Source organism: Peptoniphilus sp. SGI.035, assembly GCF_050315115.1.
In the GTDB taxonomy this organism is placed as follows: Bacteria; Bacillota; Clostridia; order Tissierellales; family Peptoniphilaceae; genus Peptoniphilus_A.
In genome coordinates, this window is record NZ_JBNPOJ010000006.1 from 1 (window position 1) to 57,671 (window position 57,671).

At 31.6% G+C, this 57,671-nt stretch carries 60 protein-coding genes, 1 pseudogene and 2 other annotated features; of the genes and pseudogenes, 9 read left to right on the plus strand and 52 right to left on the minus strand.

The window, feature by feature from the left end; translation table 11 throughout:
* Positions 1-208: 208 nt before the first annotated feature.
* Positions 209-397, plus strand: a complete 189-nt coding sequence (locus tag ACQRC6_RS04265) for a transposase (protein WP_427847900.1) — start codon at positions 209-211, stop codon at positions 395-397.
* Positions 398-515: 118 nt separating this feature from the next.
* On the opposite strand, the gene ACQRC6_RS04270 is transcribed toward ACQRC6_RS04265, so the two are convergent.
* Positions 516-1,274, minus strand: a complete 759-nt coding sequence (locus ACQRC6_RS04270; protein ID WP_427847901.1) for an SDR family NAD(P)-dependent oxidoreductase — start codon at positions 1,272-1,274, stop codon at positions 516-518.
* A 584-nt stretch (positions 1,275-1,858) separates the two neighbouring features.
* On the opposite strand from ACQRC6_RS04270, the gene ACQRC6_RS04275 reads away from it, so the two are divergent.
* The 3 genes from ACQRC6_RS04275 (at position 1,859) to ACQRC6_RS04285 (ending at position 6,258) form a co-directional block, all read left to right on the plus strand.
* Positions 1,859-2,470, plus strand: coding sequence for a TetR/AcrR family transcriptional regulator (locus ACQRC6_RS04275; protein WP_427847902.1), 612 nt, complete (start codon positions 1,859-1,861; stop codon positions 2,468-2,470).
* Between the two features lie 270 nt (positions 2,471-2,740).
* Complete coding sequence (locus ACQRC6_RS04280; protein ID WP_427847903.1) at positions 2,741-4,504, plus strand: ABC transporter ATP-binding protein; 1,764 nt, start codon at positions 2,741-2,743, stop codon at positions 4,502-4,504.
* Positions 4,501-6,258, plus strand: a complete 1,758-nt coding sequence (locus ACQRC6_RS04285) for an ABC transporter ATP-binding protein (protein WP_427847904.1) — start codon at positions 4,501-4,503, stop codon at positions 6,256-6,258. Before ACQRC6_RS04280 ends, ACQRC6_RS04285 begins: the two co-directional genes overlap by 4 nt.
* 263 nt (positions 6,259-6,521) lie before the next feature.
* On the opposite strand, the gene ACQRC6_RS04290 is transcribed toward ACQRC6_RS04285, so the two are convergent.
* The 35 genes from ACQRC6_RS04290 to ACQRC6_RS04460 form a co-directional block, all read right to left on the minus strand.
* Positions 6,522-7,208: a DUF6873 family GME fold protein gene (locus tag ACQRC6_RS04290; RefSeq protein ID WP_427847905.1), complete on the minus strand. Its 687-nt coding sequence runs from the start codon at positions 7,206-7,208 to the stop codon at positions 6,522-6,524.
* Positions 7,205-7,951, minus strand: coding sequence for a TrmH family RNA methyltransferase (locus ACQRC6_RS04295; protein WP_427847906.1), 747 nt, complete (start codon positions 7,949-7,951; stop codon positions 7,205-7,207). Before ACQRC6_RS04295 ends, ACQRC6_RS04290 begins: the two co-directional genes overlap by 4 nt.
* Positions 7,952-8,006: 55 nt before the next feature.
* Positions 8,007-8,507 (minus strand): DUF4342 domain-containing protein, encoded by a 501-nt coding sequence (locus ACQRC6_RS04300; protein ID WP_075659262.1) that lies wholly within the window; start codon positions 8,505-8,507, stop codon positions 8,007-8,009.
* Positions 8,508-8,554: 47 nt separating this feature from the next.
* Positions 8,555-9,652 (minus strand): DUF3048 domain-containing protein, encoded by a 1,098-nt coding sequence (locus ACQRC6_RS04305; RefSeq protein WP_427847907.1) that lies wholly within the window; start codon positions 9,650-9,652, stop codon positions 8,555-8,557.
* Between the two features lie 137 nt (positions 9,653-9,789).
* Positions 9,790-10,440: a potassium channel family protein gene (locus ACQRC6_RS04310; protein WP_075659264.1), complete on the minus strand. Its 651-nt coding sequence runs from the start codon at positions 10,438-10,440 to the stop codon at positions 9,790-9,792.
* A gap of 2 nt (positions 10,441-10,442) precedes the next feature.
* Entirely contained in the window at positions 10,443-11,771 is a 1,329-nt protein-coding gene (locus tag ACQRC6_RS04315) for a TrkH family potassium uptake protein (protein ID WP_427847908.1), read from the minus strand.
* A gap of 64 nt (positions 11,772-11,835) precedes the next feature.
* Positions 11,836-12,186, minus strand: coding sequence for a 50S ribosomal protein L20 (rplT, locus tag ACQRC6_RS04320; protein ID WP_427847909.1), 351 nt, complete (start codon positions 12,184-12,186; stop codon positions 11,836-11,838).
* Positions 12,187-12,198: 12 nt separating this feature from the next.
* The gene (rpmI, locus tag ACQRC6_RS04325) at positions 12,199-12,390 is read right to left on the minus strand and encodes a 50S ribosomal protein L35 (protein ID WP_019107680.1); all 192 of its coding nucleotides are present in this window, start codon (positions 12,388-12,390) and stop codon (positions 12,199-12,201) included.
* 11 nt (positions 12,391-12,401) lie between these two features.
* Positions 12,402-12,986 (minus strand): translation initiation factor IF-3, encoded by a 585-nt coding sequence (infC, locus tag ACQRC6_RS04330; RefSeq protein ID WP_075659267.1) that lies wholly within the window; start codon positions 12,984-12,986, stop codon positions 12,402-12,404.
* A 107-nt stretch (positions 12,987-13,093) separates the two neighbouring features.
* Positions 13,094-13,711, minus strand: a complete 618-nt coding sequence (gene udk / locus ACQRC6_RS04335; protein ID WP_075659268.1) for a uridine kinase — start codon at positions 13,709-13,711, stop codon at positions 13,094-13,096.
* Positions 13,701-14,930, minus strand: coding sequence for a peptidase U32 family protein (locus ACQRC6_RS04340; RefSeq protein ID WP_427847910.1), 1,230 nt, complete (start codon positions 14,928-14,930; stop codon positions 13,701-13,703). The genes udk and ACQRC6_RS04340 overlap by 11 nt, the downstream gene beginning before the upstream one ends.
* Positions 14,917-15,573 (minus strand): O-methyltransferase, encoded by a 657-nt coding sequence (locus ACQRC6_RS04345; RefSeq protein ID WP_075659270.1) that lies wholly within the window; start codon positions 15,571-15,573, stop codon positions 14,917-14,919. Before ACQRC6_RS04345 ends, ACQRC6_RS04340 begins: the two co-directional genes overlap by 14 nt.
* Before the next feature lie 42 nt (positions 15,574-15,615).
* Positions 15,616-17,277 carry a ribonuclease J gene (locus ACQRC6_RS04350; protein ID WP_075659271.1) on the minus strand — a complete coding sequence of 554 codons (1,662 nt, stop codon included), beginning with the start codon at positions 17,275-17,277 and terminating at the stop codon, positions 15,616-15,618.
* Complete coding sequence (locus ACQRC6_RS04355) at positions 17,277-17,735, minus strand: Fur family transcriptional regulator (protein ID WP_169969677.1); 459 nt, start codon at positions 17,733-17,735, stop codon at positions 17,277-17,279. The genes ACQRC6_RS04350 and ACQRC6_RS04355 overlap by 1 nt, the downstream gene beginning before the upstream one ends.
* A gap of 8 nt (positions 17,736-17,743) precedes the next feature.
* Positions 17,744-17,983 (minus strand): DUF1292 domain-containing protein, encoded by a 240-nt coding sequence (locus tag ACQRC6_RS04360; protein ID WP_427847911.1) that lies wholly within the window; start codon positions 17,981-17,983, stop codon positions 17,744-17,746.
* A gap of 8 nt (positions 17,984-17,991) precedes the next feature.
* The gene (gene ruvX / locus ACQRC6_RS04365) at positions 17,992-18,408 is read right to left on the minus strand and encodes a Holliday junction resolvase RuvX (protein ID WP_075659274.1); all 417 of its coding nucleotides are present in this window, start codon (positions 18,406-18,408) and stop codon (positions 17,992-17,994) included.
* A gap of 57 nt (positions 18,409-18,465) precedes the next feature.
* A complete protein-coding gene (locus ACQRC6_RS04370) occupies positions 18,466-18,720 on the minus strand; it encodes an IreB family regulatory phosphoprotein (RefSeq protein WP_075659275.1) in 255 nt (84 codons plus the stop codon).
* Positions 18,721-18,767: 47 nt separating this feature from the next.
* A complete protein-coding gene (alaS, locus tag ACQRC6_RS04375; protein WP_169969675.1) occupies positions 18,768-21,380 on the minus strand; it encodes an alanine--tRNA ligase in 2,613 nt (870 codons plus the stop codon).
* A 77-nt stretch (positions 21,381-21,457) separates the two neighbouring features.
* Positions 21,458-22,741 carry an AI-2E family transporter gene (locus tag ACQRC6_RS04380; RefSeq protein WP_427847912.1) on the minus strand — a complete coding sequence of 428 codons (1,284 nt, stop codon included), beginning with the start codon at positions 22,739-22,741 and terminating at the stop codon, positions 21,458-21,460.
* A gap of 4 nt (positions 22,742-22,745) precedes the next feature.
* Positions 22,746-23,873, minus strand: coding sequence for a cysteine desulfurase family protein (locus tag ACQRC6_RS04385; protein ID WP_427847913.1), 1,128 nt, complete (start codon positions 23,871-23,873; stop codon positions 22,746-22,748).
* Between the two features lie 7 nt (positions 23,874-23,880).
* A complete protein-coding gene (locus tag ACQRC6_RS04390; protein ID WP_075659277.1) occupies positions 23,881-24,276 on the minus strand; it encodes an RrF2 family transcriptional regulator in 396 nt (131 codons plus the stop codon).
* Positions 24,277-24,287: 11 nt separating this feature from the next.
* Entirely contained in the window at positions 24,288-24,743 is a 456-nt protein-coding gene (sufU, locus tag ACQRC6_RS04395) for a Fe-S cluster assembly sulfur transfer protein SufU (protein ID WP_075659278.1), read from the minus strand.
* Positions 24,733-25,974 carry a cysteine desulfurase gene (locus ACQRC6_RS04400; protein ID WP_075659279.1) on the minus strand — a complete coding sequence of 414 codons (1,242 nt, stop codon included), beginning with the start codon at positions 25,972-25,974 and terminating at the stop codon, positions 24,733-24,735. Before ACQRC6_RS04400 ends, sufU begins: the two co-directional genes overlap by 11 nt.
* A gap of 1 nt (position 25,975) precedes the next feature.
* Positions 25,976-27,022, minus strand: a complete 1,047-nt coding sequence (locus ACQRC6_RS04405) for a SufB/SufD family protein (RefSeq protein WP_427847914.1) — start codon at positions 27,020-27,022, stop codon at positions 25,976-25,978.
* Positions 27,023-27,029: 7 nt separating this feature from the next.
* Positions 27,030-28,442 carry a Fe-S cluster assembly protein SufB gene (gene sufB / locus ACQRC6_RS04410; RefSeq protein ID WP_427847915.1) on the minus strand — a complete coding sequence of 471 codons (1,413 nt, stop codon included), beginning with the start codon at positions 28,440-28,442 and terminating at the stop codon, positions 27,030-27,032.
* Positions 28,443-29,189, minus strand: a complete 747-nt coding sequence (sufC, locus tag ACQRC6_RS04415) for a Fe-S cluster assembly ATPase SufC (protein WP_427847916.1) — start codon at positions 29,187-29,189, stop codon at positions 28,443-28,445.
* A 126-nt stretch (positions 29,190-29,315) separates the two neighbouring features.
* Positions 29,316-29,675: a YraN family protein gene (locus ACQRC6_RS04420; RefSeq protein WP_427847917.1), complete on the minus strand. Its 360-nt coding sequence runs from the start codon at positions 29,673-29,675 to the stop codon at positions 29,316-29,318.
* On the minus strand, positions 29,669-30,286 hold the full coding sequence (locus ACQRC6_RS04425) for a ribonuclease HII (protein WP_427847918.1): 618 nt from the start codon (positions 30,284-30,286) through the stop codon (positions 29,669-29,671). The genes ACQRC6_RS04420 and ACQRC6_RS04425 overlap by 7 nt, the downstream gene beginning before the upstream one ends.
* Complete coding sequence (ylqF, locus tag ACQRC6_RS04430; protein ID WP_427847919.1) at positions 30,273-31,124, minus strand: ribosome biogenesis GTPase YlqF; 852 nt, start codon at positions 31,122-31,124, stop codon at positions 30,273-30,275. The genes ACQRC6_RS04425 and ylqF overlap by 14 nt, the downstream gene beginning before the upstream one ends.
* Positions 31,125-31,952: an HAD-IIB family hydrolase gene (locus tag ACQRC6_RS04435; protein WP_427847920.1), complete on the minus strand. Its 828-nt coding sequence runs from the start codon at positions 31,950-31,952 to the stop codon at positions 31,125-31,127. It abuts the gene before it with no gap.
* A gap of 7 nt (positions 31,953-31,959) precedes the next feature.
* Positions 31,960-33,048, minus strand: a complete 1,089-nt coding sequence (gene ychF, locus ACQRC6_RS04440; protein ID WP_427847921.1) for a redox-regulated ATPase YchF — start codon at positions 33,046-33,048, stop codon at positions 31,960-31,962.
* 118 nt (positions 33,049-33,166) lie between these two features.
* The gene (locus ACQRC6_RS04445; RefSeq protein ID WP_427847922.1) at positions 33,167-34,075 is read right to left on the minus strand and encodes a hypothetical protein; all 909 of its coding nucleotides are present in this window, start codon (positions 34,073-34,075) and stop codon (positions 33,167-33,169) included.
* A gap of 19 nt (positions 34,076-34,094) precedes the next feature.
* Complete coding sequence (locus ACQRC6_RS04450; protein WP_427847923.1) at positions 34,095-34,769, minus strand: hypothetical protein; 675 nt, start codon at positions 34,767-34,769, stop codon at positions 34,095-34,097.
* Positions 34,770-34,822: 53 nt separating this feature from the next.
* Positions 34,823-34,966 (minus strand): hypothetical protein, encoded by a 144-nt coding sequence (locus tag ACQRC6_RS04455; RefSeq protein WP_427847924.1) that lies wholly within the window; start codon positions 34,964-34,966, stop codon positions 34,823-34,825.
* Between the two features lie 350 nt (positions 34,967-35,316).
* On the minus strand, positions 35,317-35,550 hold the full coding sequence (locus ACQRC6_RS04460; RefSeq protein WP_427847925.1) for a hypothetical protein: 234 nt from the start codon (positions 35,548-35,550) through the stop codon (positions 35,317-35,319).
* A gap of 140 nt (positions 35,551-35,690) precedes the next feature.
* Between ACQRC6_RS04460 and ACQRC6_RS04465 the strand changes: the two genes are divergently transcribed.
* Together ACQRC6_RS04465 and ACQRC6_RS04470 are read left to right on the plus strand one after the other, a co-directional pair.
* Entirely contained in the window at positions 35,691-37,052 is a 1,362-nt protein-coding gene (locus tag ACQRC6_RS04465; protein WP_427847926.1) for an ATP-binding cassette domain-containing protein, read from the plus strand.
* Positions 37,042-37,881: an ABC transporter permease subunit gene (locus ACQRC6_RS04470; protein ID WP_427847927.1), complete on the plus strand. Its 840-nt coding sequence runs from the start codon at positions 37,042-37,044 to the stop codon at positions 37,879-37,881. The genes ACQRC6_RS04465 and ACQRC6_RS04470 overlap by 11 nt, the downstream gene beginning before the upstream one ends.
* Positions 37,882-37,945: 64 nt before the next feature.
* Here ACQRC6_RS04470 and ACQRC6_RS04475 read toward each other — a convergent pair whose 3' ends face one another.
* From ACQRC6_RS04475 to hflX, 7 genes are all read right to left on the minus strand, one after another.
* Positions 37,946-38,767, minus strand: coding sequence for an ABC transporter ATP-binding protein (locus ACQRC6_RS04475; RefSeq protein ID WP_320850100.1), 822 nt, complete (start codon positions 38,765-38,767; stop codon positions 37,946-37,948).
* Entirely contained in the window at positions 38,754-39,638 is an 885-nt protein-coding gene (locus ACQRC6_RS04480) for an ABC transporter permease (RefSeq protein ID WP_427847928.1), read from the minus strand. Before ACQRC6_RS04480 ends, ACQRC6_RS04475 begins: the two co-directional genes overlap by 14 nt.
* A 23-nt stretch (positions 39,639-39,661) precedes the next feature.
* Positions 39,662-40,651 (minus strand): ABC transporter substrate-binding protein, encoded by a 990-nt coding sequence (locus ACQRC6_RS04485; RefSeq protein WP_427847929.1) that lies wholly within the window; start codon positions 40,649-40,651, stop codon positions 39,662-39,664.
* 36 nt (positions 40,652-40,687) lie between these two features.
* Positions 40,688-40,920, minus strand: a binding site (T-box leader).
* A gap of 102 nt (positions 40,921-41,022) precedes the next feature.
* Positions 41,023-41,997, minus strand: coding sequence for an ABC transporter substrate-binding protein (locus tag ACQRC6_RS04490; RefSeq protein ID WP_427847930.1), 975 nt, complete (start codon positions 41,995-41,997; stop codon positions 41,023-41,025).
* 49 nt (positions 41,998-42,046) lie between these two features.
* Positions 42,047-42,275: a binding site (T-box leader), on the minus strand.
* 381 nt (positions 42,276-42,656) lie between these two features.
* Positions 42,657-43,373: an NAD(+) synthase gene (gene nadE, locus ACQRC6_RS04495; RefSeq protein WP_427847931.1), complete on the minus strand. Its 717-nt coding sequence runs from the start codon at positions 43,371-43,373 to the stop codon at positions 42,657-42,659.
* Between the two features lie 8 nt (positions 43,374-43,381).
* Positions 43,382-44,014, minus strand: coding sequence for a YigZ family protein (locus ACQRC6_RS04500; protein WP_427847932.1), 633 nt, complete (start codon positions 44,012-44,014; stop codon positions 43,382-43,384).
* Positions 44,007-45,296, minus strand: coding sequence for a GTPase HflX (hflX, locus tag ACQRC6_RS04505; protein ID WP_427847933.1), 1,290 nt, complete (start codon positions 45,294-45,296; stop codon positions 44,007-44,009). Before hflX ends, ACQRC6_RS04500 begins: the two co-directional genes overlap by 8 nt.
* 91 nt (positions 45,297-45,387) lie before the next feature.
* On the opposite strand from hflX, the gene ACQRC6_RS04510 reads away from it, so the two are divergent.
* On the plus strand, positions 45,388-48,297 hold the full coding sequence (locus tag ACQRC6_RS04510; protein ID WP_427847934.1) for a transglycosylase domain-containing protein: 2,910 nt from the start codon (positions 45,388-45,390) through the stop codon (positions 48,295-48,297).
* Positions 48,298-48,305: 8 nt separating this feature from the next.
* Positions 48,306-48,485: a hypothetical protein gene (locus ACQRC6_RS04515; protein ID WP_427847935.1), complete on the plus strand. Its 180-nt coding sequence runs from the start codon at positions 48,306-48,308 to the stop codon at positions 48,483-48,485.
* A 329-nt stretch (positions 48,486-48,814) separates the two neighbouring features.
* Here the strand turns inward: ACQRC6_RS04515 and ACQRC6_RS04520 are convergent, their stop codons facing one another.
* The 9 genes from ACQRC6_RS04520 to ACQRC6_RS04560 all read right to left on the minus strand — a co-directional run bounded on the left by ACQRC6_RS04520 (position 48,815) and on the right by ACQRC6_RS04560 (position 56,771).
* On the minus strand, positions 48,815-49,327 hold the full coding sequence (locus ACQRC6_RS04520; protein ID WP_427847936.1) for a macro domain-containing protein: 513 nt from the start codon (positions 49,325-49,327) through the stop codon (positions 48,815-48,817).
* 134 nt (positions 49,328-49,461) lie between these two features.
* Positions 49,462-50,967: a Na+/H+ antiporter NhaC family protein gene (locus ACQRC6_RS04525; RefSeq protein WP_427847937.1), complete on the minus strand. Its 1,506-nt coding sequence runs from the start codon at positions 50,965-50,967 to the stop codon at positions 49,462-49,464.
* A 17-nt stretch (positions 50,968-50,984) separates the two neighbouring features.
* On the minus strand, positions 50,985-51,695 hold the full coding sequence (locus tag ACQRC6_RS04530) for a hydrolase (RefSeq protein ID WP_427847938.1): 711 nt from the start codon (positions 51,693-51,695) through the stop codon (positions 50,985-50,987).
* Between the two features lie 75 nt (positions 51,696-51,770).
* Positions 51,771-52,013 carry a DUF1294 domain-containing protein gene (locus tag ACQRC6_RS04535; RefSeq protein WP_427847939.1) on the minus strand — a complete coding sequence of 81 codons (243 nt, stop codon included), beginning with the start codon at positions 52,011-52,013 and terminating at the stop codon, positions 51,771-51,773.
* A 276-nt stretch (positions 52,014-52,289) separates the two neighbouring features.
* Positions 52,290-53,087 (minus strand): putative hydro-lyase, encoded by a 798-nt coding sequence (locus ACQRC6_RS04540; protein ID WP_427847940.1) that lies wholly within the window; start codon positions 53,085-53,087, stop codon positions 52,290-52,292.
* On the minus strand, positions 53,084-54,028 hold the full coding sequence (locus ACQRC6_RS04545) for a biotin-dependent carboxyltransferase family protein (protein WP_427847941.1): 945 nt from the start codon (positions 54,026-54,028) through the stop codon (positions 53,084-53,086). Before ACQRC6_RS04545 ends, ACQRC6_RS04540 begins: the two co-directional genes overlap by 4 nt.
* Positions 54,021-54,767, minus strand: coding sequence for a 5-oxoprolinase subunit PxpB (pxpB, locus tag ACQRC6_RS04550; RefSeq protein WP_427847942.1), 747 nt, complete (start codon positions 54,765-54,767; stop codon positions 54,021-54,023). Before pxpB ends, ACQRC6_RS04545 begins: the two co-directional genes overlap by 8 nt.
* A 14-nt stretch (positions 54,768-54,781) precedes the next feature.
* On the minus strand, positions 54,782-55,987 hold the full coding sequence (locus ACQRC6_RS04555; protein WP_427847943.1) for an NRAMP family divalent metal transporter: 1,206 nt from the start codon (positions 55,985-55,987) through the stop codon (positions 54,782-54,784).
* A gap of 10 nt (positions 55,988-55,997) precedes the next feature.
* Positions 55,998-56,771 carry a LamB/YcsF family protein gene (locus ACQRC6_RS04560; RefSeq protein WP_293558234.1) on the minus strand — a complete coding sequence of 258 codons (774 nt, stop codon included), beginning with the start codon at positions 56,769-56,771 and terminating at the stop codon, positions 55,998-56,000.
* Between the two features lie 224 nt (positions 56,772-56,995).
* Between ACQRC6_RS04560 and ACQRC6_RS04565 the strand changes: the two are divergent.
* A pseudogene (locus tag ACQRC6_RS04565) lies at positions 56,996-57,124 on the plus strand (helix-turn-helix domain-containing protein); the annotation flags it as partial.
* Between the last annotated feature and the right edge of the window lie 547 nt (positions 57,125-57,671).

Below are 57,671 nucleotides of genomic sequence, written 5' to 3' on the forward strand. Positions count from 1 at the left end.
CGGGGGTATTCTAATTACAAAAAAGGCGAGGATAATAAAAACCTCGTCTTTTTTGATACAATGTATTTATGAAAACTAAAAAACACACATTGTCATTAACTAATTATACGCTAGTTAATGACACAATTCAATTAAGAATAAATTTTAATACAGAAATATATATCCAAGATGATGTAAAACTAAGGCTTGTAAAAATATAATTGAAAGGATGAATCTATTAGAATTAAAAAAAGTCTATTCATCATATGGAAGAAAAACAGTTGTAAATCCTGTAACAATGCTTGAAATATTAATATTTTGCTATTCAGAAGGAATATTTTCATCAAGAGAAATAGAAAAATCCTGTAAATATTATTTAAGAATTAAATATCTACTAGATACAAAAACCAGCACCTGATCATAGCACGATAAATAGATTTAGACAAAAAATATAATGGCTAGATTCAAATATTTAATAAAAAAAGTGATGAGCAGAATAGATAATTCTATTCTGCAACACCACCTTGTTTTTTTGTTTAAATATTGGTAAGCCCACCATCTGTGACTAATATAGCTCCATTAATATTTGATGATTCATCTGATGCAAGGAACAATATATTATTTGCGATTTCTTCTGCCGTTGCAGTTAGTTTAGCGACCTTTGCGCCATTGTTTATGATTTCCATGCCTTCCATATCTACATTTTCGAAATTTTTTAATATTTCCGTTTCAATTCCACCTGGTGCGACAACATTTGCACGGATTTTTTTATTTCCATACATTGCCGCCGTGTTTTTTATTAGACCGTTTAAAGCGTGTTTTGAAACGGTATAAGCTGTTCCAGCTTTTCCGCCACGAATACTTGCGACTGAAGATGTCGCAACAATGCTTCCGCCATCTTTCATCAATGGGATAGATTTTTTTATTAGTCTAAAAGGTCCCTTTAAATTAATCGAAAGTATTCTATCCAACTCTTCTTCTTTTATGTTGACGACAGGTTCAAATTTATCCATTACACCTGCATTTGAAATTAAGATATCTAATTTACCGTCATTTTTTTCAATTACATCAAAAACTCTGTCGACATCTTCGCTCTTACTTATATCGGCAGGTATGGCGATAATTTCACCGGGATTATTTTCTTTTTTATTTTCTTCAACCAACTCCTCCAGGCGATTTTGTCTTCTTGCAATGGCATATACCTTAGCACCGTGCTTCGCAAAAAGTAAAGCCGTGCTATAGCCTACACCCGAACTGGCTCCCGAAATAAGAGTAACTTTATCTTTTAGTCTCATAACATAATATCTCCTCTCATATAATAATGTTGTAGTTAAAAAACTACATTTTCTTTTCTATCTCATACTCATTATGGGATAATAATTATATAGATAGAGGTCGTAGTTCACCTCCTTGAAGCTTGTCTTCCTAAAAAAAGGGTTACGGCCTCTTTTTTGATTCAATTAATTATAATAAAAATATAATCGCTAAGTCAAATATTTAATAAATTTGATTAGTCGAATAAATTTTCTACTATGCCCCTTACCTTATATAAGGTGATGGAACAGCTGTAAAATGCGCCATCATCTTTTTTTATATTGCAAATTAAGGACTTTCTCTTTTAAAAAACTCAGTAAGCCTTAGGACTTCCAGTTCCAAAAAATTAAAAGGAATTTTAAAACAATTATTAAATTGCAATAAAACTAAATTCTTATTGGCATACTGAAATTGTAGGAATAAAAATATCTATAAGATAAGGAGATTTTTAGAAATATTTTTAAATCTAATTGATAATTGTTATTGACAAGAAAGGACAAAAGAGCTATACTAATAACAATGTTATCGATAACTGTGTTATTACACTTATATAAGGAGATGAATTATGACTTTGCCAGATTATAGTATAGACTCAAAGATTTTAGATAGTGCAAAAAAAGAATTTTTAGCTAAGGGCTATGTAGATGCTTCTTTAAGAGAAATATGTAAAAATGCTGGAGTAACTACAGGTGCATTATATAATAGGTTTTCTGGAAAAGAATCTCTTTTCAAAGCTGTCTTAGACCCTACACTTAAAGACATAGATGCAATTTATTCAAATGTAGAGAATTTCAATTATGAGAAGCTAAATCTTAATGAAATGAGTAGTGTTTGGAATATGTCTGAAAAAACATTAGTAGGATTTATGGAATTCATTTACGCTCATTATGATGGTTTTAAGTTGCTTTTATGTCGTTCAGAAGGATCTATGTATTCAAATTTTTTGAATGATTTTGTAGAGGAACATACGAAAAAGACAATGCGTTTTATAAAAATTGCCTTTAAAAAAGGCATTGTGCAAGAGCATATTGATGAAGACGAAGTTCATATGTTATTAACAGCATTTTGGTCAACGATGTTTGAACCTGTTATGCATGATCTTAATAAAGAGCGTGCCATGTATCATTGTAAAGCAGTTTCTAAACTTTTTAATTGGGAAGCTGTGTTAGGTTTTTAGGTTCATTCTTTTTCGAATCAAATTTTCATTAGCATTAAAAGTTAGAAGTAAATAATTATAAAGAGTTATTATGAAAATTAAAAGAGAAAAGAATAATAAATATATGAACGTTCGAGATTGTTTTACAACAGTTATAATATTGTTTTTGTTGAAATTTATACACACATATTATCTATCATTTAGGAGCGTGGATGGAGAAGACCAACTCGAGATACCGGAAAACGCTGCACCTAGAATATATAAAATTTTATTTAATAAGGAGGTCAATAAATGAAAAATAAAGGTATGATTGAAAGTGTTCTTTTTTATGCTAAACCTTGCAAAGGAAAATTAATCTTATCTGTAATTTGTGCATTCATTTCTGTGGCAGGAGGTATGCTTCCCTTTATTTCGGCTTATCGAATTATTATTATGTTTTTTGATAATTCTGCTACTGAAGGAGATATTTTCTTTTGGGGAGGTGTTTGTATTGTTGGTTTCATAATAAAAGTATTGTTTCATGCGATTTCAACGACCTTATCTCATATTTCAGCTTATACTATTTTGGAACTTATGAGAAAGCGTGTTGCTGAAAAGCTGTTAAAGGCACCTCTTAGTGTAACACAAAATATTAATGCTGGAAAAGTAAAAACTATTGTTGTAGACCAAATTGAAAATATTGAAATTCCTTTAGCTCATGTTATACCAGAGGGTTCCGCTGCTCTTGTTTTACCATTATCAGTATTTGCCTATTTATGTATCATTGATTTTCGTCTTGCGCTGGCTTCTATTATTACTATTCCTCTTGCAATGATTCCTTATGGAATGATGCTCGGTGGCTACAATAAGACATATAAAAAATATATGGAATCCAACGAGCATATGAATAATGTAGTTGTGGAATATGTGGAAGGAATAGAAGTTATCAAGGCCTTTAATCAATCCACTTCATCCTATGAAAAATATCGAAAGGCAGTAGAATCTTTCAAAGAAACAACGCTTAACTGGTATAAATCCACTTGGAAATTTACAACATTAGGAGCTGTGATTCTTCCAACAACGCTTTTGGGAGTATTACCTATTGGAACTTTTATGTATCTATCCGGCACAACTACACTGTCTAAAATTACAATGGCTATGCTTCTTTCTATGGGCTTAGTCAGCAGTTTAGGAAGATTCATTTTATTTTTTAATCAGTTAAAATCTATTCAGTATTCAATAAATACTGTTAACAAAACTTTCGATATTAGTGAATTGCCGATAGTGTCTAAAGAGAAAGTCATATCTAAACATGATATCTGTATGGAACATGTGTCATTCTCCTATACAGGAAAAGATAATGTAATTCATGACGTTAGCATAAAAATTCCCGAAAAATCTTTTTATGCTCTTGTTGGACCTTCGGGTGGAGGAAAATCTACACTTGCTAGGCTGGTGGCACGTTTTTGGGACACAACGGAAGGAAATATATCAATCGGTGGTGTAAATATAAAAGATATTCCATTAACACAGCTTGCCGATGAAGTAAGTTTTGTTACCCAGGACAACTTTTTATTTAATAGTTCAATTATGGAAAATATAAGATTGGGAAATCCAAAAGCTACTGATGAAGAGGTTCTAGAAGCAACACGAAAAGCTCAGTGTGATGAATTTATAAATAAACTGGAACATGGCTATCAGTCAACTGCTTGTGAAGCAGGCGATAAACTTTCCAGTGGAGAACGCCAAAGAATAGCAATTGCAAGAGCTATTTTAAAAAATGCTCCTATAATTATTCTTGATGAAGCAACATCTTTTACAGATCCGGAAAATGAAGCAAAAATTCAAGAAGCTATTGCTGAGTTGACAAGAGGAAAGACTTTGCTGGTAATAGCTCATAGACTTTCTACAATAAAAAATGCAGATAAAATTTTACTTGTGGAAAAAGGTAGAATTTTACAAAGTGGAAGGCATGAAGAGTTGTTGGAAAATAGCAAACTTTATAATGATATGTGGCAGGCTCATATTGGAGCTAAAAAATGGTCTGTAAATGCAAATGAGGAGGGGCTAGTATGATTCGTATTTTAAAACGACTTTTTCAAATGATGGCAAAATATAAAAAGCGTTTGTATCTTGGAATTGTGTTATCAATGATAAACAATATACTTGGAATTGTTCCCGTCATGTGTGGTGTTTGGGTAATAAAAACAATTCTAGATGATATTAATGGCACTGCGGCATTAAATCAAAATTTTATTTTTATACTTATAGGAATAATCGTTGGTACGATACTTCTTCGTTGGTTATTTGCTTATATAAGAGCAACAAAGCAAGATAGTGTTGCCCATGAATTTACAACTAATGAACGACTAAAAATAGGTGATGTTCTAAAACGTGTATCTCTTGGGTTTTTACAACGTAAAAACATGGGTGAGATAACAACAGCGATTACAACGGATTTAGCTTTTTTTGAAGTGCAAGCTATGAATGTTATTAACAATATAGTAGATAGTTATATATTTTTGTTTATGACAATTATTTTCATGTTCTCCATTTCACCTACAATAGGTCTTTCAGCTTTAATTGCTGTAATCATATCTTCTATCGGCTTACAACTTATTGAATATCAAAGCCGTAAGAACTCTCCGATTCGTCAGGAGAGTATTAACGAAATGGCAGATGAAATTGTTCAATATGTACGAGGTATGGCTGTGGTAAAGTCTTTCAAACAGGAAGGCATTGCTTCGGAAGGACTTTACAAATCTTATAAAAAATCTAAAGACATAAATATTCGTATGGAGAAAAATTTTGCACCTTGTGATGCGTTACATCGCTTTGGTCTATATATGGGAACAAGTACAATTACCATTTTAACAGCTTTAATGGCACTACATGGCAATATGGAGCTTCATATGGCGCTCATGTTGATTGTTTATAGTTACGTTATGTTTAATACAATTGAGGCAGCAAATAGCTCTCTTCATATTCTAGAAATATTGGATACCATTGCTGAAAAGTTGCAAAGCATTGTTAATGCAGAATTTATTGACAAAGATGGCAAAGATATTTTAATAAGTAATTTTGACATTGAATTTAATGATGTATCTTTTGCTTATGAGAGTCGTGAAGTGTTAAGCCATGTTTCATTTACTATTCCGGAGAATACAATGACTGCAATTGTTGGACCATCTTGCAGCGGTAAAACTAAAATTTGCAGTCTTTTAGCAAGATTCTATGATGTAAAAAAAGGTTATATAAACATTGGCGGAAAAAATATAAAGGATTTCACTTGTGATTCACTTTTGAAAAATATAAGTATGGTATTTCAGAATGTTTATCTTTTCCATGATACCATACGCAATAATATTCTTTTTGGTGACCCCAATGCTACGGAAGAAGAAATGATTGCTGCGGCAAAATCTGCTAGATGTCATGATTTCATTATGGAACTTCCTCTTGGATATGATACTCTGATTGGAGAAGGAGGATCTACCCTTTCTGGCGGTGAAAAGCAAGGAATCTCTATTGCTCGTGCGATATTAAAAAATGCGCCTATTGTTATTTTAGACGAAGCAACTTCCAGTGTTGATCCAGAAAATGAACATCTTATTCAGCAAGCAATAAGTAATCTAACTCATGGGAAAACAATTATTGTCATTGCTCATCGCCTTGCCACGATTGAAAATGCTAATCAGATATTAGTTGTAGATGAAGGAAAGATTGCCCAACGTGGTACACATGAACAATTATCTGTACAGGAAGGTATTTATAAGAGGTTTACTGATATCAGAGAAAAAGCTGAAGGTTGGACTATTGGATCGTTGGCATAGAAAAGAGTTGTCGTTTTATGGAACAAAATGAAAAAATAGTCGTCTATAAATAATTTAAATGTACAAGTAATATGAAAAAGATTCTGCAAACTATAGCAGGATCTTTTTTTATATAGTCATTAGTTTAGAGAGCATATCTTTTAACGCCATTTTAATAGGAGTGTTCAAATTAGTATTATAGGAATTTTAAAAATCAAGCATTAAATTGTATCAAAGTAGTTAGAGTCTTAGAGTAAAATAAATTTTCTACTATGCCCCTTACCTTATATAAAGTAAATAGAGCCATAATCTTCAATAGGTTCCCTTGAAAGGATTTCTATTTCATAATTGTACTTTTTGATAATCTTCATAATTTTTCTGTGGGAACTGTGTTCTTTAATGCTACCAGTGAAAAATATTTTTTTACCAAAACTTCCGCTTGCTCCGCCAATAAAACCATAATTAAAATTTTCTAATTTTATCTCGCCATGATTTATTTTATAAATTGGGATGATATCCCTTAGCTTCTCGTAAGTTCCTCCATCACTAGTTATTAAAAAATCTTCTGTTACAAGTGTAGTGCATTTTGAATATCCCTGTTTTATGTGGATTAATTCATATCCCCTTTCTTTATAATATTCAAGGAGTTTTTTGTCGGTGTACTTTAAATTATGAATAAAATAATTTTTAAATGTAAAAGCATTGAGTGGCACATCTCCTGGATATTTCTCGTCTAAATGCGATTCTGATTTTATAACTTTTATTCCAGTCAAAAGCGATTCATAATACATAAAATTATCCCTGTCCACAATTATATTTCCATTGGGAAGTGGATGAACTAAAATATCAGGATGTGTGTTTAGTCCTTCCATTACTTTTTTATTTTTCTTTGTTCTAATTATTTTTCCATATTTTTCTAATTTTTTTGCAGATTCTTCAGGAAAGTTTTCTGCTACTATTACATAATTCATTTCATCATCTCATAAATTATAATTGATGCCGCAACATTTGCGTTTAATGAATCCACTGTTTCACTAATTGGAATATTCAAATAACTATCTGCATTATCCATTAAAAATTCTGAAACTCCCTTTGCTTCATTTCCTATTACCACAATGTCCCTATCTTTAAATTTATAATCCCTTATTGAAGTTGAATTATCAAGGGATGTTGCAATAATATTGTAATCTAAATTTACTAAATCTTCCCTACTCATAAAATAAACTGGAACTCTAAAAATAGAAGACATAGAAGACCTAACAGTTTTTGGATTGTAAAGGTCGCAGGAGTTTGGCGAAATTATTATTCCATCAAGTCCAAAGGCATGAGCAGATCTAATAATTCCTCCAAGATTACCTGGCTCTCTAATGTCATCTAAATATAAAAATTTACCAGAATTTTTTTCAAAATCTCTGTGAACTTCTTTGTAATATGCGATTATACCTGGAGAAGTTACTGTATCGCAAAGATTTTTAAAAATATTATCTGAGAAAATATATACATTTTCTTCCTCGATATTTTTTATAATACTTTGAAATTTATTTTCTTTATAGGAAGACTCATTTATGGCAATGTATTTTGGCACAAAGTCCCTTGCTTCTTCCATTACAACAGGTTTTTCCACCATAAAAAGCCCATACTCTTGTCTATATTTTTTTTCTTTTAAATTTTTTAAAAATTTATATGTATCGTTATTTTTACTTGTAATTACCATTTTTCTCCTCGCAACATTAAAGAAAAAAGCCCCTAAGGGCTTTAATATTCAAGTTTTATAAAAATTTACTCTTGTCCTTTAAATACTCTTTTACATCAATTACTTCGCCATTTTCCATGACAATTTTAAAGGAATAGTCATAGATATAAGCTGCGGAAATTCCAATAAGTGATGCCGGCAGTGCTAAAATCATTCCAATTGCAGATGTTGTTAATGAAAGAGAGAGAACTGTTTCATTGCCCTTTTCAACAAGAAGTCTACTTGCATTTCCCTTTCTCCAAATTTCTTTTATTGCATCAACAATTTCATCAAGATACTTTATAACTCCGTCGATATATTCTCTGCCACTTTTATTTTCACTATTTTCATAAGATGCTTTTTCTTCTTCGCTTTCAAAAACCTTGGAAGGTTCAACTTTTTCCTTATACCTTCCTTCTTTTATAAATTCTATGGCAAGATCTACATCGCCATCACTATCTAAAAGTGCTTTTCTAACTATTTCATACCTTGCTCCAGTTGTATTTATAACATAATCAATTTTTGTCATATTAATCATAATATCACCTCAAAAAATATTTACCCAAAAGAAAGATTTTAAAAATTTTATTTTTTTACGCCTTCACTTTCAACTTTTGCATTTGAACTAGGGTTTTGTTCTCCTTCAGGATTTTCTGCCTGTGGTTTTTCATAAACTGCATCTTTTTCTTCATCAACTACAGATACGAAAGTTCTTCCAGGATAAAATTTAATTTTCTTACCTTCAGCATCTTTAAAAATTGTCCTCGCATCCTCATTTGATTTTTCCCATGTAATTGGTGCAAGTTTTCCCCTTTGAAGAAGAAGCCCCGTGCCAGCTCCTATGTTTGCAAGTTTTAAAGTACCCTTAGGTCCAGCTACCACACCCTTTTGGAACAAAATTATTAAATTATCTGTTGTAAATTCTTCGCCACTTGCTTCATCAGTTACAACTTGTCCTTGACGAATATATTTGTATTTACCATTTTCTTCATCGTATACAAAATTAGTTTTATAATTTCTGTTGAAGTTTAAAGTTATTTCCTTTACATCTTCTCCAGCAATATTTTCGTCTTCATTGTAAAAATTAAGTGATGCAGTGTTGTCCTTTACATCAATTCCCTTTTTTATCAAATAATTTTCAAGTTCAGGAAGTGAAATGTATCCATTGTGTGGTGCACGCTTTCCAACATTTTTGTTCCTGTGAAAAACAATTCCTTCTAGGGCAATTCCGTCGAGATCGACGACATTTCTATGTCTAACTTCAGCAAGTCCTGCTTCAGATCCACCCCAATGAGCATATATTGCATTGTATTCCTTCGCAGTCTGTACAAAGTAAGGTCTTGCAGAGCGAACTGGTCCCACACCTTCAGGTAAATTACTTTGGAAAAGTGCCATATATCTTGTGTATTCACCTTCAACCCTATACTCGTATATTATGTCGGCTTTAGAAATTTGTGCTTGTGGCCTTGCATCGTCGTGATTGTCTAGCATAACAGCAAAGATTTTGTTCTTTTCTTGCTCCTTGTCTTCTCTTTCTTCATGAGTAAGTGGTGTATAATAAACTATTTTTTCTGGTTCTTTAGGTGGCTCTTCTTTTGTTTTATTAGTAGAGCTTGTCTTGTTGCAGGCGACTAAAAAAGTTGTAATTAAACCAACAAGCAAAAGTTTTTTTAGATTTTTCATTAGATTACCTCTTTTCATATGTATTAATTTAATTGTAATTTAAAAGTTTGATTCTGTAAATAAAGTAAATTTTTATAATTCAAATTTCTTAATTTTTGAACAAAAAAGGCTACAAAATTAAATCTGTAGCCATAAAATTAATTGTTCTCTGTGAACTTTTTAATATCTTTTTCTGATCCTAAAACCGTTAAAGTGTCCTCTTCCTTGACTTTAAAAGAAGCAGTTGGGTTTACAAAATTTTCCCCATCTCTCTTAACCATTAGAACATTAAAATTATAATCTTCTCTAAGTTTTAAGTCCTTCATTTCTTTTCCATTCATCTTTGCACTTGCTTTAAACTCAAAAATTGTATAGCCTTTAGAAATTTCATTAGAATCTAATAAAGAATCATTTGACAAATTATTTGCAAGCCTATATCCCATATCTCTTTCAGGAAAAATAATTTTATCTGCACCACATTTTAATAAAATTTTGCCAAATCTATAATTAGGTGCTTTTGCAATAACTTTTTCAATTCCCGCTTCCTTTGATGCAAGGACTGCCATAATAGCCGCTTCCAAATTTTCTCCAATAGCAACTATTGCAATATCATAATTTCCTAGCGCAAGTTCTATCATTGATTTTTCATCTTCAAGATCACATATAATTGCTTCAGTAACATTTTGTGAAATCGCATCAATTTTTTCTTCATCATTATCTACAATGACAACATCATTTTTTAAATCATATAATCTTGTGGCAACAGTTGAACCAAATCTTCCGCAGCCAAATACAATAAATGTCTTCATAATTACCCCACTATAATTTTTCCTTCTGAATATTTTGTATGTTTTTTTGTTTTTCTATTTAAAATACCAATGCCTAAAGTTGCAGCTCCAACTCTTCCAAGGTACATTAAAATTATTAAAATAATTTTTGAAAGAGAACTTAAATTTGCAGTAATACCTCTACTAATACCAACTGTTCCGAAAGCAGATACTATTTCATAAAGAATGTCCAAGTATAAAAATTTTCCTTGCTCATCAATTGTAATCAATAGAGAAGAAAAAATTACCAAGGTAGAACTCAAGGTAAATATGCAAAGTGATTTAATAAGTGATTCGTGAGATATTGTCTTGTGAAATATTTCTGTCTCTTTGTTTCCTCTTAAAAACGAAATAGTGGAAAATAATAAAACTCCAAAAGTTGTTGTCTTTATCCCACCACCAGTTGATGCTGGAGATGCACCGATAAACATCAACATAATAGTTACAATTAAAGAGCTTTCTTGCATTTTTGAAATATCAATAGAATTAAATCCAGCCGTCCTTGCTGTAACTGACATAAAAAAAGATGATAAAATTTTTCCCTTTAATGTCAAACCTTCCATAGCAGCACTATTGCCTTCTATTAAGAAAAAAGCAATTGCCCCAACTAAAAGAAGTATTGCAGTTACTGAAATAACTATCTTTGAGTGTAAATTCAAATTTTTAAAATTTTTCTTTCTAAAAATATCAATAAACACCGTAAAACCTAATCCTCCAAAAATTATTAAAAGGGAAATTACAATATTCACTGTGAAATCAGATACATAGTCTACAAGAGAATTTCCTGTAATATCGAACCCTGCGTTACAAAAAGCAGAAATCGAATGAAAAATTGAAAATAAAATTCCCTTTTCAATGCCAAAATCAGGAATAAATTTTGTAGCAAGTAAAATTGCTCCAATTAACTCAACGCTTAAACTAAATTTTATAATATAAATTACAAGTCTAATAATTCCCTTGCTTGTGTCTGCATTCGTTTGTTCTCTTATAATTCTTCTCTCTGTAATTCCAATTCGCTTGTTAAACACCATAGCAACAAGGGACAAAAATACCATTGTGCCAAGCCCACCAATTTGAATTAAAAGAATAATTACAACTTTGCCAAAAGCAGTCCACTGACTCGCCGTGTTTGCAACAATAAGTCCTGTAACACAAGACGCCGATGTAGATGTAAAAAATGCATCTAAAAATCCAATCCTCTCACCATTCATACTTGCAATTGGAAGATCCAATAGACATGCTCCCAAAAAAATTAACGCAAAAAAAGAAAGGCAAACTATTAGAGGCGGATTCTTTTTTAATTTTCTAATCATAGTACCCTCATTATAATGTATTCATATATTTGTTATGCAAAAAAGCTCCCAAAAGGGAGCATTGTTATTGTTCTTTTGCAATTTGAACTAATCTTGCAAAGCCTTGTGGATCATTAATAGCCATTTCAGAAAGCATTTTTCTGTTTATATTTACATTAGCTTTCTTAAGACCACTGATAAATTTTGAATAACTCATTCCATTAAGTCTTGCAGCAGCATTAATTCTTGTAATCCAAAGTTTTCTAAAATCTCTTTTTCTTTGCTTTCTACCAATATATTCATAGTTAAGAGATTTCATAACAGCTTGATTAGCAGTTCTAAATAATTTTGATTTAGCACCAAAATATCCCTTAGCTTGTTTTAGGATATTATTATGTCTTTTTTTAGCGTTAACGCCTCTTTTTACTCTAGCCATCTTTACCTCCTATTAAGGGATCATGTGATCAATTCTCTTTTGATCACCTTTAGAAACTAAACTACCTTTTCTAAGTTTTCTTAGTCTTTTAGCAGTTTTCTTTCCAGTTAAATGTCCTTTATAAGCATAAAATCTTCTAAGCTTTCCAGAACCTGTTCTCTTAAACCTCTTCGCGGAAGCTCTGTGAGTTTTCATTTTTGCCATAAAAATCCTCCTTAATTATCAGACTTATCCTTGTCTTTTCTCTCTGAAAGGAACATCACAAGATTTCTTCCTTCCATTTTAGGTTTTTTGTCCACAACTCCATACTCAGAAATTAAATCATAAAACTTATCGAGAACTTCTTTTCCAAGATCAGTATGACCCATTTCTCTACCTCTAAATCTAACTGAAACCTTAATTCTATCACCATTTTTTAAGAAATCAATAGCTCTATTGGCTTTAGTATTCAAGTCATGATCTTCAATATTTGGAGTGAATCTAAGCTCCTTAATATTGATCACCTTTTGTTTTTTCTTAGCTTCTTTTTCTTTTTTCTCCGTGTCGTATTTGTATTTACCATAGTCCATTAAACGACATACTGGTGGTTTTGCATTTGGCGCAACATTCACTAAGTCCAGTTTTTTAGATATAGCCAAATCAATGGCTTGCAACTTAGGCACAACACCTAATTGATTACCTTCATCATCTACCAATCTGACTTCCTTTTCCCTTATCTCTTCATTAATTTGAAGTTCTTTAATTTCTAAGCACCTCCGTAAATTAAAAAAGCGAGCACCTAAAGATGCCCGCAAATTCATCGTAATTTTAAAATAACCTAAATGACTTAGCCATTAGGTGAGAAGCGGACTTCTTCTTTAATAACAAAAGATATAATAACACATAGATTTTATCTTGTCAATTATTTTTACACTAAAGATTTAATTTTTTGATATAAAAGATCAATCGCAACTTCATTTTCTCCACCTTCAGGCACAATTATGTCTGCATACCTCTTTGAAGGTTCAACAAATTGAAGATGAGATGGTCTAACTGTAGATAGATACTGCTCAATTACAGAATCTAAAGACCTCCCCCTCTCCTTCATATCTCTTTTAATTCTTCTTATTATGCGCACGTCAGCATCTGTGTCGACGAATACTTTTATATCCATTATGTCAATTAAATTTGCTTCGCTAAAAATCAAAATTCCCTCTAAAATAATTATTGGCTTTGGGATTACAATTTCCTTTTCCTTTTTTCTATTGTGAATTGAAAAATCATAAATTGGTTTTTCGATTTCTCTTCCTTCCTTTAGCATCTTTAGATGTTCATACAAAAGGTCATTATCAAAGGCAAGGGGATGATCATAATTTGTCTTTATTCTGTCTTCAAATACCAAGTTTGATTGATCTTTATAATAGGAATCTTGTTCAATCACAGACACATTTTCCCTTCCAATAAGTTCAATCAATTTTTTTGTTACAGTACTTTTCCCACTTCCACTTCCGCCACATATGCCAATAATACAGGCTTTATTGCTCATTTTCTCTCCTTAAAATAAATCCTTTTTTAACAGGTTTATCTATTTTTATTTTAAAAATCTGCTTCGCCTTATTTGCAACTTCAATTTCATTATCCTTTTCATCTAACATTTTTTCAATTTTGTAGTCAAAATGCTTTATTCCAGGTCCAAAAATTTCTATTTCATCTCCAAGGAAAACTCTATTTCTTTGCTCAATAGTTGCAATCTTTGAATTTTCATCATAATCTAACACAATTCCAAGGAAGTCATAGCCCCTTATATAAGAATTATCCTCATAAACTTGAGAGCTTTCGTTTGCCTTTCCATAAAAAAATCCAGTAGTAAAATCTCTATGGCTTACTTTCTTTATCTCTTTTAAAAGATAAGGATCGTACTTATAATTTTTTGGATCATCATAATAAGCATCAATCGCCATTCTGTAAGATCTTATTACAGTTGCAAGGTAGTATTCACTTTTTACTCTACCTTCAATTTTAAGACTTGAAATACCAGCTTCAATTAAATCGTCAATATGCTCGATCATACAAAGATCCTTTGAATTCATGATAAAAGTACCTTCATCATGCTCTTCAATTGGAAAATATTCTCCAGGCCTTTTTTCTTCAACTAAGTGATATTTATATCTGCAAGGTTGTGCACAATCGCCCATATTAGCATCTCTTCCAGTCATGTAATTTGAAAGTAGACATCTTCCTGAATAAGACATACACATTGCTCCATGGGCAAAAGTTTCTATTTCAATGGAGTATCCAACTTTTTTAATTATATCAGAAACTTCTTTTAAACTTAATTCTCTCGCCATTACAACTCTTTCTGCCCCAAGTTTTTCCCAAAACTTTACAGTTTCAGCATTTGTAACCGAGCCTTGAGTGGAAATGTGAATTGGAAAATCTGGAGCAACTTCTTTTACTTTCATAAACATTCCAGGATCTGCAACTATTAATGCATCAACTCCAATTTCATATAAATTTTTAATATAATCTTCCACTCCAACAATGTCCTTGTCGTGAGGTATTATATTTAAAGTTACATGAAGAGTCTTTCCTTTTTCGTGTAAATAATCTGCTGCCCACTTAATATCCTCTATGGAAAAATTCTTTGAAGCCTTTCTAAGCCCAAAACTCTCCCCTCCAAGATAAACTGCATCTGCACCATATTCCACTGCAGTTTTTAATTTATTAACATCACCAGCTGGTGCTAAAAGTTCAATCTTCTTCATCTTTTCTCCTAACTAAAAGTATGCCATCTCCAATTGGCACTACAGAAGATATAAATCTATCATCTTCCGAAATATCTTTTAAAAATTTTCTAAGTCTTTTTACTATTGTTATTTTTCTTCTCTTAACTAGAGAATCTTCAGCAACCATTCCCTTGAATAGGACATTGTCGCAAATAATAATGCCCTCTTCTTTTAAATTTTTAAGTGCCGAGTCAAAATATTTTTCGTACTGACCCTTTGCTGCATCTATAAATATTAGATCATATTTTTCATCTAAATCTACTAAAAAATCATAAGCATCACTTTCGTGAACTTCGATGATTTTTTCCAAACCAATGTCAGAAATATTTTTTCTTGCAATCTCTGCCATTTCTTTTTTCAATTCAACACTGTCAATTTTTTCTATTGATTTATTTCTCTTTGCAAAGGAAATTGATGAATAACCAATTGCCGTTCCCAGTTCAAGAATTTTTTTTGGTTTTTGCATTGATATTAAAAAATTTATAAATTCTTCGCTTTCTCTTTCAATTATAGGAACATGGTTTTTCTCTGCATAATCATTCATGTCCCTAAGTTTTTCATCTTTAATATCTTTTAATTTTCTCAAATAATTTTCTATATAATCGTAATTTATATTTGGCATAATCCCTCTAAAAAAGGGAACCTAATAGATTCCCTGAATATCCTAAACCTCCATAATAATTGGTAAAATCATAGGATTTCTCTTTGTGTTTTTGAAAATATATGATCTCAAATTGTCCCTAATATCTGACTTTAAGCCATTCCAATCCTTTAGATTTTCTCTTGAATCTTCTTTTAATATTTTTCTGACAACATTTTTTGCATCTTCTATTAAATCTTCAGACTCTCTCACATATACAAAGCCCCTAGATATTATATCAGGTCCTGATACAACTTTTCCTTCTTTTGTAATAGTTATTACAACAATAATTAATCCATCTTCAGAAAGATGTCTTCTGTCTCTTAGGACAATATTGCCTACATCTCCTACGCCAAGTCCATCTACTAAAATATTTCCTGAAGGTACATCGCCAACTAATTTTGCTTCTTTTTGTGAGATTTCAAGACAGTTTCCATTTTCCATTATGAAAATATTCTCTTCTGGTATTCCCATTTGAGTTGCAATCTTTGCGTGCTCCATGAGATGTCTAACTTCGCCATGAGCAGGAATAAAATACTTTGGCTTTACTAAGCTTAAAATTAATTTTAATTCCTCTTGACAAGCGTGACCTGAAACGTGAATTTCTGAAAGGGTTTCATAAATTACCTTTGCTCCTCTTTCAAGAAGTCTATTTATAACTTTTGTAACTGCATTTTCATTTCCAGGAATTGGCGTTGCAGATAGAATAACAGCATCATTTGGAGTAAGTTGGATCTTTCTATGTTCCCCATAGGCAATTCTAGTAAGAGCTGACATTGGTTCTCCTTGTGAGCCTGTTGTAATTAGCACAAGCTCGCTGTCATCGTACTTATCCATATCCTTGATATCAACAAAGGTATCTTTCTTAACTCTAAATTGACCAAGTCTTCTAGCAGTTTCCGTTACATTTACCATGGATCTACCCGATAAAACAACCTTCCTGCCATATTTTTCCGCAGAATTTATAATTTGTTGTACTCTGTGTACATTTGATGCAAAAGTTGCAATTATAATTCTATTGTCTTGTAAACTTTGGAAAAGTCTATTAAAAGTTTCTCCAACTTTTGATTCACTCATCGTGTATCCTGGCCTAAGCACATTTGTGCTTTCTCCAATCATCGCCAACACACCTTTTTTACCAATTTCCGCTATCCTAGTCAAGTTAATTGGCTCTCCACTAATTGGTGTAAAGTCAACTTTAAAATCTCCTGAGTGATAAATGTATCCAAGAGGTGTCTTTATTGCAAGAGCACAAGAATCAGGTATAGAGTGATTTACGCTAATCCATTCAACTTCCATTTTACCAAGTTTAACTACATCTCCAGCATTTACTACATGAAGCTTATCTCTTGAAAGTCTATGTTCCTTTAGCTTATTCTCTAAAAGTCCAATAGTAAGACCTGTCCCATAAATGTCTAGATCTAGTTTTCTCATAACATATGGAATGGCACCAATGTGGTCTTCATGACCGTGAGTTAATACAAGCCCTCTAATTCTATTTTTGTTGTTTTCTAAATAAGTTACATCTGGTATTACTACATCAATACCAAGCATTTCGTCTTCTGGGAAAGTCATACCACAGTCGATGATAATAATATCTTCTCTGTACTCTATAACTGTAAGATTTTTTCCAATCTCGTGAAGTCCTCCCAGAGGAATAATCTTCACTTTATTAGTGTTTTTCATTAATTTGCCTTCTCCTCAAATTTGTGGCGGCAGTCTTCGCAATAACCCATAAATTTTAGAGTGTGGTCAACTATCTTAAAATTCTTTTCTTTTTCAACTTTTGCTTCTAGTTCATTTAAATTGTCAATGTCAATTTCTTCTACTTTACCGCAATTTATGCATATAAGATGATGGTGTCTATGACCTTCTGTTGGAATTCTGAGTTCGTATCTTATAATATTGTCATCAAATACAATTTGATCTAAAATTCCCAGTTTGTGAAATAATTGAACAGTCCTATATATAGTTGCAATTCCCATTTCAGGATCTTTTTTTGCAACTAAATTATAAACTTCTTCAGTAGTCAAATGCTTATCTTTGTTGTCCAAAAAAATTTCATAAACCTTAGCTCTTTGTTTAGTGTATTTATAACCACTATCTTTTAAGATCTTTTTAACAGGATCAATTTTTAAATCCATATTCTCACCTATTCTAATTCATTTAAAAGTTCTTCATAGGCTTCTTTTGCTTCTTCAAGTTCATCATCATCAATCCCTGCAAGAAGCTCTTCACCCAATTCATCTTCTATCACTTTTAATATATAGATTTCTGGTTCCTTTTCATCTGTATAGAGTGCAACATAGTCTGTGTCGTCAATTGAAAATTTTGCATCTACAAAAAATTCAACTTCAACATTATTTTCATCATATAATTTTATTTTTTCCATTTTATCACCTATAAATTTAATCTATCCAGATAGCTTTGCAGAATATATGTTGCTGCAATTTTATCTATATATTTTTTCCTATTTTCTCTTCGAACAGAACCCGCTATTAAAACTTGCTCAGCCATCAAAGTGGTCATTCTTTCGTCAACATACTCAATTTCAATACCAAATTTGTTTTTCAATTTTTCTGCAAACTTCATGACTTTTTCACTTTGCGGCCCAATAGTATTGTTCATGTTCTTTGGAAGACCTACCACTATTTTTTCAATATTATTTTCTTTTATTATGTCATGAATTTTATCATAGACGCTTTTGTTTGATTCTCTTTTTATAGTCATAAGAGGCTGCGCTGTAAGCATGAGAGCATCAGATATTGCTACTCCAATCCATACATCGCCAACATCAAGGCCTAAAACTTTATTCATATAACCACAACCTTTACAGGTACATATATAATATGTAAAAGAGATGGTCTAGCCATCTCAATTTTTTTCTAAATAAACTTTCAACATTTCTTGTAAAAGTTCATCGCGCTCTATTTCTTGAATCATGGATCTTGCATTATCATGACTTGTAATATAAGTTGGATCGCCAGATAATATATATCCAATAATTTGGTCAGAAGGATTGTATCCCTTTTCCTCTAGAGCATTATAAACAACTTTTAAAACACTCTTAATTCTCTCTTGTTCCAAACTGCTTTTTTCAAAAATTTGTGTATTATTGTTTTGATCCATAATTACCCCCAGATAGATTATATCATAAAATATCTACTTTGATAATATTATAATAGTTCTCTTAGCTTATTTAGAGCTTCATCAACTTTATTTAAATTCTTAGCACCAGCAGTTGCCATATCTGGCCTTCCGCCTCCGCCTCCGTCAGCAACTTTTGCTATTTCTTTTATAATTTTTCCAGCAGCAATTTTCTTTTCTACTAAATCTTTTGAAACTGCACATACAAAGTTAAGTTTTCCATCATTTATTGTCGCAAATAAAACTACAACTGAACCAACTTTATTTCTAACTTCGTCAGCTAAATCGCGAAGTGTGTTTACATCAACCCCATCGAATTTTTTAATTACATAATTTATGCCATTTTTAACTTTTACTAAATCAATAAGACCTGAAATTTGATCCTTTGCCATGTCGCGCTCAAGTCTTTCAATTTCTTTATTTGCTTCTTTAAGATTTTTGTTGTTTAATTTTATCTTTTGTAGAATTTCATCTTTATTTGATTTCAATTCCCTGGCTATTTCTTCTTGTTCCTCTTTTAATTCATTTAAATATTTTAAAACAGCAGGACCTGTTATAGATTCAATTCTTCTTATCCCATTACTTATACCACTTTCAGATAGTATTTTAAACATAGAAATTTCAGAAGTATTTGATACATGAGTACCACCACAAAGTTCCCTAGAATAATCTCCCATGGAAAGAACTCTAACTTCTTCGTGATATTTGTCTTCGAATAGACCAATTGCACCCATTTTTTTTGCTTCATCTAAATTTGTAATCTTGGTTTCAACGGGAAGAGCTTCAAAAATCTTTTCATTTACAATTTTTTCAACCTTATCAATTTCTTCCTTTGACATCGCCTCAAAATGAGAAAAGTCAAATCTCATTCTGTCAGGCATAACTAGGGAACCAGCTTGATTTACATGATTTCCAAGCACGTCCTTTAATGCTCTGTGAAGTAAGTGAGTTACAGAGTGATTCCTTCTTATATTATTTCTTCTAACAACATCAATAATAGCTTTAACAGGAGCTTTCTCTAGTTTACCTTCCTCAACTTCTACAAAGTGAAGGTGGAGCCCATCTTTAGTCTTTTTAGTATCAGTTACCCTTAATCTAAATTTGTCGGAAATAATTTCTCCAGTATCTCCTACTTGCCCACCACTTTCACCATAAAAAGTAGTTTTGTCTAGAATTACAATTCCCCTCTTGCCCTTATCTATGCAATCGACAATTTCATCATCATAAATAATTCTTATAATATGTCCTTTGCATTCATTTTTTTCGTAACCTAAAAACTCATTGGAAATTCCTTCAAATAGGTGCTTGTTGTCTTGATTTGCCCAGCCTATATTTTTATCATCTCTTGCATCTCTTGCTCTTTTCCTTTGAAGTTCCATTTCTTCTTCAAATCCAGTCATGTCGACATCAAGATCTTCTTCCTTTAAAATTTCTTCTGTCAAATCAATTGGAAATCCATAAGTGTCATATAGTTTAAAGGCTTTTTTGCCCTCTAACAACCTTTCATTATTTGTCTTCATTTCTTTAATGTGAGCATTAAGTCTTACGAGTCCATCGTCAATAGTTTCTAAAAATTTTTCTTCTTCTCTTCTAATTATTTCTTTAATAGACTCTCTATTTTCTTTTAACTCTTTATATTGATCGCCCCAAGAATCAATTACCATATCTGCAATTTCAAAAAGAAAAGCTCTCTTTATCCCTAGTTTTCTTCCATGTCTTGCAGCCCTTCTTATAAGTCTTCTTAATACATAACCCCTTCCTTCATTTGAAGGTACTATTGTATCAGAAATCATAAAAGTCATTGCTCTTATGTGGTCGGTTATAACTCTAAAGGAAATATCTGCCTTTTTATCTTCGCCATATTTTTTGCCTGAAACCTTTGCAATTTCTTCTATTATATCTTTTATTGCATCTATTTCAAAAATATTGTCAGTCTTTTGTAAAACTGTGGCAATTCTTTCAAGACCCATTCCCGTATCAATATTTGGATGTGAAAGTGGATTGTAATTTCCATTTTCGTCCTTATCAAATTGTGTGAAAACTAAATTCCAAACCTCGATAAATCTGTCGCCTTCTCCACCAGGTCTTTCATCTTCTGAACCATATTCTAATCCTCTATCAACATATATTTCTGAGCATGGACCGCTTGGGCCTACCTCAAGTTCCCAAAAATTATCATCTTTTCCAAGTCTAGTAATTTTTTCTTCGGGGATTCCAATTACATCTCTCCAAATATTGTATGCTTCATCGTCATCTTTATAAACAGTAACCCAAAGATCTTCTTTTGGAATTTCAAGATTGACTGTTAAAAATTCCCAAGCCCACGGAATCACTTCGTGTTTGAAATAATCGCCAAAGGAAAAATTTCCTAACATTTCAAAAAATGTTGCATGTCTATCTGTCAATCCTACATTATCTATATCACCAGTTCTAATGCATTTTTGGCAAGTCGTAACTCTCTTTGCAGGTGGAATCTCTTCGCCAGTAAAGAATTTTTTCATTGGCGCCATTCCTGCACCGATTAAAAGAAGTGACTTGTCATTTTTTGGAATTAGCGAAAAACTTGGTAATATTAAATGGTTTTTTGATTCAAAAAAATTTAAAAACTCAGTTCTTATATCGTGTAAACCTAAATACTTCATAAACAACTCCTATTAAAAATCCTCCCATTCCCTGGGAGGATGTGCTATAAATATTATAATTATAAAGAATATGAATGTCAATTAGAGCTATATTTGTCGTTGTATTTTATTTTTGCAAAATCAATTAGTATAAATATAATTGACGTGATTGGAACAGAGATTACCATTCCCCAAACTCCAAAAATTCCTCCACCAATGATTATTGAAATTAAAATAAGTAATGGATTTAACCCTGTGCTATCTCCAATAAGTTTCGGTGCGAGAATATTATTTTCTATCCATTGAACTAATATGAATAAAACCATTACCCAAAATGCTTTTACTGGAGAATCTACTAATGCAAATAAAACTGCAGGCACACATCCAAGGAAAGGTCCTACATATGGAATAATATCTGCAATACAAGTGATAAGTCCAATAATTATTGCAAAGTCCACTCCTAATATTAATAGATAAATCATAGTGAGTACTCCAACGAAAATTGCCATTAACATTCTTCCTCTAATAAATTGTTGAAGAGCTATGTCTATTCTGTTTGCCAAAAATGTAATGTCATCTCTATATTTGTTTGGAATAATTTTTTTTACTTTATAAGTGAATTTTTCCTTGTCCACAGAAAAGTAAAATGAAAATAAAATTATTAATACTAATCTAAAGGCACCAGTCAATGCTCCATATACCTTTGAAAAAACTCCAGAAAGTGAACTCATAAGTGAGCCTTGAATTTTTGTAGCTAAATCGTTAATAGTTTTTGTCATGGAATTTAAAATATTTGATACAATTTGTGGCGTCTTGACATCCACCCCAACCTTTGGATTTGACTCTTTATAGATGTCTATAAAGTTTTCTGGTAATTCAATATTAAAATTTGCAAAAATCTGCGTCAAGAAATCATTTACGTTTCTCGTAAGTGTGTCCACCATTGCAGGTAAGCTTGTGAGTAAATTTGAAACTTCATTAATAGTTTTTGGTATTACAGAAATTATTAATATTCCAAAAATTAAAATAACAGAAATATAAACTATTATTACTCCAAACTGTCTTTTTATTCCCTTTCTCTCTAAATAATTTACTATTGGATCTATTATGTATGCAAAAATAATTGCAATAATAGCAGAAGAAAGAGTATAACCTAGAATTGGGAACTTGTTAAAAATTATTGTTATTAAATAGAAAGCTAAAATTCCTAAAAATATTTTTGTAATGTAATGTAGATCTATATTTATTCTTTTTTTGCCTTCAATATATCTATTCCCAATATTTATTAGATAATAAATTGCCAAAAATATTAAAAGTATAGATAATGTTACAAGGGCATAAATCATAAATCTCGCAGCATTACCGGAAATTTGTTCCAACATATTATCACCTGTTCTTGAACTTTTTCATCCCTTCACTTATTTTCTCCACTACATAATCGCACTCTTCTTTTGTGTTATTGTGATTTATAGAAAGTCTAAGCATTGAAAGAGAATCTTCTTCACTTCTTCCAATTGCCCTAAGGACATGGGATGGATTTATACTTCCCGCTGCACAAGCAGATCCAGATGAAACACATATATCATACATATCAAGGTATTGCACCATTGTTTGTGGCTTAGTATCCTTTAGCGTAATATTAATATTTCCAGGAAGTCTATTGTCTATTGGACCATTAAAAATAATTCCATCTATGTTTAAAAGTTTTTCAATAGTATAATCTCTTAAATCACTTGTGTAGTTTATATTTTCATCCATATTTGCATAGGCGTCTTCTATTGCTTTTGCTATGCCAACTATGGATGCAATATTTTCTGTGGATGCTCTCATGCCCCTTTCTTGTTCTCCACCATTTATAAAGGGCGAAATTTCTACGCCTTCTTTAATGTATAAAATTCCAATTCCTTTAGGAGCTCCAAGCTTGTGTCCTGATATAGAAAGCATGTCCACGTCTATATCTTTTAGATTAAATTTAACATTTCCCATAGCTTGTACTGCATCTGTATGAAATAAAATATTTTTTTCTCGAGCAATTTTTGAAATTTCAGAAATTGGCTCAATGGTTCCTATTTCATTATTCGCAAACATTATGGAAATTAATTTTGTATTGTCCTTTATTTTTTCACTTAATTCATCTAAATTCACAAAGCCTTCTTCGTCTACTGAAATTAGAGAAGTTTCATTGCCAAATCTCTCAACTGATTTAAGTGAATTTAAAATAGCTGGATGTTCTATCTTTGATGATATTATATGATTTTTTTCTCTTGGATTCAATGTTTCTTTTATAACCCAGTTGTCAGATTCAGATCCTGATGAAGTAAAATAAATTTCACTTGGCTTTACTTTTAAATTTTCTGCAATTTTTATTCTCGAGTTTTCAATTGCCGCTCTCGACTTTTGTCCTAGAGAATAAATTGCCGATGCATTCCCATAATTTTCTCTCAAATAGGGAAGCATGGCCTTTAGTACATTCTCTGTGATCTTTGTAGTAGCAGCATTATCCATGTAAATCATATTAACCTCACATGTCTGCCAGAGTCATGGACTCCATTACATCTTCAATTTGTCCTTGTAACTTCGATAATATATCTCTAGTTGCACAATCCTTTAGCTTTCCGCAATTGATATTTTTGCCAAGGTCACAGCAAGAAAGAGAAATATCACCTTCAAGAGCATTTATTATTTCTCCAATGGCAATATCCTTTGGAGCTCTCGATAAAACATAGCCTCCACCTGCTCCTCTTATTGATTTAACGAGTCCAGCTTTTTTTAAAAGAGAAAAAAGTTGTTCTAAATAAGATTCTGATAAATTTTCTTCTTTTGCAATATCCTTTAGTGCAATGGGACCCTTCCCTTCATTTTCTTTTAAATTATACATTGCCATTAAGCCATAACGGCCCTTTGTAGAAAGTTTCATTTAATCACCTCTTATGATGGAATAAAAGATCCTTCTTCTTTATTGTTTTCTAACATATCTTTTAAAGTGTACCATGAAAGGACTGCACACTTTACCCTTGCCGGAAGATTGCTAATGGATTCAAAGGCTATGGCATCGTCAAGTTCTTCAAGCTCGTCAGGATCTTTGACTTCACCCTTTACCATTCCAATAAATTTCTTTGCTCTTTCAATAGCTTCTTCCACAGTTATCCCTCTTACATTGTCACACATAATTGATGTGGATGCTTGTGAAATCGCACAACCATGTCCCGTATAAGAAATGTCTTTTATAATTCCATCTTCTACTTTTAACTGAAGAGTGATTTCATCACCGCAGCTTGGATTGTGTCCAAGCTCTTTGTGAGTATAATCCTCTAAATCACGTCTATTGTGTTTATTTCTAGAATGTTCTAAAATTAATTCTGTGTAAATATTATCAAGATTCAATGCCTAAAATCCTCCTTACATCTTCAAGATGATCCACGAAATAATCAATTTCTTCAACTGTATTATAAATTGCAAAGCTTGCTCTACAAGAGAAGTTTGACCCTAAAAATCTATGAAGAGGTTGAGCACAGTGATGTCCTGACCTTATTGCAATGCCATAAGTATCTAAGATTGATGCAACATCGTGGGGATGAGCCTCTTTAAAGTTAAATGATATTACTGGAGCTCTATTTTTGTTGCTAGTTGTATAAACTTCAAGATATTCTAATTTTATTAATTTTTCATAACAATAGTCAGTTAAATATCTTTCGTACTCGTCAATCCTTTCCATGCCATATTTATTTACAAAATCAATGGCTGCTGCAAGGTTTACTGCACCTTCAACATTTGCAGTACCAGCTTCAAATCTTTGCGGTGCATTTAAAAAAGTTGTATGGTCTTCATAAACATACTCTATCATATCGCCTCCTGTTAGGAAGGGTTCCATTTCATTTAATATGTCTTCTTTTCCATAAAGTACACCTATTCCTAGAGCAGAGTACATCTTATGACCAGAAAATGCCAAGAAGTCAACATCAAGTTCACTTACATTTACTTTTCTATGAGGCACAAGTTGTGCGCCGTCTAAAATAATTTTTGCCCTTGAATTTTCTCTAACATACTTCACAATTTTTTCAATATCTGGATTTGTCCCTACTACATTAGATGCTCCTGTAATAGATAAAATCTTTGTCTTTTCCGTAACTTTTTCTTCTATTTCAGAAAAAGGAATTTGCTTGTCCTCGTCTATATACAAATATTTTAATTTTGCGCCAGTTTTTCTAGCAACTTGTTGCCAAGGAACTAAATTTGAATGGTGCTCCATTATTGAAATTACAATTTCGTCGCCTTCACTTAAATTATTAAGTCCATAAGAATAGGCTATTAAATTTAATGCCTCTGTTGCATTTCTCAAAAATACAATTTCACTTGCCTTTTTTGCTCCTACAAAATCAGCAACTTTTTGCCTTGCATTTTCATAAACTTCCGTCGATTTCATTGCAAGATAGTGAGCTCCCCTATGGGGGTTTCCATTTTCAGTTTCATAAAAATTTTGAATATTTTCTAAAATTTCACGAGGCTTTTGAGTTGTTGCTCCATTGTCAAAGTAGACAATATTCTTTCCATTGGGTTTCAATTTTAAAAAAGGAAACTCTCTTCTTATATTTTCTATTTCTTTATTTGTAAACATATTAATTTCCTCTCTTTATAATTTGTCTAACTGAATTCCAAACTTCCTCTTTTAATTTTTCATCTGCCAGTGCATCAATTGCTCGAGAAAATTTTGATTCAACTATTAGTGCTTCTGCTTCATCATAACTAATTCCTCTGCTCATTAGATAAAATACTTGATTCATGTCGAGTTTTCCTGCACTTGATGCGTGATTGCCTACTACATCATCTTCGTGAGCAAGCATTAGTGGCACTGAAATTGAGTTGACTGTGTCGTCAAGCAAAATTGAATACTCTTCTTCAGAGCCAACAGCCCCCTTTGCGCCTTCTATAAATTGTAAGTTTGACTTAAAATTTTTAAAGGATTTGTCCTTTAGTGCTCCATTTACCAAAATATCTGACTCAGTCTTTTTTCCTCTATGAATCATGTCGTAATTCATATTTAAATATTCCTCTTTTTGTCCAAAATAAATTGAATCTACAACTGAAGAGGATCTTTCACCAATAAGCTCTGCTTTATAGTTTGTGTATAGTTTTGATGCACCAAGTTCATATTGGTGAACAGATACCTTTGCGTCATCTTCTGTGAAAATTCCAATAGACTCGAGAACTAAAGATTTGTCATCATCTCTTACTATTACAAAAACTTCTACTTCTGAATTTTCTTTTGCAAGAACTTTTATAACAGAATTCCTAAATTTTTCACCATTGCCTGAGGAAGTGTAGTCAAGTATAACTTTCAATTTTGAATTTTTTTCTGCAATTATGTGTTGAAGGTCAAAAAGTTCACAATACTCATCATCTAGTTCAAATAATTTGAAATCTTCTTTGACTTCTCCTTCCTTTGCCACATAGGAATTGTAATAGTTTAAATATTTTCTATTTAATTCCAGTGCGTCAGATGAAATTCCATATTTTATTTTTTCAAATTCAGAAATTTCTCCTGGATTTTTTTCTCCTTCTTCTCTATATAATTTCCCTTTGATTTCTGGGATTTTTATTTCAGTTTCATTTACCTTTAAAAAACTAAAAGTTTTAAAGGCAATTTCATTTCCAATTATATTCATCTTTCACCTACCCAATTGATCCAACAAGTTCAAGGTTAATTAGATTATTCATTTCAACTGCATATTCCATAGGAAGTTCCTTTGCAATTGGTTCTGCAAATCCTCTTACGACCATTTCCCTTGCTTCTTGTTCAGAAATTCCTCTTGACATCAAATAAAAAATCACAGAGTCACTAATTCTTCCGATTTTTGCTTCATGTCCAATGTCAATGTCATTATTCTCTATTTTTATAGTTGGTATTGTGTCTGAACGGGACTCGCTATCAAGCATTAAAGATTCACATGAAGTTGAATTCTTTGAGCCCACTGCATTTTCCTTTATCTCAACAAGTCCTCTATAAATAGCAATTCCTCCAGATTTTGAAATTGATTTTGTGTTAATAGTTGACTTAGTATGAGGTGCTGCGTGAACAACTTGTGCACCAGTGTCGAGATTTTGTCCTTCCCCTGCAAAAGAAATTCCAGTAAATTCACTGCTTGCATTTTCTCCAACTAAAATTGATGCCGGATATAGCATTGAAACTTTTGAACCAAAGGAACCTGAAACCCATTCAATTTTTCCATTTTTCTCAACAATAGCTCTCTTTGTATTTAAGTTATACATATTTCTCGACCAATTTTCTATTGTTGAGTATCTTAGAGTTGCATTTTCGCCAACAAAAAGTTCAACGGCTCCTGCATGAAGATTTATTACATTGTACTTTGGAGCAGAACAACCTTCGATGAAATGACAATAAGCATCTTCTTCCACAATTATAAGGGTATGTTCAAATTGACCTGCGCCTGGTGCGTTAAGCCTGAAATAAGATTGTAAAGGTATGTCTACATTTACTCCCTTTGGAACATATACAAAGGAGCCACCAGACCAAACTGCATAGTGAAGAGCTGCATATTTGTGAAGATTTGGAGTGATACATTTTCCAAAATACTTTTTTACAATTTCTGGATATTTTTTTAGTCCAGTTTCAAAATCTGTATAAATTACTCCTTGGTCAGACAAATATTTTTGAATATTGTGATATACAACTTCAGAATCATATTGTGCCCCAACTCCAGACAACATAAATTCCTTCTCCGCTTCAGGAATCCCTAGTTTGTCAAAGGTATCCCTTATTTCTTCTGGAACATTTTTCCAGTCATCACTCATATCTGCATCAGGTCTAATATAAGTTGTAATTTCATCCATATCGACTTCAGATAAATCTGGACCCCACTCTGGATTTTTCTTTTCGTTGAAAATTTTTAATGCTTTAAGTCTACTTTCAAGCATCCATTCCGGTTCTTCCTTTTCCTTGGAAATTTGTCTAACAATTTCTTCTGTAAGACCCTTTTCAGTCTTTGATCTATAGGTAAATTTATTTTTAATGTCGTAGACTCCACGATCCATGTCTTCTACATAGGTTTTTTTTATCTTAGTCAATTATTTCACCTCTTCTCTTATCCAATTGAATCCATCCTCTTCGATTTTATCAATTAGAGAAGCGTCTCCTTCTTTTACAATTTGTCCATCTAAAATTACATGAACAAAATCTGGTTTAATGTTGTCAATTAATTCCTTGTGGTGAGTAATAATTAAAACTGCATTGCCTTTATTCAAGAATTTTTCAATTCCCCTTGATACAATTCTCGTTGCATCAACATCAAGCCCTGAATCAGTTTCATCTAAAATTGCAAGTTTTGGATTTAACATGAGCATTTGAAGAATTTCATTTTTCTTTTTTTCTCCACCAGAAAAGCCGACATTAAGATATCTTTCAGCGTAAGAAGAATCCATTTTTAACTCTTCCATTTCCTTCTTTATTTCCTTTTTAAATTTTAAAATAGAAATTGTCTTATCTTCCTTCAAAGATTTTGCAGTTCTAATAAAATTCTCCACAGAAATTCCCGGAACTTCTTCGGGAGTTTGGAAAGACATAAAAAGTCCCTTATTTGCCCTCTTATCAGTTGTAAGGTCTGTAATATCTTCTCCATCAAAAAATATTTTTCCGCTAGTTACATTGTAAACTGGATTATCCATGATTACATTGGCAAGTGTGGATTTTCCAGAACCATTTGGTCCCATAATTACGTGCACTTCGCCATAATTAATTTTTAAATTTATATTTTTTAAAATTTCCTTATCTTCCACGCCTGCACTTAAATTTTCAATTCTCAATAACTCTGTCATACTTCCTCCATTTATAAAAAATAATTCATACAAAATTACTATGTTTTTTTCTATTAACTATAATAACACAACTCTTTTAATAATCAAACATTATTTGAAAATAAAAAAAACTAGGCTTAACCTAGTTTATGAAAGCGTAAATGCCGACTCTATGTGATTGATTTCCTTTTCATTAAAATAAATTTCAATTATATCAAAGCGAACCATTATGTCGTAAAGATTTTTTTCCATAATATACGCTGTGGCAGTTTGAATTATATTTTGCATTTTAAATTCCGTAACAGCTTCGTAGGCATCGCCATATTTTCTCGAGTTACGAGATTTTACTTCAACAAAGACAATCTCTTCTTTATCCCTTGCTATTATGTCAATTTCTGTGCCAAGAGCTCTATAATTTCTCTCTAAAATTACATAACCCTTTTTCTCCAAAAATTTTGTAGCAATGCCTTCTCCACGATTGCCAAAAAATAAATTGTGTCCTACCATAGTTTCATATTCTTCAAAAAAGATTTTCTGTGCATATCAGTTGGGCCATAAGCCTTTAGAGCATCTCTATGATATTTTGTAGCATATCCCTTGTGTTTTTCAATGCCATAATGAGGATATTCTTCTGCCCACTTGTTGCAAAGATCATCTCGATAAACTTTTGCAATAATTGAAGCACAGGCAATGGAATAGCAAGACTCATCGCCCTTAATAATTGCATGTTGAAAAATCCCAGTTTCTATGGTTTCTGCGTCTATTAAAACACAATCTGCATTAATCTTTTTATTTTCCTTGTCGCGCAAATTTTCAAGAGCATTTATCATGGAAATGTGAGTCGCCATTTTTATATTTACTTTATCAATAATATCTGCACTTGCCCTTCCAATTCCAACAGCAATGCAAGATTCTAAAATTTTTGTATAGAGTTCTTCCCTTTTTTTAGGTGTTAACTTTTTTGAATCATTTACTCCATTGATGTACTCGTCCCTTGGCATAATAATTGCACAAGAAACTACATCGCCAAAAAGGCAGCCCCTTCCAACTTCGTCAATTCCGCAAATATTTTTGTATCCCTTGTCGTAATATTCATCTTCAAATTTATAAAAATTCATCTGGTTCCTCCAAGGTTATTCTTCCAAGAGTTCCCTTCCTAAATTCATCTAAAATAATTCCAGAAACTTTTTCATAATCTATTAATCCACCGCGCATAAGTGCGCCTCTGTTCTTTCCAATTTCGTCCATGATTTCAATTGGTTTCATATTTTCGACATTGGAAATTTTATATCTCTCTTCTATTGACTTTGGCACAATTTTTTTTAATTTTTCAATTAATTTTAAAGAGAGAGTTTCTCTATCCATAATTTCATCCTTTATCGCACCCGTAAAGGCTAGATTAAGTCCAACTTTTTCTTCAAACTTTTGCCACAAAACTCCCGGCGTGTCTAACAGATGAAGTTTTGAATGAATTTTTATCCACTGATTTGTCTTTGTAACTCCAGGTCTGTTCCCAGTTTTTGCAGATTTTGTGCCAGAAATCGAATTTATAAAAGTTGATTTTCCAGAATTTGGTATACCTACAATCATTGCACGAAGCGGCCCCTTATTAAGACCCTTGTCCTTATATTTTTTTATCTCTTCAGACATTAGTTCCTCAGATTTCTTTACGACTAGAGCCACATTTGGCTTCATTGCATTGTAAGAAATCGCAAAATTATTTTCATCGGTAATTCTTCTCATCCACTCTTCATTTAATTTTGGATTTGATAAATCAGACTTATTAAATATTAAAAGTCTTTTTTTATTTTTTAAAAGGTCCTTAAAAAGAGGATTTCTACTTGAGAAGGGAATGCGAGAATCAATAATCTCTATTACAAAATCCACGAGTTTTAATTTTTTCTCAATATCCTCAATTGTCTTTTTCATATGACCTGGATACCAGTTAATATTCATTTAATCACCAAATAAAACCTTGTCTAAAATTTTTACTGCTCCATCATTATTATTATCATAATCAGAAACTACATCTGCAACTTCTCTAAGTCTTTTTACTCCATTTTTCATTGCAATGCCAAGTCCAACATTTTCTATTAGCATTACATCGTTAGAATCATCGCCAATAGCAGCAACATTTTTTAAATCCACATTTCTATTTTCTGCATATTTTTTTATCCCAAAAAATTTGTCGCCGCTTTTTTGTAAAACTTCAAGCATCCACTTTGGCTCTCTTCTAATTTTCATAATGTGAAAATTAAATCTGTCAGAAATTTCATCTCTCATTCTGTTTCTAAGAGCAACTAAATCATCATGACTTCCAGCAAATACAATTGAAAGTGGATTGCCCTTTATGTTTTCAAAATCATCTACTCCAAGATTCCTTCCCTTAAAAGCATCAACATAGGAGCCTTCAAAACTTTCAAAGTTCTTTTTCTTGTAAACAAGATCTATGCCATCATCCCTTTCAATATGAAGTGATGTGTAGACATTATCATTATCGTCAAAACTCATTACTCTTTTTAAATCCTCTTTGCTAATTGGATTTACATACTCAACTTTTCCAGTGAGATTACTCCTAATTACATTTCCATTATTGCAAATAAGGTCGATGTCCACATTATCTCCCACAAATTTGTGAGCAGAATAATATTCACGTCCAGTAGCAACTACGGGAATAATATTATTGGATTTTAGTTTTTCCACAAAGGATTCAAAACTCTTCGTAATAACTTTATCCGTAGTTAAAAGAGTTTCGTCTAAATCCATAGAAACAATTTTAATCATAAATCACCTATACATTAAATTTAAATACAATTACATCGCCATCTTCAACGACATAATCCTTTCCTTCACTTCTAATAAGTCCCTTCTCTCTTGCGACGGCAACAGAACCTGACTCAACTAAATCCTTGTAGCTAACTGTATCAGCTTTAATAAATCCTCTTTCCATGTCGGAGTGAATTTTTCCAGCAGCAGTTGGAGCCTTTGAACCCTTCTTAATAGTCCATGCTCTAGTTTCCATCTCGCCAGTAGTTAAGAAAGAAATTAACCCGAGAAGTTTGTAACTTGACTTAATCAATTTATCTAATCCAGATGAATCAAGACCAAGTTCTTCAAGGAAAAGTTCCTTTTCATCGTCGTCAAGAGTAGCAATTTCAGCTTCAATTTCTGCTGATATTACAACAACTTCATCGCCAGTTTTTTCTGCATATTCTTTTACTTTTTTCACATATTCGTTATCTTCTTTGTTTAAATCTTCTTCAGAAACATTGCACACATATATTACAGGTTTTGCACTTAAAAGAGAATAATTTTTTATGATTTTTTCTTCTTCCTCGTCAAGCTCAACCTCTCTTGCAGCTTTTCCCTTTTCAAGAGCATTTTTGATTTTTTCCAAAAGGTCTCTTTCCTTTGCAAGAGATTTTTCTGCTCTCGCCTTTTTTACAACCTTTGAATATCTATTTTCAACTTGTTCAAGGTCAGAAAAAATTAATTCTAAATTTATATTTTCAATATCACGAATAGGGTCAATAGATCCATCCACATGAATAATATTTTCGTCATCAAAACATCTTACTACATGAACAATGGCATCAACTTCACGAATATTTGATAAAAATTGATTTCCAAGTCCTTCGCCCTTGCTTGCACCTTTAACAAGCCCAGCAATGTCATAAAATTCTATATTTGTGTGAACTATTTTTTGTGAATTGCTTAATTTAGCAAGGACATCCAATCGTTCATCGGGTACATTTACAACTCCAATATTTGGCTCAATAGTTGCAAAGGGATAATTTGCAGCTTCAGCACCAGCACTTGTAAGAGCATTAAATAAAGTTGACTTACCAACATTAGGTAGTCCTACGATTCCAAGTTTCATTAGAAAACCTCCATTCAAATTAAAATTATATCATAATTAAAAAGCATAGGTCTATTAATAAAAAAATAGTGTCAGTCTTTACAACTAACACTATTATGATTAACACTTAAATTATATTTTATTTAGAACCATTTATCAGACCTAATATCTTTTTTCCTACATTAACACTCAGGTTCTTGTACTTAGTTTTGCCATTACCTATTCCATATGATACATAATATTTATTCCCAATTTTATTTTCTGGAATAAATGTGAAGGTTATATCATCATCCTTATCAGCTTTTATATTTACTATAACCGTTCCCTTATATGGTTCGTTTTTTAGTGGGTCTTCTGGTCCTTGACTACTAATGTTTTTTATGATTGTGTCCAAAATATCTTCTTTCAACTTACCTATTACAATAAAAGATTTAATATTTAGATCTTCATCTGTAATTACTTCTATATTCATAGATTGACATCCAATAGTCTTGTTATCAAGTGTAAATTTTTTATCATTTACTTTGCTTATTTCACTTGTGTTTAAAGTTATATATTCACTCTTTTGATTCATTGGAATTTTATAAATTTCACAAATTTCTTTTAAAGGCACATAGTTATCTCCATTAATCAAGTACATCTGCATTCCTTTAATTTCTTGTTTCTTTCCATTATCTTTATTTTCTTTTGAATAAGCAATTAATTTATGACTTGAATTAAAAATCTTTATTTTTTTATCAGATTTTACAGGCTTAATTTTAATGGAATTCTTCATTTTCAACATCTTTGGTTGGATATTTAACATTACGCTATTTGATGCACTATCATAATTCACAAAACTATCATTTTGTTTGTCGAAAAAATCTAGGAAATCCCTTAATTTAATGAATAGGGCATCTTTCATATAAAAAGCTTGGATATCTTCTCCGCAATAATTTATTTCACACTTTACTGCATAAATTTCTTTACTTTTTGCTTGGGATATACTGGGGATAAGAACCATCCCCAGTATGAAGATAAATAAAATTTTTAACGATTGTTTTATCATACTATCCACCTTTTAAACTTTAATAAAATCCATTATAACTTCGATTTCCGAAAAATCTAATTGGGCAGTATTCAGGCACTTTATTTGCCGCATCGAGCGCAGCTTGACGAACTGATTTACTACTAGAAGGAGAATTCCAAAATTGCCATAAATAATTATAGCTAAAATATCCTCCTACTGAGTCATAACCCATTCTAGCTAGTCCTGATTGAGCATCTGTTACAGATTCTTTCGGATAAGGTATTTCACTATCAGAAACTGACATTGCCCCTGCATTGTACAGGTACAATTCTCCTCCAACAATTTCACCAGAATATAAATCTACATACACTTCTACTTTTTCATTTTTTAGGATATAAACTTCCTTAATTATTTGATCTTCTAAGTTTTCTTCACTTATAATAACAGGTTCAGTTTCTTCTTTTCCATCCATCAGCCTAAAAAAATCTTTATTAGGAATAGCAGTTCCAACACTAACTTCTTGAATTTCCCCTTTATTGTATTTTTGCAAGAATTCATTTGCTATTCTTATGGCTTTATCTTTTGGGATTGGATTTCTAGTTTGGCTAAAACTTCTCAAAGAAATTTCCTCTTTCTCTATACCCTTTTTCTTAAAGCTAACTAAAGCTCCATTTTCTGTATCTATATAAACATCATAAGCATCATATTGATTATGCCCACCATAAGGCATCATCTTTTCATATCTTAATTCTTAATAGAAGGAATAGTCTAATGAACCATCAGAGTTCATCCTCTCTTCTCTACTAGTCCAATTAAAAATACCATCGTCACTTTCTTTTCATTATCAACTTCATTTTCTAAAGCAAATATACTAAAAGAACATACTAATAGCATTATTGCTATTAAAACAAAACTTTTGAAATATTTCAACGGTTAGTATAGATGATAATATTCCAAACAATATATTGTCTACGTTAAAATTTTTATATAATAAAAACTTAATTACTTCTAATAAAACAACAATGATAAAAGTAACTTTAAGATAATTTTTACTGTTCTTTTTTAAAATTAAAATAAAAATTGGAATTAAGTAAACTATTGGCAATATTATAAATTTAAAAAAAGAAAAATAGCTTAATTCATCTGTCATAGTTATGAAACCGTAAGGATAATTTACAATAGATTTAAATGGAATAATATTAATCCTTGGATAAAAATTATTTATTCTTCTAAACAAAATAAAAAATATAAAGAATACATAAACGAAACCCGATATGTATTTATTTATTTTCAAAAAAAATATTATTTCCTTTATTATCCATAGATAAAGCAAAAATATATCCCAAAAGCAATAAAGCTAGAAATAATACAAAAAATCGCATTACAGTATCCTTATCTATTAAAATCTCTCCTTTTGCCATTCCTGGCAAAACACTCGTTAACATTGCAAGCAATATAAATATTCCCAAATAAGAACTTACTAAAAATATTAAAGGTATAATTTTCTTTTTCATAAAAAACCCCTTAAATTTTATCGCTTCTTTTTGCTAAATATATAATTCATCTACTTATTAGTATATCACTAGATTAAATAAAGGCAATGCACTTTATTATAATTTTTATATCCTTTTAATTAGCTGTTTTTTATTGTATAATGAGTTTATCAATTATTAAAGAGGTGAACAGTATGAGTGCCATCGTCATAAATGACCTGACAAAACGCAAGGGCAAAGAAAAAATTTTATCTAACTTAAATTTAGAAATTTTAGATGGCGAATTTTTCTCTCTTCTTGGAATAGAAAAATCCGGAAAAACAACTCTTGCAAGAATTATTATGGGATACTTAAAACCTAGTAGCGGATCTATTAGGGTTTATGATATGGATTCCTTTAAAGAATCAAAAGAAATAAAAGAAACTGTGTCCTTCGTACCTGAAGATATGATTTTCGATTCAAAAATAAAATCTTATGCTTTATTAAAGAAGACACTTAGCACGCGTGATTTGTCTAACACAGAAGATATTGATGTCTTCTGTGATTATTTTGAGTTTAATTCAAATTTAAGAATTTGCGATTTAAGAGATAGGGAAAGAAAACTATTTGCTATTATTAACGCTCTTGTTATTAAACCAAGACTTCTAATATTAGATAGCCCTTCTAAATTTTTGGAAGAAAAAGATGTTGATAGGCTTTTCTCTCACATAAAAAAATTAAATGAAACAGAAGGTTTAACTGTTTTGCTTTTATCTGATTCATTAAGAGAAGCAAAAAAATATTCTCAACGCATCGCTTACTTATCTGATGGTAAAATTCAAGATATTGAATACAACAATGTGAAAGCTGCTGGAGATAAAGTATTAAAAATCGACTCTTATAGAGGGAATTTAAATTACTTTACTTCAATAGGAGCAAGAATTATTAAAGATGAAGAAGAAACAGTCCTATACTTTGATGGAGCACTTCCTGAACTTTCAAAGGTAATCTACGAGGAAGCTCTTGAAAATTATGTGCTTGAAGATGCAAAATTATGCGATAAAGTAAATGCCTACTACAAGGGAGAAAATGCAAAACTTCCTAGAAAGAAAACTGAAGCACCAAATAAAGAAGTAGTTGAAAGTTCAACAGAAAAAATTTCTGCAAATACAGTTGAAACTTCTAATGTTAACGGTGTAACAGAAGGCACGCTAAAAGTAAAGGAAGGCGAAAATAATTTCACTGAAGTGGATGGTGTAAAATTAGAAAATTCTGAAAAAGATATAATCCACAATACAAAGACAAATCTCTTTGTAGATGATGAGTTCAAAAGTGTTGTGCCCGATGAAAAAATTTCTAAGGATCTAAATAATGATATTTTCGCTGACAATGAAGTTGAAGAAAATTCTAATGATAAATCAGAAAGTCTAAAATTAAATTTAGATGAAAATAAATCTGATGACACAATTATTTTTAAAACCTCTGACGACGTCTTCAATGTAACAGAAGATACAAGACTAAAGGAGGACAAAGATGATATTTAATATGGAATTTAAATCAAATTTTGCAAAGATGATATCTTGGGCAATTGTCCTGATAATTTTACTTGGACTTATGCTTGCCTTTTATCCTTTCCTTGCAGAATCACAAATGAACTCGCTATTTAACTCAGTGCTAGAAGGTTTTAACGAGCCTGCTAGAAATATCTTAGGGCTTTACGACGGAATTGACATAGTAAACATTGGCGACTACATTGCTCTTGTTTACCATTATCTTGCAGTTCTAATTTTTATATTTGCAATGCAACTTGGAGCAAATTCTCTTTCAAAGGAACAAAGCTCTGGTAATATTGAATACATTTATTCAAACCCAATTTCAAAATCAGAAATTGTAACTGGCAAAATTGCTGCCAACTTGTTAATTTATATTTTATTTTTAATAATAATGGCACTTGCAACAGTGGGACTTGTCCTTGGAATTTCTTCAATAGGAATTGGCGGAAGTGAATCTGCACAAATAACAAGTTTTGAAATTTTTGAAGCAGTTATAAAAGTTTTTATTGGACTACTTGGCTCTGGTCTTGTATTTATGTCCATTGGCTTCTTTTTCTCTGCAATGTCAAAATCTTCTCTACACCAAGATGCAATTGCCGCACTTTTTGTATTTTTAATTGTATTACTTACAATCGTAGGAAAAGTTATCGGCGATATCTTTGGAATGATTATATCTTACTTCCCTAACGAAGCCTTTAGACCTTATAGCTTCGTGAGTGCTGACCTAAATATAATTGGCTTAATCGCAAATGCAATTATATTTGTGCTAATGATAATATTGACTTACTCAATTTATTCAAACAAAGAACTTAAATATTAATTAAAAAAATCCTACTCTTCATCGGGTAGGATTTTTTAATGCAATTATTCTTATAATTATACATTTAAGCAAATTTTTTTACTTGTTTTAAATTTTCCAAATTTTCTAATTTTTCTGATTCTAAATTATTTGATTCTTCGATTTTTTCATTGTAAATTCTATTTAATTCTTCTTCTGTAACTTCACTTGGAAGTATGTCAAGTACAACTTTTCCCTTATTTAACATTATAATTCTGTCAGAATATTCTATTGCGTTTTTCAAGTTATGAGTAATCATAAGTGTCATGATTTTTTCTTTTTTAATAAGGTCATTTGTCTTGTTCATTATTATCTTAGATGTCTTTGGATCAAGAGCCGCTGTGTGTTCATCAAGTAAAAGTATTTTTGGTTTTTTTACTGTTGCCATTAAGAGTGAAAGTGATTGCCTTTGACCACCTGATAGGAATTTTACTTGCGTCTTTAATTTGTTTTCAAGACCAAGGTCAATGCTCTTTAATTTTTCAATTATCTTTTCATTATTGTTTTTGTCAATTAATTTTCTGAAAGTAAATTTATGTCCCTTTTTAAATGCCATGGACATATTTTCTAAAATATTTAAGCTTTGGCAAACTCCCTTTGATGGATCTTGATTTACCTTTCCAATGTCAATTGCTCTCTTGTCTTCAGATAATTTTGCAATGTCAACATCGTCTAATAAAATTTCTCCTGAATCTGGGTTTAGTGATCCACTAATCATATTAAATAGTGTGGACTTGCCACATCCATTTGGCCCCAAGATTGCAACGCATTTATTGTCTTCGATTTCAAGGGAAAAGTTATCAAATACTTGATTTTCTTCATCCATTCCCTTGTAAAAAGTTTTTGATATGTTTTTAATTTTTAGCATTTTCTTCCCTCTTTCCCTTTAATACAGATAGTCCCTTTGATGAAACATTGTTATAAACTATAAAGAACACTACTATTATTGCAGTTATTCCCTTTAAATCACTTGGAGCAAGTCCAATGTATAGTGCAATTCCATATATAATTCTATAAATTATGGCACCAATTATCGCCCTTGTAGTTCTATTTAAAAAGTTTGCATTCTTTAAAAAGGCATCGCCAATAATTACTGATGCAAGTGCTGATACTATTATGGATTGACCCATTGTAATGTCTGCGTAACCATTTGACTGTGCCATAAGTGCTCCTGCTAATGCTGCAAGTGCATTTGAAATAATAAGCCCTATTGCAATGTACTTGTCGGGATTTTTGCCAAGGGCTTTTACTAAAGTTTCATTGTCCCCTGTTGCTAAAATCAAATATCCCTTTTCTGTTTTTAAAAACCAATCTAAAATAATTTTTATAATTAATGTAATAATTATTAAAATTAAAATCTTTGGAACGGATTCAAAAAGTTGAAAAACAGTTTTGAAATCAAAGAAAGTAACATTTGGTGTGCCAGTAATTCTTAAATTAACTGAATACAAAAATGTCATTGTAAGAATACCGGCAAGTATTGCTTGAATTTTAAATTTTCTAAATAATATATAAGTTATATATCCCCCAATACCTCCTGCAATTAGTGAAACTACCATTGCAAGTATTGGATTTATCCCTAAAGTTAACATCTTAGCAAAAGAAAAAGCTCCTAGCGGAAAGGTTCCTTCAACTGACATATCTGGGAAATCTAAAATTTTAAATGTTATTACTACTCCTATTGTCAATATGGAAAATATAAGTCCCATGACAATGGATTCCATTATTACTGAATTCAACTTTCTTCCTCCTAATTTTAAATCTATTCTACTACCTTTGCGTCTTTCATCAATTTTTCATCTTTGCTAAGTCCTATAGCTTCAGCAGTTTTTTTGTTTACAACTTTTCTAGTATCTGTTGAAAATACTACTGGAACTTCACTTACTTTTTTACCACCAAGTATTTCACTTGCCATGCCCGCTGCTTTCTTGCCAAGGTCTAAATAGTCGACGCCTGAACTTATTAAAATTCCATTTTCAACTGGTCCTTCTTCTGATGCAAAGGAAGGAATTTTTGCTTCCTTTAAGCTTTCTGCAATAATAGTTGATGCTGATGAAATTGTGTTATCTGTAATAGCCATGAAGATGTCTATTTTTGGCTCAATTGTCTTTATTGCAGTTGAAACGTCGTTAATATTATTTACTCCAACTTCAACTACATTTAGTCCAAAACCTTCTGCAGATTTCTTTAATTCTTCAACTTGGAATTTTGAATTTGCTTCGTTAGTAGAAAACATTACTCCAATATTTTTTATATTTGGGAAGATGCTAATCATTTCTTCAAGTTGTGCTGAAATTGAAAAATAATCGCTTACTCCTGTTACATTTCCCTCTGGTGCTTCAAGATTTTTTAGCAAATCTGCACTTTCTGGATCAGTTACTGCGTTAAAAATAATTGGAATTTCCTTTTCGCCATTTTTTGCACCTTGTGCTGCTGGAGTCGCTATTGCATAAATCAAATCAACATTTTTATCTTGAAAAGATTTTATAATTGATGGAACAACTGTAAGATCTCCATTTGCATTTTTAGAAATAATTTCCACATCTGGATTTGTCTTTTCAAGTTCATCAACAAACCCCTTTCTTGCTCTTTCAAGGGCAATGTGGTCGGCAAGTTGAATTATGCCAACTTTTTTTGCACCTTCTGTACTTCCTGTCGTAGTTTCTTCTGCTGGCTTTTTATTTTTTGCACCTGAGCAAGAAACTAAAAATAATGACAATAAAACTAAAACAAATACTCTTCTAAATTTCATAAAAACCTCCATAAAATAAAAAAAATCTTTCATCCACATTGGGACGAAAGATTGACTTCGCGGTACCACCCGATTTTATAATCTAAAAAGATCACCTCATTTTAAGGTCTAACAACCTCTAGCCTCAGTTAACGGTGGCTTCCGTACTTGCCTACTAATTTCAACAAATAAGCTTAAGAGTGTATATTAAACTTCTGTGTATTGCCTCGCACCATACGGCAACTCTCTTAAATCATCAAAAATTCTTTTTTCTCTTTCAACGCTTTTTTCAAATTAACATGATTATAATCTAGTAGCACAACAAAGTCAAGCCTTTTTTTATTTTTATCCCAAAATTTTTATTTAGTTTTTATTTTTTTCTGCTATGAAAATTATTTTATAATTTCTGCATCCTTTAAATTTTCGTTGTTAAGGTCAAGTCCAAGTGCCTTAGCAGTTTTTTCATTTACTTTCTTCTTTGAAGTCTTGTTGTCTTCTGCGTGAACATTTTTAATATCTTCGCCCTTTAAAATTTTTATTGCAAGATCCGCTGCTTGTCTTCCATGCTCATAGTAGTCCACACCTTCACTCATTAAAAGACCCTTTGAAACTTGTCCTTCTTCAGCAGAAATTGATGGAACCTTATCCTTTAATAAGTTTTCAGCAACTATTGGTCCAGCTGAAGCAACAGTATTATCAGTTAGCGCATAGTAAGCATCTATCTTTCCAGTTAAAGTTGAAAGAGCTTGACCAATGTCGTTAATATTATTTATTCCAATACTTTCAAGTTTAAGTCCAAGGTCATGGCAAGCACTTTCTAAAGCTTCAACTTGTACCTTTGAATTTGCTTCGTTAGTAGAAAAAATTGTACCAATAGTTTTTATATTTGGATAAATCTTTAGGAAAGATTCAATTTGATTCTTTGCAGAAACTGCATCATTTACTCCCGTGATATTTGTAATTTTATCTGGCGCTTCAATTAAACCGGCTTCCACTGGGTCTGTAACTGCAGAATAAATAATATTTTTGTTTGGAAGAGCTGTCTTTGCTCCCTGTGCAGCTGGTGTTGAAATCGCATAAACTAATTTGTATTCGTCTTTTTCAAATTTTTTTGGCGCAGTAGTAGTTAAAGCTTGGTCGCCTTGCAAATTTTCAACTTCAACTTCTGCATCAATTCCCTCTTCTTTTAGCCTATCTTCAAAACCCTTAAGTGCATTGTCAAGAGATACGTGTTCAATATATTGGATAGCTCCAATTTTTATTTTTCCATCATTTTTTTCTGCCTTTTTATCTGTACTGCAAGCAGCAAGAGATGCAGCAAGGGCACCTACCATAACAATTTTTACCATTTTCTTTAAATTTTTCATTTTTTCCTCCAAAAGAATTATTTAAAATAATAAAAAAATCCCTCGCCCAACATAGGGCGAAGGATTCGCGGTACCACCTAAATTCGAAATAAAAATATTTCCTCTTTAAAGATCTAACAATCTCTAGTCTATGATAACGGTGACTGCCGTGGAGATCTACTAATTTTCAATCTTCATGCTTAAGAGTGAATATATGATACTAACTTATCTGTGGGCTCTCACCATCCCCACTCTCTTTGAGACTCACTAAATATCTTTTTCTCTTTCATGGCATTTATTATTTTATGTATGACATTATATTCTAGTAAAATATTTTTGTCAAGCACTGTTTTTAAATTTTTTTAATTTAAAAGTTTAGAGCTGTAAATAATATATCTCATCTTCCCTCGTCTATTATTTTTGTAAAAATACATAGAATAATAATCCCATAAATTATTATTTTATATTTTCTGCAATTAATCCTTCTTTTTAATTTTATAAATAATTAGACTAATTACAATATAAACAACAATGCCCAAGAGATGAGTTTTTATTGCATTGGGATTAAGCCTTCCTGTCTTGTAATAAAAAAATCCATTAAATAGCACCATAAAAAATATTAAAATGAATAAATTTTTAATCCTATCTTTTAACATTATTTCAACTCCTTAAATCAAAATTTATATTTCAAACTTTGGAGGCATAATTCTCTTGTGTTCTGAATTTTTGTGCATTCTATCGATTTTTTCTTTTACTTCTTTATCAGGAATTTTTTCCCCTCTAATGTATGAGTCTAAAACTTCATAAGTAAAGCCCATTTCATCTTCGTCAGTTTGTCCAACCCAAAGTCCTGCTGATGGTTTTTTATTTATTATAAAATCTGGCAAGCCAAGTTCCTCTGCAATTTTAAAGATATCCGTCTTTAAAATATTTGCAATTGGCATAATGTCAGCGCCAGAGTCCCCATATTTAGTTGAATAACCAAGATAACATTCGCTTGCATTTGATGGTCCAAGGACTAAGTAGCCAAGGTCTTGTGCATAATAATATAATGTTGTCATCCTAAGTCTCGGCTTAATATTTGATCTTGCCATTTTATTTTCGGAAGTAAAGGATGCCTTCATTAGTTCATAAAATGTACTTGTAAGATCAATTGTCTTTGTATCTAAACCAATTGCTTCTGCAATTTTTAGTGCATCTTCTCTATCTTTGTCTATGCTATCGCAGGGCATAATTAGTCCAAGAGAATTTTCTGGAAAAACTCTTTTTGCAACTGCCGCTACAACTGCTGAGTCAATTCCTCCTGAAAGTCCAAAGACAAATCCCTTTGCGCCAACTTTTTTTGCGTAATCTTCTGTCCACTTTACTAAATTTTCTGTAACTTTTTTATAATCCATAGTTTCTCCTAATAAATAATTTTTCCATCAATTGTTGGAAGTTCAATATCTTTTAAGCTTTCCATTTTAAAGTTTGCACTTGTCATATCTCTTATTTTATCTAAAATAGTTTTGTCTTCGCCAATGTCAATTGTAACTTCAACTTTGTCTGTATAATTTTCTTCAATGATTTTATAATTTTCATTTGCAAGTAAATTCATTATAGCACCGTGAAATGTGTAGTCGTAAATTATTTTTGTCCTTGTGAAAATTTTTCTAATAACTCTTTTTGATTCATCAAGTGCTTTCACAACTGCTTCAGTATAGGCTCTAACAAGCCCTCCTGCACCAAGTTTTGTCCCGCCAAAGTATCGAGTTACAATTACAAGTACATTTTTCATTTCTTCTTTTTTCAATACTTCAAGCATGGGAATTCCTGCTGTGCCACTAGGCTCACCATCGTCAGAGTATCTCTGTGTAAGTCCATCTTCTCCAATAATGTAAGCATGGCAATTATGTGTTGCAGACCTTTCTAATTCTTTAATATTTTTTAAAATTTCAAGAGCTTTATCTTCACTTTTTACAAAGAAGGCTCGCCCAATGAAAATAGATTTTTTTATTTCTATTTCAGCTTTTCCATTTTTTAAAATTGAATTATACATTTACAACATAATCCTTTACTTTTTCATATTCGCCCTGATTAAGCCTTAATTCTAAATAAATGCCATCTTCTTCATAAATTGGCTTGGCATCAAATTTTTCTACTAGTTTGTATAGAAGGCCTGTATCTCCATAGGTAAATTTTAATTTTACGTCAAAATATTTTTCCTCGAGATTTTCTTCAATAATCTTTAGAAGGGCATCCATATTTTCATCTTTTTTTGCAGAAATATACACTTTTTTATCTGGAAGAACTGGAAGTGGTAAATTTATGTCGTATACATTTACCTTGTCAACCTTGTTAAAAACTGTGATTATATTTTTATCCAATACATCAATGTCTTTTAATATTGCCATAGTAGTTTTGTACTGAATTTCTAAATCCTCGCTTGATGCGTCAATGACGTGAAGAATTAAATCTGAATATTTTATTTCTTCAAGAGTTGATTTAAAAGCTTCCACAATTTTTGTTGGAAGTTTTGAAACAAAACCAACGGTATCAGAAATTATAAATTCACGCCCAGACAAAAGTCTAGCCTTCCTTGAAGATGGATCTAAAGTTTCAAAAAGCATGTTTCTTACAGAAACCTCTCCAGAATCCTCGTCCTTTAATCTATTTAAAATCGTAGACTTGCCTGCATTTGTATAACCAACAAGTGATACAATGGGAATATTGCTATCAAGTCTTCTAGTTCTAGTAGTGTCTCTAGTTTTCTTTGCCTTCTCAAGTTTTTCTTTAATCTTGTCGATTTCCCTTTTTAACCTTCTTCTGTCGGTTTCAATAATTTGCTCTCCAGGACCTCTTGTACCAATTCCACCACCAGTCCTTGACCATCCTTCGATGCCAAGAAGTCTAGGTAATTGATACTCCAACATTGCAAGTTCAACTTGAAGCTTTGCCTCGTAAGTTGTTGCTCGAAGTCCAAAAATATCCAATATTAAATTTGTCCTGTCGATTACTTTCTTTTTTATTCTCTTTTCCAAATTTCTTACTTGAATTCCAGAAAGTTCATCGTTAAAAACAATGGCATCAACTTCTAAAAGTTCTACCATTTCCTTTATTTCGTCAACTTTTCCAGAGCCAATTAAATATTTTGGATTAAACTTATAAATATTCTGCGTAACTTCTCCCACGACCTCTGCACCATCTGCAAAGACAAGGTCTGATAACTCCTTCATAGATGTCTCTAGTCTGTGAGGATAAGCACCAATATTAGTACCGACAATAATTACTCTCTCTAACTTTTTATTTGAATTTAAATTCTCTAAATAAACATTATCCATAATTATATTATACTACATAATGCTAAGATTAAAAAACTCACATAATAGTATTTGGCTTGCTAAAATGATATAATTAAAAAAAGGAGTAACTATGAAAAATTTTGCAAGCTTAAAAAATAATTTTAAAAACTTAAATAAAACTCAAAAAATTAAAATTGCACTTTTAATCCTGCTTTTAATTTTTGTTTTAATTATTTCGCTTTTTTCAGCACTTATTATTTCAATAATTTCAAAAACTCCTACCACAGATTTAAATAATTTGAGTTCTTCCTTTAATCAGAGCTCCTATATTTATTCTAAGGATGGAAATTTAATTGAAAAAATTGAATCACTTGAATATAGAACTCTCGTGGATATAGATGACATTCCCGATAATGTAAAAAATGCCTTTGTCGCAATTGAAGACCATAGATTTTATAAACACAAGGGTCTTGACCCAATTGGCATTGCATCTTCTATTGCCGCAAATATAAAATCAAGATCCCTTATGCGCGGTGGATCTACTATTACTCAACAACTAGTTCGTTCTGTCTATCTAACAAATCAAAAAACTCTTGGCAGAAAAATTCAAGAGGCTTATTTGTCTTTAAGAGTGGAAGACGTGCTAGATAAAAATGAAATTTTAGAAGCTTACTTAAACAGAATAAATTTGGGACAAGGTGCCTATGGCATTGAGGCTGCTGCTCAAACTTATTTTTCAAAAGACGCAGTTGACTTAAACATTGCTGAGGCTGCACTACTTGCTGGAATACCAAAGTCCCCGACAAATTATTCTCCCTTTAAATCTGTGCCAGAAGAATATTTAAAGGATGATTTTAAAGTAATTGGCACAAGAGAAATCGACGGAAAAGATCTCTACATGGTGCTAAATGATGATGCCTTTAAAAGGCAAAAAATTGTATTAATGAGAATGCACGATTTAGGTTATATTGACGACAAAGAATATGAACGCGCCAAAAATTATGACATCGTAAGTGCAATTAATCCTCGCAATTTTAAAAATCATACAATGAGTACCTACTCCACTGACTACATAAAAAAAGAGGCTTCAAGGTACTTAGCTGATTTCTACAAGACTACATTGGAAGATGGCGAACATAAACTTTTTACTGGCGGTTACAAAGTCTATTCCACAATTGATGAAAACATCCAAAAGGATTTAGAAGATAAATACGAAAATTTCAAAAACTTTTTGCTGAATAGATCATCAAGCGGCGGCAGTAGAATGTTGAATTTAAGTTTTGACAGTGGAAATAATATTGTTTTTGGTGATGAAATTTTATATTTTGCAAAAAATAATATTTTAGATGAAAAATTTAATTTAATAATTCCAAAATCATCTTACAGCATCTCATCTCATGGTGATTTAAAAATAAAAAGTCTTTATTTTAAAGAATTAGGACAAAAAATCGACATAATCGATGCCTATGTACTGGACAAAAATAAAATTTTAAACACTTATGAAATTGGCGCTCTAAAAATTGAAGAAGGTTCTGGAGAGCTCAAAAATAATTATTTAATTATCGACGGTTCTTACTTAAAGGACTTTCCTGATTTTTATAAAATTGAAAATGACAATTTAATTATTTCAAATAAATATTTTAACTTCAATCCAAATCCTGTAATGCAACCTCAATCTGCAATGATTGTGGTTAACAATAAAAATGGTTTTGTCGAGGGAATAATTGGCGGACTAGATGTTAGAACTAAAAACGCAAAAATTTTAAATCGTGCCACAGAATCTTATAGACAACCTGGCTCTGCCCTTACTCCTTTTAGCGTATATCTCCCAGCTTTAATTGATGGTAAAACTCTTGGCGATGTCTACGATGATGTCCCAACTACCTACGACGGATTGTTTTGGCCACACAATTATTACGATTCCTTTAAGGGTTTGATGACTCTTAGACTTGCAATGGAAAATTCTTCCAATGTTATAGCGGCAAAAGTTTTAGATGAAATTGGAAAAGACAAAGCTATTGATGTATTAAAAAAATTTGAAATTATAAAAGATGATGGCGATGATTATTTTATAAATCACAGTGAAAATAAAAAGAAACACGACGAGAACTTAGAATCCCTTGCTCTTGGAAATATGCAAGTTGGTCTAACACTTTCTGATTTATCAAAAATGTATCAAACAATTTCAAATGACGGAATATACAAAGAAGAAACTGCCATTTTAAAAATAGAAGACCCAAGTGGCAATATAATCATTGACAATAGCAACAAAGAGAAAAGACTTTTTGACGAGAAAGCCTCACATCTTTTAAAGGATGTGTTTATTTCAAATAAAAATAGGGGCAACGCAATTGGCGCTCACGTTGGCTCATCGGAAACTGGTGCATACCTTGGTCAAAACAAAACCAATTCAGATTATTTTGTAAATGGCTTTACAAATAGTCGCACAATTTCCCTTTGGATTGGTGCAGACTCTCCAAAAATTTCTCTTTCATCTGACAAATCTTCTGCAATAGAATTATTTAATAGAATGGCGAAAAATTTAGGCAAGGGAGAAGCTTTTAAGGAAGACCCATCCTATATTGTTACGAGATCTATTTCATCAAAGAGTGGAAAACTTGCGACAAAAATGAGTGATTACGCTGGCGCATCTTATAGAGAAAAATTTATTTCAGGCACGGAGCCAAGAGAACAGGATAATTTATTTAAGAAATATTTAATATGCAAAGACTCAAATAAACTTGCAACACAATTTTGTCCTAGTGAATCAGTGCTATATTCAGTTCGCTTTGAAAGAGAAGAACCTTATGATGCAAAGGCTCATTATGGAATTTACCCAGATGATTACATGACTGTTCCAAAAGAACACTGCGATGTCCACACTAGAGAATGGTACAATGAATTTGGAGAAGATGAAAGCAATTCGTCAAATAAAAAAGATAAGGACAAAAAAACTTCTTCAAATATAAAATCGAAAAAAATAACTAAAGAAAAAAATAAAAAGTCTACAAATAAAATAAAGAGAAGCAAGAAAAAATAGGAGAAAATATGAAAAATTTATCAAGTTTAATAAAATTAATAGTTTTTATAAAATTAATAAAGCCAAAGAGAAAAAAGAGAAGAAAGCTAAAATTAATGCCACTCTTAAACCCAAAGAGAGCAGGAAAAGTTGCCTACCATGCAGGCAAAATACGAATGAGAAACGAAATAAAAAGATTACTCTACTAAAATAAAAAGATAGCTTGTCAATTGACAGGCTATCTTTTATTTTGCCTTTAACTTTAAATTCTTATCCATAGCTAATTATTAAATATGCTAATGAAAATATAATTTTTATGTATCTATAAAATGTTCCTACCCAAGACTTTATAAAAACAAATAGGTCAAAAATATAGAATCTATATTAATTTTAAAAATTTTTTAATTAGCATCTCAAGCAATTAACAAAAACAAATATCATATAATTTGATTTAACAAAAACTCCATTACTCCCAATCTACATATTTCATACATAAAATAAATTTATTATTTCTTATAAAGAGTAAAAACTTATTAATTTATTTTTCTAGCCACTCTTTGTTTTTCTTTTTTAAAACTTTTAACACATTGTCATTGAGTACTGAAATAGAAACGTCTAAATCATGATTTTTCAAAAAATCCCTTATTGTAAATACTGCGACTTCTGCTGCTTCATCTAGCGGATATCCATAAATCCCTGATGACAAAAGTGGAAATGCCACACTCTCTAAATTTTTTTCCACAGCAAGTTCAAGTGCAGATTTGTACGCAGCTTCAAGAATTTTCCTTTCATTTTGGTTTCCATCAAAATAAATTGGCCCAACAGTATGTATAATATACTTCGCCTTTAAATTATAACCCTTAGTTATTACAGATTCGCCAGGATTTATAGGAGCAAGTTTATTGCATTCTTTTTCTAATTCTTCGTCCTTTGCATTTGCAAAAATTTGACCACATACTCCGCCGCCCCTTTTAAGTTCTTTATTTGCTGCATTTACTATTGCGTCAACTTCGTAATCTAAAATATTTTTCTTTTCAATTTGAAAGCTCATATTGCACCCCTTATATTTCTTATTTTAAATATATACCACATTACAGAATTCTTAAAGGATAAAATAAAAATTTTTTACAAAAATTAAACCTTATAAAATTAAAAAAAGACTAACCTCTCAGTTAGCCTTAAAAATTAATTTTCATTTTTTAAATATTTTTTTATCGTCATCTTTCTTAATACAAATACAATCACAGCAAGAATTAAAATTCCTATTGGAAGTGTAAGTGTTGGCTTTCCTATTATTCCTGATATTAAAAAGGCAAGTGCTGAGGATACACCAACGCTAATTGCATAAGGTAATTGACTCGAAACATGGGCGATGTGATCGCAACCTGCTCCCGCTGAAGACAAAATTGTTGTATCTGATATTGGTGAACAGTGATCTCCAAATACTGAACCGGAGAAAATTGCCGCAAGTACAATTGTCAAATAGTGCATATGATTTGTGTGCATCAAAATTGGCACCATTATTGGAATTAAAATCCCAAAAGTTCCCCAAGCCGTTCCTGTTGAAAATGATAAAAATGCTCCAACTACAAAAATTATTGCCGGTAAAAGCCACATTGGCATAGTTGAGTTAGAAATAAGTGATGCTATATAAGATCCAGTGTTTAAAAATTCATCACTTGTGATTCCACCAATAGTCCAAGCAAGAGAGAGAATTACAATTGCAGAAACCATTGTCTTCATTCCATCTACTATTCCCTTCATAAATTCTTCAAACTTCAAAAGTTTTCTTGGGATAAATAGTAAAAAGGAAACTACTATTGCAAAAAAAGCTCCTATTACAAGGGATAAATTTACATTTGCATCTCCAAAAGCAGCTGCTGCTCCTACTCCATCAGTGAAAAATCCGCCAGTCTTTAACATCATCATTACAGTTACAAAAATCAAAACCAAAATTGGAACCACAAGATCATAAACTTTTCCATTTTTTGAATACTTATATCCAACATCTTCGTTTTCAACAAGCCTTGATGTGTCGTTAAGTTCATATTTTTCCATTACTCCAATTTCTATATCAGATGTACAGAAATATAAAATTAAAAGTAATGTAAGTATGGGATACACATTCATAGGAATTGTGCTAAGAAATACGCTCATGGGATTTTTTACTCCAGTGTCCCCTATTACTGCGACAACAGATGCTGCCCAAGATGAAACTGGTGCTAGTATACATACTGGCGCTGCAGTTGAATCAATAATATGTGCAAGTTTTGCCCTTGACACCTTATTTTCATCGACAATTGGTTTCATTACTGCACCAACTGTTAGGCAGTTAAAATAATCATCGATAAAAATTAAAATTCCAAGAAAAGATGTCGCAAGCTTTGCCATTTTCTTGCTCTTAATTTTTTTACTAGCCCACTTACCATAGGCAAAAGATCCTCCCGCCATGTTCATTACCATTACAAGTGACCCAAGCATAGCTAAAAAGACTAGCATAAGGGCATTATCTCCCAGCTTTTTTCCCATTAAATCAAAAACTGTTTCTAAGGCGGCAATAATATTCCCACCAGTGTAGATAAGTCCTCCAGATAAAATTCCAATTAATAAAGAAGTAATTACTTCTTTAGTTATAAGCGCCAAAGCAATGGCAACTATTGGAGGAACTATCGATAAAATTCCAAATTCCATTTTTTCTCCTTTATTTTTTATTTCTCCTTCTCTTTCATGTTAAGTCTATATTTTTCCATGACTTCTGAGAAAATTTCAGCACTTGATGCAGGTGTGTACGTTATTGCATTTGCACCTGCGTCTATAGTTTCAAGAATATGCTCATCAGTGTGCCCACCTGTTGCAATAATTGGAAATTCATCTCCAACTATATGTCTTGTATATTTTACTAGTTCTGCAGTCTTTTTGCCACCTGCAATATTTAAAATTCTAGCCCCTGCATCTACTTTTCCCTCAATATCATCGTATTCAGTAATAACAGTTGCTATGACAGCAATGTCTAGCGCCCTTGAAATTACCTTTATATTATCATTGGTCATAGGTGCATTAACTACTACTCCAGCTGCTCCCATAAGTTCTGCCTGCAATCCAATATTTACTACTCTTAATCCAGATGTTGTTCCGCCGCCTATACCAACAAATACTGGAACTGATGCAACTTCCATTATAGCTGATACTATTTTAAGTTGTGGAGTAAAAGGATACACAGACATAATTGCTTGTGCATTATTGTTAACAATAATAGGGATATCATTAGTAAACAGGAGCGATTTTATTCTCTTTCCCATAAAATTTATTCCACTAGCCCTATAAGTTACTTCAGGAACAGATACTTGCCTTCTCCTAAGTTCTGTCTCAATACTTGGAACAAATTTCTTTTTTCTTTCAGAATTATCAAAATTTTCCATAATGCCTCCTCAATATAATTTTTTGTATTACATTTATTTAATAAGAAATTGCTTATAAAGTCAATTCAAATTTTATTAATTTATTAAATAAACAGTTAAAAGTATTCCAATAATGTTTGCCAGATAAAATTTTGTCTTGTGAGTTTTGTGATGAAAAATTTCCATCCCAAGAAAACCTCCAACTCCTGCAAAAATTGAAAAAATTAGCAAAACTTTTTCTCTAATTCTCCACAAATTATTTTTCGCCTTGAACTTATCCACTCCATAGAGAATAAAATTAATAATATTTAAAATAATTATTAAACAATTATTTTTCAATTTTACCATCCCTTTATAAATTATTTGAGAATTATACCATAAAAAGATTTATTTGTCGCAATTTTAGGCTTTCCTTTTAATTTTTCTGTTTTTAATTTCAAACACTTTATTAAAGTCTTATTGCCTGTTTTTAAAAGGTAAACTTTATTTTCCTACTTAATTGATAATATTTCATTGGCTAGTTTCTTATCTATTAATTAAAATATAAGAGTCCCTTCAAATCTTATTTCATTTGCATCAATAAAAAATCTGCCAAGTTTCCTTGACAGAAAATTTTTAAAATACTGAAACATAAGAATCCTTTTTATCTAAAATTAGCATATGACCTGGAGCGTGAGTAATCATAATTTCCGGTTTAGATGCCATTGCAACTGCTTGAGGTGTTACTCCACAAGCCCAAAATACTGGCACTTCTCCTTCTTTAATTTCGCTTTTTTCGCCAAAATCTGGTTTATTAATATCTTTTATTCCAATAATAGATGGATCTCCAATGTGAATAGGTGCACCATGCGTTGCTGGGAATCTTGCTGTAACAGTTGTGGCTCTAACAATATCTTTGTAAGGAATTGGTCTCATAGATACAACTGTGTTTCCGTGAAAGATCCCTGCAGGCACAGTAGCAATGTTTGTAATATACATTGGAACATTATGCTCGTCTTCTATATGTCTTACAGGTACATCTGCTTCTAGCATAGCCTTTTCAAAAGAGAAGGAACATCCAATTACAAAGGTTACGAAATCATCTCGCCACAAATCTTTTAAGTTCCTTACTTCCTTGAAGTATTCTCCGTCTTTATATATTCTATATCTTGGGACATCAGTCCTAATGTCCGCCCCATCAGCCATAATTTTTGTAATAGGACTTCCTTCATCTAATACTTCAAGGATTGGACATGGCTTAGGATTTCTCTGTGCAAAAAGCAAAAAGTCATAGGCATACTTTTTTGGGAGTATTGCAAGATTAGCTTGCAGATATCCTTCACTCATCCCTGAAGTTGGAAGATCAACTTTGCCCTTTCTAATGAGTTCTCTTACATCCCTTGGATGCATCTTTGCAAGTTCACTTAATTTCATATTATTGATTCCTTTTTTATTACATCAAATTTATTTTTGTAATCTACTGTTAATTTTTGAGCTTCTTCAATTGTAACTTGTTGGAAAAGAACTTTATCCAAAAAAGTCATTTGTGCAAGCTTGTGAAGATCTGGTGTAATTACATTTCCAATTTTTGTATAGCCACCAGTGGTTTGTCTGTCCGCTAAAAGTATAATTGGTTGCCCATTTGCTGGCACTTGAATTGAACCAAAAGTTGTTCCGTCAGAAATAATATCTGCACTTTCTTTATGTTCAATTTCTTCTCCTTTTAGTCTAATTCCCATTCTGTCAAAATCTTTGGTAACTTGATATCCCCCTGATCTAAATAAATCGTGAATGCCCTTTTCAGTGAAATAATCATCTTGAGGTCCAAGTACAACTCTTAAAATATTGCAGTGAGAAAACTTTGGAAGATACTTTTCAGGAATTCTTCTCATAGTTTTTTCCTTAGACTTTTTAATATTAAGTTGATCCTTAGGTTTTAAAGCTCTCCCATTTATTCCACCCATTTTTGTTTTTGTATGAGTTGATTTTGAGCCGTTTACAATGGGTACATCAATTGAACCACCAAAGGCAATGTAAGATCTTATTCCTTCATCAACTTTTCCAAATTGAAGAATTTCTCCTGCTTTAACTTTTATAGTTTCAAACATAGGGACAGCCTTGCCATTTATCTTTGGATTCATATTAGAACCTGTTATTGCAATTGTCAGTTCTTCATTAAATTTCAAAGTTGGTCCAAAATAAGTCATTTCAAGCACAGCTTCATCAAGTTTATTTCCAACTAATATATTTGAAAGTTTATAGTTATAATCATCCATGGCACCTGATGTAGTAATGCCAAGTTCTTGATAGCCATACCTACCACTATCTTGAATTGTCGTGAGAATTCCACCATTTATTACATCAATACTACTCATGAAGATCACCTCTCTTTACTTTCTCAATGGAAATTTTATAAGAATCATTTTTAACTTCTTCTCCTATTTTGTCATATTCTTCTTTAGTAATAGGTATATATCTAATATAATCACCTGCTTGAATAAACACTGGGGGCTCTTTAGTGTCATCATAAAGTTTAAGTGGTGTTCTTCCTATTAATTGCCATCCTCCAGGTGATTCTAATGGATACATTCCAGTTTGATTTGCCGCAATACCTACTGAACCTGGCTCGATTTTAAGTCTTGGACTCTTTAGTCTTGGAGTGGCAATTCTTTCATCAAGTCCACCTAGATATGTGAAACCTGGCATAAAGCCCATCATATAAACCAAATAATCCTTTCCAGAATGAATTTTTATTACTTCATCTACGCTAAGATTTGCATTTTCAGCTACAAACTCAATATCTGGTCCATACTCTTTGCCATAAAGAGTTGGTATTTCAATAAGTCTAACTTCATCACTTTTGTTGTCTTTGTTTGACTTGCTAAGTCCCTTTAAAATCTCAACCATTTCGCTATAAGAAATTTTTACAGGATCATAATTAATTAAAATGGATCTATAAGTTGGCAAAATGTCTAAAATACCATCTATTTTTTTCTCTTTTAAATTTTCAACAACTGCGGAAATCTTTGCATTGATTTCTTTTTCAATTGTATTGCCAAATTCCATGACAATAGCAGAATCGCCAGCTGTTAAAAACTTTATTTTATCATACATTTTTTACTCCTAACTTATCCTAATAACTTACCAATATTTGCTATTACAGTTTGAATTCCCATAAATGCAGTTACTGCAACTACAATCCATCCAAGTATAAAAAGTATATTTGAATGTACATAATCTCCAACGATTTTTTTATTTTTAGATGCAAATAAAATTACTGCAAGAGTTATTGGAAGAATAAAGCCATTAAGTGTTCCAACTACTACCAATAGAGTTTGAGGTTGTCCTATAAAGATAAACATAATTGTAGACAATACTATAAAGGCAATTGTAACCATATTTTCATGATCAGCTACAAATTTAAATAATGTCTTTAAAAATGATACTGATGTATAAGCTGCACCTACTACTGAAGTGAAGGCTGCTGCTGCAAATACGAAACCAAAAATTTTGTATCCTACTACACCAGAAGCCGCTAAGAAAGATGATGCTGCAATATTATCAGGGTCAATTTGTACTCCTTGCATTTTTGTAACTCCAAGAATTGCTAAGAATAGTAAAACTCTTACAATTAATGCAACGCCAATTCCTAATGAAGCAGATTTTGTTACTTGAGAAAGATTTTCTTCACCAGTGATTCCTGCATCAATGAGTCTGTGTCCACCAGAGAATATAATATATCCGCCAACAGTTCCGCCTATTAGTGTAAGAGTTGGAGAAATAATACTATTAAATCCACCTGCAGGTTTAATAGCTGATTTTGCAGCTTCTGCAACTGGTGGTTGCGTCTTAATTGCTACATAGGCAATTAATATAATCATAAGTGCACCAAGAATTTGTGTAACTCTATCCATAATTGAACTTGCAGATTTAGAAGAGAAAAGTATAATTCCAATTACTCCACCAATTGCTGCTCCAATTTTTACGTCAATTCCAAAAATTACATTAAGTCCAAGTCCTGCTCCGCCAATATTGCCAATGTTAAATGCCAAACCACCAAGAGCAACTAAAAATGCAATTACATATCCAAGCCCTGGTAGTACATTATTTGCAATGTCTTGACCTCTCATTTTTGAAACTGCTATAACTCTCCATACATTAAGTTGTGCAATGTATGAAAAAATAATTGAAATTAGAATTACAGCTGCAAAGTCTGCTCCAATCTTTGTAGTAAAAGTAGCAGTTTGTGTCATAAATCCAGGTCCAATGGCAGATGTTGCCATTAAAAAGGCTGCCCCTAAGAGAACAGATAAATTGTTTTTGTTTTTTTCCATATATTTCCCCTTATTTTAAGAAACTAGATAGAGATTTAATCTCAATACCTTCAGCTTTTAGTCCTTCTCTAATATTTTTTACAAATTCAAGAGCTTCTGGATTGTCGCCGTGAACGCAAATTGAATCTGCAACTATGTCTATTTCCTTTCCATTAGCAGTTATAACTTTATTTTCTTTAATCATTTTTACAACTCTTGGAATTGCATCCTTAGGATTTTTAACAAAAGCACCTGGAAGTGATCTGTTTACCAAAGTTCCGTCTTCGTTATATCCTCTATCAGCAAAAACTTCTTGAGCTACTCTAAGTCCTCTTCTCTTGCCTTCTTTAGCTATGTAAGACCCGCTTAATACCATAAGGATTAAATCTTTATCATATTCTTCAACAGCATCTAAAACTGCATTTGCTAGTTTTTCATCGTTACAAGCAGTATTATAAAATGCTCCGTGAAGTTTCATGTGTTGAAGTTTTTTGCCATGTGCCTTTGCAAAAGCAGCAAGTGCTCCAACTTGATAAAGCATATATGCTCTAGCTTCTTCTGGCTTAACATCCATTTTTCTTCTGCCAAATCCCATTAAATCAGGGTAACCTGGATGAGCTCCAATTTCCACTCCATTTTCTGCAGCTGCCTTGCAAGTTGCATCCATAATTAGTGGATCGCCAGCGTGATATCCACAAGCGCAGTTAATACTAGTTACATACTTGACAATTTCTGAGTCCATACCTAATTTATAGGCACCAAAGGATTCACCAATGTCGCTGTTTAAATCTACAAAGTATTGCATAAATTTCCTCCTTTTACTAAATAAATAGTAGCAATAACTTAATATAATTATAATAAAAGGCAGCATAATATGCAAACATTATCAAAACTACTTTAAGTCATCTTTATTAGTATTTTTGTATAGATAACTTATCATAACAAGTGCAACATAAAATAAACTCATAGCTAAAGAGCTGTGTTAATATGTAAGTGACCAAACAAAACATATTAAATGAGCAATTAACTATGAGCTATAACCATCTTACCATAGAAGAAAGATCTTGTATTTATCAATTTTTAAATTTAGGAATGAGCATAAGAAAAATTGCAGAGGCACTAAGAAGATCTCCAAGCACAATTTCAAGAGAATACAAAGAAATTCTTCAAAAATTGAAGGTCCAAGAGGAGAATATTCAAAGTATTTTCCAATAAAGGCAAATGAAAAGTATCTTGATAGAAGAAAAGGGAAATTTAAAAGACCTGCAGAAAAAAGAAGAAAATTTAACAATAAAGGTAGAACTATCCAAAAAAGACCTAAAGTAATATACAAAAGAGAAGATTTAGGCTGTAAAACATATTTTTGTAATCCTTACTGTGCATGGCAAAAAGGTACAAATGAAAATAGCAACGGACTTTTAAGATAATTTTATTCTAAAGGTATGGATTTGGCAGAAGTAAATATAGGTGATTTAAATTATAACTTAAATTTAATGAATAATAGACCAAGAAAACGTATAAAATATAAAACGCCTAAAGAAGAACTATTTAGTTTCTTACCATAGGTGTTACTGATTTGACAATTTGTCTATAAATATAGTTATCTAAATTTTTAATTCCCAATGATGTTTGTACTGATTTTAAATACTCTGATACTTCTTGACCTCCTGTTTCAGATGTAGAAGTTATAGTAAATCCTAATTTT

Excerpts from the sequence above, each read along its gene's own strand:
- ACQRC6_RS04265 (WP_427847900.1), top strand. The coding sequence starts at position 209 with ATGAATCTATTAGAATTAAAAAAAGTCTATTCATCATATGGAAGAAAA.
- ACQRC6_RS04270 (WP_427847901.1), bottom strand. The coding sequence starts at position 1,274 with ATGAGACTAAAAGATAAAGTTACTCTTATTTCGGGAGCCAGTTCGGGT.
- ACQRC6_RS04275 (WP_427847902.1), top strand. The coding sequence starts at position 1,859 with ATGACTTTGCCAGATTATAGTATAGACTCAAAGATTTTAGATAGTGCA.
- ACQRC6_RS04280 (WP_427847903.1), top strand. The coding sequence starts at position 2,741 with ATGAAAAATAAAGGTATGATTGAAAGTGTTCTTTTTTATGCTAAACCT.
- ACQRC6_RS04285 (WP_427847904.1), top strand. The coding sequence starts at position 4,501 with ATGATTCGTATTTTAAAACGACTTTTTCAAATGATGGCAAAATATAAA.
- ACQRC6_RS04290 (WP_427847905.1), bottom strand. The coding sequence starts at position 7,208 with ATGAATTATGTAATAGTAGCAGAAAACTTTCCTGAAGAATCTGCAAAA.
- ACQRC6_RS04295 (WP_427847906.1), bottom strand. The coding sequence starts at position 7,951 with ATGGTAATTACAAGTAAAAATAACGATACATATAAATTTTTAAAAAAT.
- ACQRC6_RS04300 (WP_075659262.1), bottom strand. The coding sequence starts at position 8,507 with ATGATTAATATGACAAAAATTGATTATGTTATAAATACAACTGGAGCA.
- ACQRC6_RS04305 (WP_427847907.1), bottom strand. The coding sequence starts at position 9,652 with ATGAAAAATCTAAAAAAACTTTTGCTTGTTGGTTTAATTACAACTTTT.
- ACQRC6_RS04310 (WP_075659264.1), bottom strand. The coding sequence starts at position 10,440 with ATGAAGACATTTATTGTATTTGGCTGCGGAAGATTTGGTTCAACTGTT.
- ACQRC6_RS04315 (WP_427847908.1), bottom strand. The coding sequence starts at position 11,771 with ATGATTAGAAAATTAAAAAAGAATCCGCCTCTAATAGTTTGCCTTTCT.
- rplT (WP_427847909.1), bottom strand. The coding sequence starts at position 12,186 with ATGGCTAGAGTAAAAAGAGGCGTTAACGCTAAAAAAAGACATAATAAT.
- rpmI (WP_019107680.1), bottom strand. The coding sequence starts at position 12,390 with ATGGCAAAAATGAAAACTCACAGAGCTTCCGCGAAGAGGTTTAAGAGA.
- infC (WP_075659267.1), bottom strand. The coding sequence starts at position 12,986 with ATGAATTTGCGGGCATCTTTAGGTGCTCGCTTTTTTAATTTACGGAGG.
- udk (WP_075659268.1), bottom strand. The coding sequence starts at position 13,711 with ATGAGCAATAAAGCCTGTATTATTGGCATATGTGGCGGAAGTGGAAGT.
- ACQRC6_RS04340 (WP_427847910.1), bottom strand. The coding sequence starts at position 14,930 with ATGAAGAAGATTGAACTTTTAGCACCAGCTGGTGATGTTAATAAATTA.
- ACQRC6_RS04345 (WP_075659270.1), bottom strand. The coding sequence starts at position 15,573 with ATGCCAAATATAAATTACGATTATATAGAAAATTATTTGAGAAAATTA.
- ACQRC6_RS04350 (WP_075659271.1), bottom strand. The coding sequence starts at position 17,277 with ATGAAAAACACTAATAAAGTGAAGATTATTCCTCTGGGAGGACTTCAC.
- ACQRC6_RS04355 (WP_169969677.1), bottom strand. The coding sequence starts at position 17,735 with ATGGATTTAAAAATTGATCCTGTTAAAAAGATCTTAAAAGATAGTGGT.
- ACQRC6_RS04360 (WP_427847911.1), bottom strand. The coding sequence starts at position 17,983 with ATGGAAAAAATAAAATTATATGATGAAAATAATGTTGAAGTTGAATTT.
- ruvX (WP_075659274.1), bottom strand. The coding sequence starts at position 18,408 with ATGAATAAAGTTTTAGGCCTTGATGTTGGCGATGTATGGATTGGAGTA.
- ACQRC6_RS04370 (WP_075659275.1), bottom strand. The coding sequence starts at position 18,720 with ATGGATCAAAACAATAATACACAAATTTTTGAAAAAAGCAGTTTGGAA.
- alaS (WP_169969675.1), bottom strand. The coding sequence starts at position 21,380 with ATGAAGTATTTAGGTTTACACGATATAAGAACTGAGTTTTTAAATTTT.
- ACQRC6_RS04380 (WP_427847912.1), bottom strand. The coding sequence starts at position 22,741 with ATGTTGGAACAAATTTCCGGTAATGCTGCGAGATTTATGATTTATGCC.
- ACQRC6_RS04385 (WP_427847913.1), bottom strand. The coding sequence starts at position 23,873 with ATGATTTACATGGATAATGCTGCTACTACAAAGATCACAGAGAATGTA.
- ACQRC6_RS04390 (WP_075659277.1), bottom strand. The coding sequence starts at position 24,276 with ATGAAACTTTCTACAAAGGGCCGTTATGGCTTAATGGCAATGTATAAT.
- ACQRC6_RS04400 (WP_075659279.1), bottom strand. The coding sequence starts at position 25,974 with ATGTTTACAAATAAAGAAATAGAAAATATAAGAAGAGAGTTTCCTTTT.
- ACQRC6_RS04405 (WP_427847914.1), bottom strand. The coding sequence starts at position 27,022 with ATGAATATAATTGGAAATGAAATTGCCTTTAAAACTTTTAGTTTTTTA.
- sufC (WP_427847916.1), bottom strand. The coding sequence starts at position 29,189 with ATGACAGAGTTATTGAGAATTGAAAATTTAAGTGCAGGCGTGGAAGAT.
- ACQRC6_RS04420 (WP_427847917.1), bottom strand. The coding sequence starts at position 29,675 with ATGGTAGGACACAATTTATTTTTTGGCAATCGTGGAGAAGGCATTGCT.
- ACQRC6_RS04425 (WP_427847918.1), bottom strand. The coding sequence starts at position 30,286 with ATGAATTTTTATAAATTTGAAGATGAATATTACGACAAGGGATACAAA.
- ylqF (WP_427847919.1), bottom strand. The coding sequence starts at position 31,124 with ATGAATATTAACTGGTATCCAGGTCATATGAAAAAGACAATTGAGGAT.
- ACQRC6_RS04435 (WP_427847920.1), bottom strand. The coding sequence starts at position 31,952 with ATGATTAAAATTGTTTCTATGGATTTAGACGAAACTCTTTTAACTACG.
- ychF (WP_427847921.1), bottom strand. The coding sequence starts at position 33,048 with ATGAAACTTGGAATCGTAGGACTACCTAATGTTGGTAAGTCAACTTTA.
- ACQRC6_RS04445 (WP_427847922.1), bottom strand. The coding sequence starts at position 34,075 with ATGATAAAACAATCGTTAAAAATTTTATTTATCTTCATACTGGGGATG.
- ACQRC6_RS04450 (WP_427847923.1), bottom strand. The coding sequence starts at position 34,769 with ATGATGCCTTATGGTGGGCATAATCAATATGATGCTTATGATGTTTAT.
- ACQRC6_RS04460 (WP_427847925.1), bottom strand. The coding sequence starts at position 35,550 with ATGAAAAAGAAAATTATACCTTTAATATTTTTAGTAAGTTCTTATTTG.
- ACQRC6_RS04465 (WP_427847926.1), top strand. The coding sequence starts at position 35,691 with ATGAGTTTATCAATTATTAAAGAGGTGAACAGTATGAGTGCCATCGTC.
- ACQRC6_RS04470 (WP_427847927.1), top strand. The coding sequence starts at position 37,042 with ATGATATTTAATATGGAATTTAAATCAAATTTTGCAAAGATGATATCT.
- ACQRC6_RS04475 (WP_320850100.1), bottom strand. The coding sequence starts at position 38,767 with ATGCTAAAAATTAAAAACATATCAAAAACTTTTTACAAGGGAATGGAT.
- ACQRC6_RS04485 (WP_427847929.1), bottom strand. The coding sequence starts at position 40,651 with ATGAAATTTAGAAGAGTATTTGTTTTAGTTTTATTGTCATTATTTTTA.
- ACQRC6_RS04490 (WP_427847930.1), bottom strand. The coding sequence starts at position 41,997 with ATGAAAAATTTAAAGAAAATGGTAAAAATTGTTATGGTAGGTGCCCTT.
- nadE (WP_427847931.1), bottom strand. The coding sequence starts at position 43,373 with ATGGATTATAAAAAAGTTACAGAAAATTTAGTAAAGTGGACAGAAGAT.
- ACQRC6_RS04500 (WP_427847932.1), bottom strand. The coding sequence starts at position 44,014 with ATGTATAATTCAATTTTAAAAAATGGAAAAGCTGAAATAGAAATAAAA.
- hflX (WP_427847933.1), bottom strand. The coding sequence starts at position 45,296 with ATGGATAATGTTTATTTAGAGAATTTAAATTCAAATAAAAAGTTAGAG.
- ACQRC6_RS04510 (WP_427847934.1), top strand. The coding sequence starts at position 45,388 with ATGAAAAATTTTGCAAGCTTAAAAAATAATTTTAAAAACTTAAATAAA.
- ACQRC6_RS04515 (WP_427847935.1), top strand. The coding sequence starts at position 48,306 with ATGAAAAATTTATCAAGTTTAATAAAATTAATAGTTTTTATAAAATTA.
- ACQRC6_RS04520 (WP_427847936.1), bottom strand. The coding sequence starts at position 49,327 with ATGAGCTTTCAAATTGAAAAGAAAAATATTTTAGATTACGAAGTTGAC.
- ACQRC6_RS04525 (WP_427847937.1), bottom strand. The coding sequence starts at position 50,967 with ATGGAATTTGGAATTTTATCGATAGTTCCTCCAATAGTTGCCATTGCT.
- ACQRC6_RS04530 (WP_427847938.1), bottom strand. The coding sequence starts at position 51,695 with ATGGAAAATTTTGATAATTCTGAAAGAAAAAAGAAATTTGTTCCAAGT.
- ACQRC6_RS04540 (WP_427847940.1), bottom strand. The coding sequence starts at position 53,087 with ATGAAATTAAGTGAACTTGCAAAGATGCATCCAAGGGATGTAAGAGAA.
- ACQRC6_RS04545 (WP_427847941.1), bottom strand. The coding sequence starts at position 54,028 with ATGAGTAGTATTGATGTAATAAATGGTGGAATTCTCACGACAATTCAA.
- pxpB (WP_427847942.1), bottom strand. The coding sequence starts at position 54,767 with ATGTATGATAAAATAAAGTTTTTAACAGCTGGCGATTCTGCTATTGTC.
- ACQRC6_RS04555 (WP_427847943.1), bottom strand. The coding sequence starts at position 55,987 with ATGGAAAAAAACAAAAACAATTTATCTGTTCTCTTAGGGGCAGCCTTT.
- ACQRC6_RS04560 (WP_293558234.1), bottom strand. The coding sequence starts at position 56,771 with ATGCAATACTTTGTAGATTTAAACAGCGACATTGGTGAATCCTTTGGT.